The sequence below is a fragment of the Emticicia sp. genome (assembly GCF_043780375.1).
Lineage (GTDB): Bacteria > Bacteroidota > Bacteroidia > Cytophagales > Spirosomataceae > Emticicia.
Map to the genome: position 1 here is coordinate 1 of NZ_JAYWCU010000171.1, position 45354 is coordinate 45354.

The 45354-nt window shown below is 33.4% G+C and carries 33 protein-coding genes; 5 read left to right on the top strand and 28 right to left on the bottom strand.

Features of this window, described 5'->3' with window-relative positions; translation table 11 throughout:
- Positions 1-105: 105 nt before the first annotated feature.
- The 3 genes from ACH2CJ_RS13500 to ACH2CJ_RS13510 form a co-directional block, all read right to left on the bottom strand.
- Positions 106-1659, bottom strand: coding sequence for a group 1 truncated hemoglobin (locus ACH2CJ_RS13500; protein ID WP_394993409.1), 1554 nt, complete (start codon positions 1657-1659; stop codon positions 106-108).
- 174 nt (positions 1660-1833) lie between these two features.
- Positions 1834-2262, bottom strand: coding sequence for a heavy-metal-associated domain-containing protein (locus ACH2CJ_RS13505; protein ID WP_394993411.1), 429 nt, complete (start codon positions 2260-2262; stop codon positions 1834-1836).
- A gap of 149 nt (positions 2263-2411) precedes the next feature.
- Complete coding sequence (locus tag ACH2CJ_RS13510; RefSeq protein WP_394993412.1) at positions 2412-6542, bottom strand: class I tRNA ligase family protein; 4131 nt, start codon at positions 6540-6542, stop codon at positions 2412-2414.
- Positions 6543-6792: 250 nt separating this feature from the next.
- On the opposite strand from ACH2CJ_RS13510, the gene ACH2CJ_RS13515 reads away from it, so the two are divergent.
- From ACH2CJ_RS13515 to ACH2CJ_RS13535, 5 genes are all read left to right on the top strand, one after another.
- Positions 6793-8208: a DUF1800 family protein gene (locus ACH2CJ_RS13515; RefSeq protein ID WP_394993413.1), complete on the top strand. Its 1416-nt coding sequence runs from the start codon at positions 6793-6795 to the stop codon at positions 8206-8208.
- 440 nt (positions 8209-8648) lie between these two features.
- Positions 8649-9899 carry a DUF1501 domain-containing protein gene (locus ACH2CJ_RS13520; protein ID WP_394993414.1) on the top strand — a complete coding sequence of 417 codons (1251 nt, stop codon included), beginning with the start codon at positions 8649-8651 and terminating at the stop codon, positions 9897-9899.
- Positions 9900-10053: 154 nt separating this feature from the next.
- A complete protein-coding gene (locus ACH2CJ_RS13525; RefSeq protein ID WP_394993416.1) occupies positions 10054-12060 on the top strand; it encodes a gliding motility-associated C-terminal domain-containing protein in 2007 nt (668 codons plus the stop codon).
- An 85-nt stretch (positions 12061-12145) separates the two neighbouring features.
- Positions 12146-13570: a hypothetical protein gene (locus tag ACH2CJ_RS13530; protein WP_394993417.1), complete on the top strand. Its 1425-nt coding sequence runs from the start codon at positions 12146-12148 to the stop codon at positions 13568-13570.
- A gap of 95 nt (positions 13571-13665) precedes the next feature.
- Positions 13666-15099 (top strand): capsule assembly Wzi family protein, encoded by a 1434-nt coding sequence (locus ACH2CJ_RS13535; RefSeq protein WP_394993418.1) that lies wholly within the window; start codon positions 13666-13668, stop codon positions 15097-15099.
- On the opposite strand, the gene ACH2CJ_RS13540 is transcribed toward ACH2CJ_RS13535, so the two are convergent.
- The 25 genes from ACH2CJ_RS13540 to ACH2CJ_RS13660 form a co-directional block, all read right to left on the bottom strand.
- Positions 15061-17007, bottom strand: coding sequence for a polysaccharide biosynthesis protein (locus ACH2CJ_RS13540; RefSeq protein WP_394993420.1), 1947 nt, complete (start codon positions 17005-17007; stop codon positions 15061-15063). The two genes, ACH2CJ_RS13535 and ACH2CJ_RS13540, sit on opposite strands and share 39 nt — an antisense overlap.
- A gap of 176 nt (positions 17008-17183) precedes the next feature.
- Entirely contained in the window at positions 17184-18482 is a 1299-nt protein-coding gene (locus tag ACH2CJ_RS13545) for a hypothetical protein (RefSeq protein ID WP_394993422.1), read from the bottom strand.
- Positions 18483-18571: 89 nt separating this feature from the next.
- Positions 18572-19702 carry an aminotransferase class I/II-fold pyridoxal phosphate-dependent enzyme gene (locus tag ACH2CJ_RS13550; protein ID WP_394993424.1) on the bottom strand — a complete coding sequence of 377 codons (1131 nt, stop codon included), beginning with the start codon at positions 19700-19702 and terminating at the stop codon, positions 18572-18574.
- Positions 19702-20301, bottom strand: coding sequence for an acetyltransferase (locus tag ACH2CJ_RS13555; RefSeq protein WP_394993425.1), 600 nt, complete (start codon positions 20299-20301; stop codon positions 19702-19704). Before ACH2CJ_RS13555 ends, ACH2CJ_RS13550 begins: the two co-directional genes overlap by 1 nt.
- 1 nt (position 20302) lies before the next feature.
- The gene (locus ACH2CJ_RS13560) at positions 20303-20914 is read right to left on the bottom strand and encodes a sugar transferase (RefSeq protein WP_394993426.1); all 612 of its coding nucleotides are present in this window, start codon (positions 20912-20914) and stop codon (positions 20303-20305) included.
- A complete protein-coding gene (locus ACH2CJ_RS13565; protein ID WP_394993427.1) occupies positions 20896-22140 on the bottom strand; it encodes a glycosyltransferase family 4 protein in 1245 nt (414 codons plus the stop codon). Before ACH2CJ_RS13565 ends, ACH2CJ_RS13560 begins: the two co-directional genes overlap by 19 nt.
- A 6-nt stretch (positions 22141-22146) precedes the next feature.
- On the bottom strand, positions 22147-23994 hold the full coding sequence (locus tag ACH2CJ_RS13570; RefSeq protein WP_394993429.1) for an alginate lyase family protein: 1848 nt from the start codon (positions 23992-23994) through the stop codon (positions 22147-22149).
- Positions 23995-24029: 35 nt separating this feature from the next.
- On the bottom strand, positions 24030-25124 hold the full coding sequence (gene wecB, locus ACH2CJ_RS13575; protein ID WP_394993430.1) for a non-hydrolyzing UDP-N-acetylglucosamine 2-epimerase: 1095 nt from the start codon (positions 25122-25124) through the stop codon (positions 24030-24032).
- A complete protein-coding gene (locus ACH2CJ_RS13580; protein WP_394993432.1) occupies positions 25121-27229 on the bottom strand; it encodes a bi-domain-containing oxidoreductase in 2109 nt (702 codons plus the stop codon). The genes wecB and ACH2CJ_RS13580 overlap by 4 nt, the downstream gene beginning before the upstream one ends.
- Position 27230: 1 nt before the next feature.
- Positions 27231-28196: a hypothetical protein gene (locus ACH2CJ_RS13585; RefSeq protein WP_394993433.1), complete on the bottom strand. Its 966-nt coding sequence runs from the start codon at positions 28194-28196 to the stop codon at positions 27231-27233.
- The gene (asnB, locus tag ACH2CJ_RS13590; RefSeq protein ID WP_394993434.1) at positions 28183-30111 is read right to left on the bottom strand and encodes an asparagine synthase (glutamine-hydrolyzing); all 1929 of its coding nucleotides are present in this window, start codon (positions 30109-30111) and stop codon (positions 28183-28185) included. The genes ACH2CJ_RS13585 and asnB overlap by 14 nt, the downstream gene beginning before the upstream one ends.
- Before the next feature lie 40 nt (positions 30112-30151).
- Positions 30152-30928, bottom strand: a complete 777-nt coding sequence (locus tag ACH2CJ_RS13595; RefSeq protein ID WP_394993436.1) for an AglZ/HisF2 family acetamidino modification protein — start codon at positions 30926-30928, stop codon at positions 30152-30154.
- Positions 30929-30930: 2 nt separating this feature from the next.
- On the bottom strand, positions 30931-31545 hold the full coding sequence (gene hisH / locus ACH2CJ_RS13600) for an imidazole glycerol phosphate synthase subunit HisH (protein WP_394993437.1): 615 nt from the start codon (positions 31543-31545) through the stop codon (positions 30931-30933).
- Positions 31542-32714, bottom strand: a complete 1173-nt coding sequence (locus ACH2CJ_RS13605) for an N-acetyl sugar amidotransferase (RefSeq protein WP_394993438.1) — start codon at positions 32712-32714, stop codon at positions 31542-31544. The genes hisH and ACH2CJ_RS13605 overlap by 4 nt, the downstream gene beginning before the upstream one ends.
- 11 nt (positions 32715-32725) lie before the next feature.
- On the bottom strand, positions 32726-33571 hold the full coding sequence (locus tag ACH2CJ_RS13610) for a class I SAM-dependent methyltransferase (RefSeq protein WP_394993440.1): 846 nt from the start codon (positions 33569-33571) through the stop codon (positions 32726-32728).
- Positions 33572-33645: 74 nt separating this feature from the next.
- Complete coding sequence (locus ACH2CJ_RS13615; RefSeq protein WP_394993442.1) at positions 33646-34827, bottom strand: glycosyltransferase family 4 protein; 1182 nt, start codon at positions 34825-34827, stop codon at positions 33646-33648.
- A gap of 114 nt (positions 34828-34941) precedes the next feature.
- Entirely contained in the window at positions 34942-36117 is a 1176-nt protein-coding gene (locus ACH2CJ_RS13620; protein WP_394993443.1) for an O-antigen ligase family protein, read from the bottom strand.
- Positions 36118-36122: 5 nt separating this feature from the next.
- Positions 36123-36995 (bottom strand): FkbM family methyltransferase, encoded by an 873-nt coding sequence (locus tag ACH2CJ_RS13625; protein ID WP_394993445.1) that lies wholly within the window; start codon positions 36993-36995, stop codon positions 36123-36125.
- 429 nt (positions 36996-37424) lie between these two features.
- Positions 37425-38618, bottom strand: coding sequence for a glycosyltransferase (locus tag ACH2CJ_RS13630; RefSeq protein ID WP_394993446.1), 1194 nt, complete (start codon positions 38616-38618; stop codon positions 37425-37427).
- 9 nt (positions 38619-38627) lie between these two features.
- Entirely contained in the window at positions 38628-39971 is a 1344-nt protein-coding gene (locus ACH2CJ_RS13635; RefSeq protein WP_394993447.1) for an oligosaccharide flippase family protein, read from the bottom strand.
- 65 nt (positions 39972-40036) lie between these two features.
- Entirely contained in the window at positions 40037-40933 is an 897-nt protein-coding gene (locus tag ACH2CJ_RS13640) for a Gfo/Idh/MocA family protein (RefSeq protein ID WP_394993449.1), read from the bottom strand.
- Entirely contained in the window at positions 40930-41505 is a 576-nt protein-coding gene (locus tag ACH2CJ_RS13645) for an acyltransferase (protein ID WP_394993450.1), read from the bottom strand. The genes ACH2CJ_RS13640 and ACH2CJ_RS13645 overlap by 4 nt, the downstream gene beginning before the upstream one ends.
- Positions 41498-42628, bottom strand: a complete 1131-nt coding sequence (locus tag ACH2CJ_RS13650) for a DegT/DnrJ/EryC1/StrS family aminotransferase (RefSeq protein ID WP_394993452.1) — start codon at positions 42626-42628, stop codon at positions 41498-41500. The genes ACH2CJ_RS13645 and ACH2CJ_RS13650 overlap by 8 nt, the downstream gene beginning before the upstream one ends.
- On the bottom strand, positions 42625-43896 hold the full coding sequence (locus tag ACH2CJ_RS13655) for a nucleotide sugar dehydrogenase (RefSeq protein ID WP_394993454.1): 1272 nt from the start codon (positions 43894-43896) through the stop codon (positions 42625-42627). The genes ACH2CJ_RS13650 and ACH2CJ_RS13655 overlap by 4 nt, the downstream gene beginning before the upstream one ends.
- 207 nt (positions 43897-44103) lie before the next feature.
- On the bottom strand, positions 44104-44412 hold the full coding sequence (locus ACH2CJ_RS13660) for a hypothetical protein (RefSeq protein WP_394993455.1): 309 nt from the start codon (positions 44410-44412) through the stop codon (positions 44104-44106).
- Positions 44413-45354 lie beyond the last annotated feature (942 nt).

Below are 45354 nucleotides of genomic sequence, written 5' to 3' on the forward strand. Positions count from 1 at the left end.
TTTGAAAGCATAGCACCGCTACGGTTGAAAAATTTGCTCAATTTGTAGCCGAAAAGATGGTGTTTTTCGACTTAAAATACTTTCGCAGGAAGTCTAATAGTGTTATTATTGACCAACAATATCAGCTCTCATGCCGCCTAATGCTCCCAATAACTCAATTTTTGCTTTTGACTGAACGTTGAATTTAATCAACGAAGCATTCAAGTCTTCAACTAAAGCATTAAATTCGGCATCTTTGATGTTCATACCTTTGTGAGCAACTTTCATTGATAAACCAGTGTATTTTTCTGCTCCACCCGATGCAGCACCTACTTGATTAACAAGATTCATTTTCAATTTATTCAAACGAACAGGGTCAGCAGCAGCGGCAGCGAAAAACGAATTAATACGCTTATCGGCAGCAACTTTTCCGATAAAATCATCGATAACAGCTGTAATGCCCGCATTCATACCTAAACGTGCGTAAAGTGGTGTATTGCCCTCTACAATATCACCTTTCATAGCTGCTAAAGCACCTAATAGCTGATTTCTTGGCTTAGGAAAAACATTAAATTTAAGCAAAGATTTGTTCAAATCATCTACCAAAGCATTGAAATCGGCTTCGCCAACACCCATACCTTTGTGAGCTGCTTTCATATCTAAGCCAGTATATTTCTCAGTTCCACCTGTTGCAGCACCCACTTGATTGATAAGGTTGTTGCGTAGTTTCATCAAACGAGCTGGGTCGCCAGCGGCATCAGCAAAAAACGCATTGATACGAGCATCACCAGCAACATTTGTAATGAATTGGTCGATTACTGCCGAAATTGCCGCATTTCCACCCAATTGAGCATACAGAGAAGCGTTAGGCTCTACAATGTCAGCTTTCATAGTTGCCAAAGCACCCAACAATTGCATTCTTGGCACTGGAAGGACATTGAATTTTAACAAAGACTTGTTTAAATCATCTACCAATGCATTAAAATCTGCTTCTTGTACATTCATACCTTTGTGGGCAATTTTCATTGTTTGGCCAGTATATTTTTCCATTCCTCCAGTTGCCATACCCACTTGGTTGATAAGGTTGTTACGTAATTTTGTCAAACGAGCTGGGTCGCCAGCGGCATCAGCAAAAAACGCATTGATACGGGTATCTCCAGCCACGTTGGTAATAAATTGGTCAATTACTGCCGAAATTGCCGCATTTCCACCCAATTGAGCATAAAGAGAAGCACCAGGCTCAACAATATCAGCTTTCATGGTTGCCAAAGCACCCAATAACTCTGATTTTTCGGTTGCTGGTACACTAAATTTGTCCAAGGCTTTAGACAAATCATCTACCAAAGCATTGAAGTCGGCTTCTTGCACATTCATTCCTTTGTGGGCAGCTTTCATGCTTAATCCTGAGTAAATTTCTGGTCCGCCAGTAGCCATACCAACTTGATTTATCAAGTTATCACGCAGTTTTTTCAAACGAACAGGATCAGCAGCGGCATCAGCAAAAAATGCGTTGATACGAGTATCACCGGCAACATTTGCGACAAATTGGTCAATTACGCCTTGTATGGCAGCATTTCCCCCCAGACGCACATACAAAGACTTTGGTGCTTCTTCCGTAGTCTTTTTGCAAGCAGTGAAGAACAACGCTCCCGCAAGCAATAAATAGACACTTTTTTTCATAGTGAAAAATTGGTTATTGTTAAAAAAAATTAAAAAATGAACGCATAATGCACTGATAATCAGTGGTCTAAGGTTTTTTTAGGCAAAAAATAACATCTTCGCAAAAAAGAGTTTTTTGCGAATTAGGTTAATGCTACAAATTTCCTAATTTAATATTTTGCTAAAAACAGCAGATTATCGCAAACAAAGCGTTTGCTTCATGTCAGTAAAAAAGTCAATATATTCCATCGGGACAGGACATTTTGGTCCTTCCATTTTGGCAAAATTTACTTTCGATGCAATATAATCTTTTTGTTGAACTACGGCTTTCAAGGCATCTTCCGAAACTTGGTCGTCGTAATAAGTAACGCTTACTGTTTTGAATTCGGGGTTTATAGTACAAGCTGTTACGCCAGTTACAGCACTTAATTTTTGAGAAATTAAGCTACTATCTGCAGCATTAACTTGTTTGTCAAGGTCGAAAACTGCAAGGTGGATTGGTTTAAGGTCAAGTTTTTGAGAGAGAGGTGGCTCTTCCCAGTTCGCCCAAACGAGCATAGAAACAAAGAATGTCAAGGTTAGAAAACCGACAACCTTGGCGGATTTGAGGAGTAAATTTTTCATAGTCGTAAATTTTTGAATTGCTGTCTACCAGCATTTACGAACAAATTGAAAAGTTGGATTTATTTTCTTAGAAAGTTTTTTAAAAAGCAAATAGCAAGTCTAAAAGACTTGCTATTTGCTTGAATATTATTTGGTAATAAATCAAAAAATTATTTCTCAACATCGACACTTAACACGAGCATAAACTCGTCCATTTCGATTTCGACTGCATTTGTTGGCTTTTCCCCTAATGGATATTCCTCGAAAATTTTCAAAGAAAGTGCTTGTACTTCTTGACTGATATATTCACGGTTTGCGTCTATGGCATTGGCTAATGCTTGGTTATTGTTCCAAAGCTGAATGTTGATTTTGTTTGTAACCTCAAAGCCATTATCTTTTCTGTAATTTTGAATACGATTAACAAAATCACGAGCAATGCCCTCTTGGCGAAGTTCGTCAGAAATAGTAATGTCGAGAGCAACAGTTATGCCATTGTCAGAAGCAACTAACCAACCCGGAACATCTTCAGTTTGGATTTCGACGTCTTCTAATTTTAAATGAGTGAAAGAGTGAGGCGGTTCTCCGCCCGTTCCCGAATGAGTGGGTAATTCTCCATTTTTTTCTAATTCTTTCAATTGTTCGGCAGACATTGAGTTGATAAAATTACCAACTTCTTTCATGTCTTTGCCATATTTCGGCCCAAGGGTCTTGAAATTTGGTTTTACTTTTTTCTTCAAAAATCCCCCAACGGACGTTGCTGAATCATCATCAATGTATTCAATTGACTTAATATTTACTTCTGACTTGATGATTTCTTCTACGTGGCGTATTTGTTTACGAGTATTTTCGGACAGCACAGGAATCAAAACTCTTTGCAACGGCTGGCGTACTTTAATCTTGTGTGTTTTACGCAATGAATGAATCAGCGATGAAATGCTTTGAGCTAAATCCATTGAGGCCTCTAAATCTTTATCGACCCAATTTTCTTCATAAATATGCCAATCTGTAAAGTGTACTGACTCGTGTCGAAGTGGTGTATTTTTTTCGATTGCTTCTTCACGAATACAATCTGTCATGCTTTTATAGAGCCAATCGCCATAAAAAGGTGCAATTGGCGACATTAGCTGTGCCACAGTTACCAAACAATGCTGAAGCGTTTCGTAGGCTGCACGCTTGTCTTGGGTCAATTCTCCTTCGTGCGACGAACCGTTCCAAAAACGGCGACGACACAAACGCACATACCAATTTGATAATTGGTCACAAACAAAATCTTGAATCAAACGCCCTGCTTTGGTTGGGTTATAGTCATCGTACTGCTCTCCAACTTCTTTTATCAAAGTATAAAGTTTCGACTGAATCCAACGGTCAAGTTCTGGCAAATGCTCGTATGGAACTCGGTCGAATTCGGTCATTTTATATTTATCCAAATTCGCATAAAGAGCGTAGAAATTATAAGTATTTGAAAGAGTTCCGAAGAATTTTCTTTGTACTTCGCCAATTCCTTCCAAATTAAATTTCAAATTATCCCATGGCTCAGCATTTGTAATCATGTACCAACGAGTTGGGTCAGCACCATATTTGCCTAAAGTTTCAAATGGGTCAACAGCGTTACCGAGACGTTTTGACATTTTATTCCCATTTTTGTCAAGCACTAAACCCGTAGAAACGACATTTTTGAAAGCAACCGAATCATACAACATGCCCGAAATGGCATGAAGCGTAAAGAACCAACCACGAGTTTGGTCGACACCTTCACTTATGAAATCAGCGGGATAATTGGCATCAAAAATCTCTTTATTTTCAAATGGATAATGCCATTGAGCAAAAGGCATAGCTCCCGAATCGAACCAAACGTCAATCAAATCTAACTCACGTTGCATAATTTTTCCGCTTGGAGAAACTAAGTAAACTTCATCTACGAAAGGGCGGTGCAAGTCAAAAACCTCACCCCTGCCCCTCTCCACTGGAGAGGGGTGTAGAACAGTTATTAAATCAAGTCCCTCTTCTGTGGAGAGGGATTTAGGGCGACCGTCGCTACGGCGAGGTTTTAATGCTATATTTATTTCCCCAATAACTCCCCTTATATTTGTTAATACTTCATTATTGCTAAATCTAATAACCTCAAATCCTCTCAGATTCAAGAATTTTGTTCTCATTTCATCATATTCAATAGTTTCATTATGAATATCTCCGTCTATTTCTACAATTAACTTCTTCTCAATACATATAAAATCTACTATAAAGGTATCAATAGAATGTTGCCGTCTAAATTTGAATCCTAACTTAGAGTTTCTGACTTCTTGCCAAATAATATTCTCCGCTTGAGTTTGATTTTTTCGGTTTTCACGTGCAAGATTTTTTAAATTTGACCAATCTTTATAATTAGATTGATAAATAAAATGTTCCCATGTAATATTTTCTTCAACCCCACTTTCTACAACAGAGGGTGACTCTTTGGATTTTTTACTATTATGATAAGCGTTTATAAATTTTTCATTTTTTGCTCGCTGTTCTTCATTTAAAATTTCATCTTTCAAAGCGTGTTTGAGTCCATTTATCAACTCTTCTACCGAACCAATACAAACTTCTTCATTATCTTCCGAACGCCAAATGGGCAATGGCGTTCCCCAATAACGGCTACGGCTCAAGTTCCAATCTACTAAGTTTTCAAGCCAATTGCCAAAACGCCCAGTTCCTGTACTTTCAGGTTTCCAGTTGATGGTTTTGTTTAATTCCACCAATTTATCCTTCATGGCTGTAGTCCGAATAAACCAACTATCCAACGGATAATATAAAATAGGCTTATCAGTTCTCCAACAATGTGGGTAGGTATGCTCATATCGTTGCACATTGAAGGCTTTGTTTTCAGTTTTTAGCTTAATCGCAATGCGTTCGTCCACCGAAAGGTATTTTTCACGATGTGGTCCGCCACCCGCTTGTTTAATGCGTTCAACTTCTTTTTCTTCGTCAGATAAATAAGCCTCTTTTACATATTCTAAAGCAAAATCAGTAATTTCTTTTACAAAACGACCCCTTTTGTCAACAATCGGTACATCTTTTCCAGTTTCATCTTTCACCATGATTGACGGAATACCGTGCTGTTGAGCTACTCTAAAGTCATCTGCACCAAAAGTTGGCGACGTATGCACAACCCCAGTACCATCTTCAGTTGTAACAAAATCACCCATAATTACTCTAAAAGCGGCTGTTTCAGGTTGAACGTAAGGCAGTAATTGCTCATATTCAATTCCGTCTAAATCTGAGCCTTTAAATTCTGATATAATTGTCCAAGGAATGAGTTTTTTGTCGGAAACCTCAAAACCATTAAAATCTCCGTCTTTACCCTTTTCTGTAAAATATTTTCCTACTAACTCTTTCGCCAAAACTACGTTTACAGGCAAAAAAGTATAAGGATTAAAGGTTTTTATTAAAACATAATTAATGTTTTTTCCAACTGTCAAGGCTGAGTTTGCAGGAAGTGTCCACGGCGTAGTTGTCCAAGCTAAGATGAAAACCTCACCCCTGCCCCTCTCCATTGGAGAGGGGTAAGAGTCAAGTCCCTCTCTATTGGAGAGGGATTTAGGGCGACCGTCGCTTCGGTGAGGTAGTAGTTCAAAAAGAAATTCCGACTTATGATTTTCTAAAACCTTAAACTGAGCGGTCAAAGAAGTGTCTTTTATATCTTTATAAGTGCCTGGCATATTTAGTTCGTGCGAACTTAGTCCAGTTCCTGCCGCTGGCGAATATGGCTGAATTGTATAGCCCTTATAAAGCAATCCTTTTTTATAAAATTCTTTTAATAAGTACCAAACGCTCTCAATATACTCGTTTTTGTAGGTAATATAAGGGTTTTCTAAATCAACCCAATAACCCATTTTTTCGGTTAGATTGTCCCATTGGTCAGTAAAACGCATCACCGTTTCACGGCATTTTTGATTATATTCTTCAATGCTAATGTACGATTCGGCGTTCCGATTGCCAATGTCGTCTTTGGTGATGCCCAGCTCTTTTTCGACTTGGAGCTCAACAGGCAATCCATGTGTATCCCAACCACCTTTTCGTTTTACTTGGTAGCCTTTAAGGGTTTTATAACGGCAAAAAATATCCTTAATCGAACGAGCCATCACGTGGTGAATGCCAGGCGTTCCATTTGCTGAAGGCGGTCCCTCAAAAAATGTAAAAGCGGGTTGTCCTTCACGTACTTCTATTGATTTTTCAAAGATTTTTTCTTTCTTCCAAAACTCCAGAATCTCGTCGGCAATAGCGGCGTAGTTGATTGATTTATATTCTTTGTAATACATAATGAATAAAAAATGAGACAGGATTAAGCGATTTTAAGATTAGTAAGATTATAATATTTTCGATTTGTTGATATGTTTAATTGTAAAATATTCAAAACAAATCGTGTCTATCTTATAATCTTTCTAATCCTGTCAAGATTAAGGGTGCAAAGATAAGGATTTTTTGCCCTTCAAAGAACATAATTCCAATACTGATTAAACCTTTAGCTACTTTTTTGTATCAAAAGACCAGTTATTAAAATAAAACATCATGCTACAAAAACACATTCAACATTTATATTGGAGAGCCGGTTTCAGTGAACCACTTTCGGTTGTGCGAGCAGCAGAAAAACATTCAGCCAAACAAATCTTCAAGAAAATGCTCCATGACGCCGAGCAGTATAAGCCTATTGATATTGTAGATTTGAAAGAAATCGCCGCCGAATTGCGACAGTTACGTGAAATGAAAAAAGAGAGTGGGAGCGAAGCTGTGAGAGAGAAGTTTAAAGATTTAAAGAAAGACCGTAAAGAAGAACAAGGTACACTCAACACGACATGGATTGATATTATGTCGACAGAAAAAGGTGTTTTACGAGAAAAAATGGCTTTGTTTTGGCACGGACATTTGGTTTCTCGAAGCCTGAACCCTGCCTTTTCTCAAAGTTATCTTAATACGCTTCGTGAACACGCCCTTGGGAAATTTGGTGATTTATTGATGGCTGTTTCGCAAGAGCCTTCGATGTTGCAATTTTTGAATAATAAACAGAATAAAAAACGTAGTCCAAATGAAAATTTTGCGAGAGAATTAATGGAATTATTCACTCTCGGACGAGGAAATTATACCGAAAAAGATATTAAAGAAGTTGCAAGGGCTTTCACAGGTTGGGATTTTGATATTCAGGGAAGATTCATTTTCAGAGAATTTCAGCACGATGATGGCGAGAAAACGATTTTTGGCAAAACGGGCAACTTCAAAGGTGAAGATGTCATAAATATGATTTTGCAAAAGAAAGAAACGGCTCACTTTATTACGACTAAAATTTACAAATATTTTGTCAATGAAAATGTTGATAATCAAAGAATTACAGAATTATCTAAGCGTTTTTACAAAACTAATTACGACATTGCTGATTTGATAGAAAATATCTTTACAGCTGATTGGTTTTATGATGAAAAAAATATTGGTACGCATATAAAGTCTCCAGTTGAGTTATTGGTTGGACTGAAACGAATGCTGGGAGCCAATTTTGAAGAGCAACAGCCTAATCTCTACATTCAAAAAGTTTTAGGACAAGTTTTACTTTATCCACCAAATGTAGCGGGCTGGGCTGGTGGAAGAAATTGGATTGATAGTTCAAGTTTATTGTTTCGGATGCAATTACCAGCCATGATGTTTTCGGGAAAAGAAAGTAATATCTCAGCCAAAAAAGACGGCGATGTAAATACCGAATATCAAAATAAAAAACGTAGTTTCAAAGCAAATGTTGATTGGGAAGGGTTTTCAAAAGCTATTTTAGTAAAAAACAAAAATATTGTTGAGGAATTAAGTCAATATCTTTTGCAAGTGCCTGTTAATGAGGTATTTAAGCAAGGAATTACAAATAAAATGCAAAATGAGACAGACCCCGAAGCTATTAAAAAAGCAACTTTAGCACTAATGATGTTGCCAGAATATCAGGTTTGCTAAATTTCTGAAATTACCTCACGGCGGCCGACCCCAGCCCTCAGAACTTTAAGTTCTCGAATAAGACCCTTTCCCCTCTTCTTGTGGAGCAGGGCTGTTTGAGTTAATTTCTCCTCCTTTTTTCAAGGAGGAGTACCTTTTAAAAGTATATTTTTCTTGTACTTTTAAAAGGGGAGGTGGTAAATTTCCGTGATTTTACCACCCCGTCCGATTCGTCAAGACACCGAGCGTTGGTCTCACCTCCTTTTTTCAAGGATGGGAAATCATTAGAACTTAACAGCCCTGTTCTTGTGGAGAGGGGGCAGAGGTTAAAAAGACTTATTTTATACTTTTTCACCTCAACCTAAATCCTTCTCCACTGGAGAAGGACTTGAAAAAGGAAAATTTAACAGACTCACCCCCTTACCAATTGGAGAGGGAGCAAAAAACTCAATTGTAAAGCTATGACCTCAAGAAGAAATTTTATAAAAAAGTCAGCATTAGCCACCGTTGGTGGCATGATGATACCCAACTTTCTGAAAGCCTTTGAAATACAAAACTTAGGAGCTATTCAGACGAGTGAAAAAGTTTTAGTAATTATACAACTATCGGGTGGAAATGATGGACTTAATACTGTTGTTCCCTATCGCAACGATATTTATTATAAATCTCGTCCATCAATAGCCATTCCAAGCGAAAAAGTCTTAAAACTCAATGATGATTTGGGCTTAAATCCTGCAATGGAGTCACTCAGAAGTTTGTATGACAATGGTTTGGTGAGTGTCATTAATAATGTTGGATATCCAAATCCAGACCGCTCACATTTTCGTTCGATGGATATTTGGCAGACAGCAAGCGAATCAACCGAATATTTAAACACAGGTTGGATTGGACGTTATTTAGATGCCAATTGTGCAGGAGGAAGCTGCCTACCTTACCGTGCTTTAGAAATTGACGATACCTTGAGTCTATCGATGAAAGGCGAAAAACTAAAAGCATTAGCTGTGCAAGACCCCGAAAAACTTTATAAACAAGTTAGCGGAGATTTTATGAGTAAAATAGCCAAAAACACTTCTGTCAATGAGCATGATAATGTAGCTTATTTGTATAAAACTTTGGCAGAAACAGCCTCTTCAGCGGAGTTTCTGTATACAAAGCGGGTTGCCGCCCAGCGGGTTGCCACCCAACGGGATGCCGTCCAATCGAAGATTTATAAAAGTAATAGTCAATACCCACAAGGAGAGTTGGGACAACGATTGAAAACTATTTCAGAGCTAATAGTTTCGGGAATGCCGACGAGTGTTTATTATGTAAGTATTTCGGGCTTTGACACACATTTTAATCAATTGAACCAACAAGAGCGATTATTGAAAAACTATGCCGATTCGGTCAATGTTTTTGTGAATGATTTGAAGAAAAATAATAGATTGAATGATGTAGCCATCATGACTTTTTCAGAATTTGGCAGACGAGTAAAACAAAATGCCAGCGGTGGCACAGACCACGGTACAGCCAATAATATATTCTTGATTGCCGAAAAGCTAAACCGACCAAAAGTGCTAAATGAAGCACCAAATTTAACAGATTTAGACGAAGGAGATTTGAAGTTTTCAGTTGATTTTCGACAAATATATACTACTCTTCTACAAGATTGGCTTAAAATAAATGATAAAACTATTTTGGGAAAGACATTTCAAAGTTTAAATTTATTATAACAAATTATAAGTAAAATTCTTTTGTCTCTTGTCTCAAATCTTATATCAAAATTTCTGACCATTAAATAAAAAAATAAAGAAAATTCAGAATTAATAAGCAAGAAGTACGTTATTTATATGCAATTTTGTAGTTGAAATTGGCAAATTAACTTCTATGCGAAATCTTTCAAGAATATTTTTTCTGCTTTTATTTTCGACTTCTGTTTACGCACAAGGTTTATGTGATAAAACGGGTGTTGAAAAAGGAGGATTTACTTTTGAAACACCATCAACCATTTGCATAGGGCAAGAAGTAAGAATCAAAGATAATTCGGGTGGAACAGAAGTGAAGTATATCTTTGGTTATCAAGGCGAGGATGCTTCAAAACTCGCGGGTCTTAATCCTACAACTAATACTAAATGGTCATTTCTTGCTGCAGGTCAATACGTAATTTTGCAGTATGGCAAAAAGAACGGCAAGGAGATGTATTTTTGTAATTTGGTTACGGTGAGAGAGAATAATAAGCCAGATATAAGTTATGAAGCCTGTAATAATTCATTAATTATACTAACCATAAGAAATTCTCCAGCTAATAACTTCGATTCCTATAGAATAAAATGGAGTGATGGAAGTATAGATAATATACCTATAGGTACAGTTCTCCCATATTCTGTAAAAAAAACTTTTCCAGTATCTGCAATCCAAAACCTTTTAGTTGAAGGTTTATATACCATACCGAATAATTGCCCAGCGGCACAGCCAATCACTATTAATATGGATAGAGGAGAAATGTTTCCTCGAATCGAAAAAATTGAATTAAGTGAAGATGGAAAAGAAGCAACTATAACTTTGAAAGGAAACCCCGATGCCGATTATTATATTTCAAGCCGTTCGATTGACCAAGCAGGAGCTATTCCAAACAGTTCAATGCCCAAGGTTAAAGCAGGTATTTTTAAGATGACAATCTTAAATCCAGCTAAAAGTCAATGTTTTGCTGTAGGAAGGGTTGGACAAGGAGGTTGTTACGAATATTCTAATGAAGTCTGTTCAATACCATTTACCCTAAAGCCAATTGACGATGATTACCAAATTACTTGGCAACCATCGTCAATTGGGAAAATTCAAAATACTGGCGTTTTTACATATGTTAACCAAGTAGTTACACAAATTATTAGAGAAGAGGGTACAAATAAACTTACTTTTAATGGTGTTACCAGTCCATATTTAGATATTACAGCAGATTGTAGTAAAAAATATTGTTATACCTTGTCTTCAAAAATAATAAGTGCCTATGCGGGATATACAGGTTCTACTTATAATGAAACAGCTACTGTTTCTCAAAAACAATGTGTTGATCGAAAAAGCGTTCACCCTCCAGCTATAACTGATGGATTTGTTTCAGTAAACCCAACTGATGCAATATCGCTTAATTTTAATGATAATAGTACATGGTCATTAATTAGAAAGAAGTATCGCCTTTATCGAGTCGAAGATAATGGACTAAAGCAAATAGATAGTAGTTTGACAGTAAAAACACTTACAGATGCTTCTATTAATGCTTCAGAAAAATCATATTGCTATAAGGTTTCATTTGTTGATAAATGTGATAGTGAATCAGATATTTCACCAGCATTTTGCTCTATATTATTAAATGAAAATGCCATTGGAAATTTACTATGGACAAACCAATCACCTTTTGGAAATACTATAATTAGTAAATTTGAAGTCCAAAGCTACGATGAGAGAACAAATATCGCATCAACTGAAGTAACTAAAAATGCTACTGAAATAACGTATATTCCATTACTTGACAAATTTGACGAAGAAGCTAAATATCAGATAAAAATTATTTCTAACGATGGCAAAGAAAGTTTGTCCAATATTTATATTATTCCAATCTCAGTAAAGCTTTTTTTACCAGATGCTTTCTCGCCAAACGATGATAACATCAATGATAATTTAGAAATAAAAGGCTCTACTAAACGTATTATTGACTTTGAAATGCAAGTGTATAATCGTTGGGGAAATCCAGTTTTTACTTCTAATGACGTGACAACTATTTGGGATGGAAAATTTCAAAATGCTAGTGCCCCAACTGATATTTATACTTATAAAATATACGCCAAACTCAAAAATGGACAGGAATTTAATAAATCTGGAAAATTTTTGCTGTTGAGATAAAGCACCTCTCGACAACGGCAGACCGTCACCAACCCCTCTCCACATGGAGCGGCCGTCGCACGGAGGGGAGTTTCTAAAAAATATTATGAATAGATTTTTCCTTGTAACATTGTGTTTTCTATGCCTTTTTTGTAAAGTTTGCTCTTCACAAACACTTTTTTCTAATATAAAATACCAATTAGAGGCAGGAACTTATCTCTCAACATCGGGCGTAACTCCTTTTTGGCTACGTTCCAATCAATATGGAATTGTACCATTACAAGCCCCAATTCTCACTTTTCGAGGCTCTGCTCACAAAGAATATGATTCCACTACAAATGAAAATCAAAAGCTAAAAAAATTTGGTATTGGCTATGGTTTTTGGGGTGTTGCCAATGTTGGTAAACAAAGTGGACTTTTATTGCCAGAGGCCTACCTAAAAGTTCGTTATAGAGCATTTGAGTTTTATGGTGGTAGAAGACGAGAAATAATGGGCTTGGTTGATACTACACTTACATCTGGTTCCTATATTTGGTCAGGAAATGCTCTGCCGATACCTAAGATTCAGATTTCTGTTCCTAATTATAGACAAATGGGTAAAAGTTCAATTTTTATCAAAGGTGGCATAAGTCATGGGTGGTTTGGAGACCAAGGATACGTAAAAGATTATTATCTACACCAAAAATGGCTTTATGGTAGAATTGGAAAAGAAGATGCTAAATTCAAGTTTTATGCAGGATTTAATCACCAAGTGCAATGGGGAGGTATTACAGAAAATAAAGACCCTTTTTACTCCAAAGATGGAAAATTAACGCCTTATCCTTTATATAGTTATCAGTTTGTACTAATTCCCTTTTTGCAAAAACTTGTTAAACTAAATACTGATAAACTAACCTCTTATGATAGTGGCTTGGCAATAGGGAATCATTTGGGTTCGGCTGATATTGGCTTTGAATTTGAAAACAATAAAATGAAGTTATTATTCTATAAGCAACAACCGTATGATTTTGCACGTTCCCTCTATACATTGAATAATATTGAAGATGGACTCTATGGTTTGAGTATAAATCTTAAAAAACACTATATAGTAAAAAAAGTATTAATAGAGTACCTTCATACAGTTAGCCAAGGTTTATACCGTTTCGGAAAATATAAGACCTCTAATTACGTTGAATATGATGATTATTTTTCTCACGGACAATATATTTCGTATGATTATAATAATTTGATTATAGGTACTCCTTTTATCTTGGAGAATGATAGAGTAATTTACAATAATAGAATAAAAGCCTTTTCAGCTTATCTAAATGGCACACTCATAAAAAAAGTTTCCTATCTTTTTGGGGGTACTTTTAGCTCTAATCTTGGTATTTATCGCGTTAATTTATCAAAAAACCAGTTTTCAGGAAAGATAAATACTAACTACTCTTTAAATAACAATGCCTCTCTATCAAGCCAAGTTACATTCGATATTGGTACTTTGTATTCAAAAAATATTGGATTATCAGTAATTTACAGAAAAACTTTGTAAGTTCGCATACAGAATATAACACTCAATAAAACTTACCTTCCGTGAATTTCTATATATTTCGCTTCTCTATACTTTTTATTTGTTTTTGTGGTAGTATGTGTTTTTCACAAACCATATTTTCTAAAGTCCAATACCAATTAGAATCAGGTGTATATATCTCTACCTCAAATCAAACTCCCTTTTGGTTACGCTCCAATCAATATGGCATAGTACCTTTAGAATCTCAGTTTTTAACAGTAAGAGGAGCAGTTCACAAAGAATATGATTCTACAAAAAATGAGCAGAACAAGCTAAAGAAGTTTGATTATGGCTACGGTGTCAGTTCTGCGGTAAATGTTGGCAAAAAAAGTAATCTTTTTATACCAGAAGTTTATCTTAAAGTTCGCTATGGGGCATTTGAAATTTACGGTGGACGAAGGAAAGAGGTTGTTGGTTTGGTTGATACTACGCTTACATCAGGTTCATATATTTGGTCTGGAAATGCCTTACCCATGCCAAAATTTCAAATTTCTATTCCTAATTATACTTCAATTATTGGTCATGGTTTGATTTCAATTAAGGGTGCTTTTGCTCATGGGTGGTTTGATAATGGTTACGTTAAAAATTATTATTTGCACCAAAAATGGATATATGGCCGAATAGGCAAACCTAACTGGAGAGTGAAGTTTTATGCAGGATTCAATCATCAAGTCCAATGGGGGGGGGAACCTGCAAAATCTTATGTGGAGGCTGGAACAGGTGCATTAATTTCAAAGTTTCCATCAGATTTTGCGACTTACCTAAAAGTAGTGTCTGGTGTTAGCCTTAATAAAAATGATAGTGGTACTGATACAGGAATACCGCTAAATGAAGCCTGGAATCGTGCAGGAAATCATTTAGGAACATTGGATATTGCAACGGAAGTTACCTTGAAAAATATTGATTTGTTTCTGTACCGTCAAAGTATTTATGAAGATGGCTCTTTGTTCTATTTGAATAATATTGCAGATGGTTTATTTGGTTTTTCCATTAAAAGAAAAAATATTCAAAAAGGATTAACTAAAGTTTGTTTTGAATATCTTAATACCACAAGTCAGGGTGGGAGTACGGGAAGTGAAAATACCATTCCGCAATTAAGAGGGCAGGATAGTTATTTCAACAATTCTTTATATCTTGATGCGTGGGCATATAATCAAAATATTATAGGAACTCCATTGATGACGCCATTAAGCCAAATAGATAAAGTATTAATTAGCAAATATAGTTACGGAGACGTACCGCAAACATATATTGTTAACAATAGAGTCAATGGGTTTAATATTTCTTTACATGGAAAAGCCCCGAAAATGAATTTCACCACAAAGTTAATGTGGACTAATAATTTGGGGCTCTATAGCCTAAGATTTGCGGCCAAACAATTTTCTTTTTTGCAACAAATCAATTATCAACTACCTCAATATACATTAGTAGCAAAACTTTCAATTGATAGAGGACAACTCTTTACTAATAATTTAGGGTGTTATTTTGGTGTGCGACGTATCTTCTTGTAATTCGTCTAATTGCTCATAAATTGAATTTTTACTAATATATTCAGGTACTATTCTTTTCAATTCCGTTACAATTTCAAAATTATCCATCTTAGTTAAAATGTTCTCTAATTGCCTTAGTGAACTTGCTATTATATCAAAATCTTCTGCCACAATCTTTGCTATCATAATTTTATTATGATAGGTCGGTATAGTGTTTTCGTTGCTGTTAAGCAATTCTTCAAACAATTTTTCTCCAGGTCTTAAACCAGAGAATTTAATCTCAATATCTCTGCCTAAAATTAAACCAGATAATTGAACCATTTTTTTTGCTAAATCTACAATTTTAACTGGTTCGCCCATGTCAAATACATAAACCTCTCCGCCTTTACCCATCGTACCCGCTTCCAATACTAATTGACAGGCTTCTGGAATTGTCATGAAATAACGAATAATATCGGGATGGGTAACAGTGATTGGTCCACCACTTTCAATTTGTTTTTTAAACAATGGAATAACAGAGCCATTTGAACCCAAGACATTGCCAAATCGGGTGATAATGAAGCGAGTATTGTTACTATGATGTCTATTTAAACCCTGTACATACATTTCTGCCAAACGCTTGGTAGCACCCATGACATTGGTTGGATTAACCGCCTTATCGGTTGAAACCATGACAAATTTTTCAACATTATATTTAGATGAAAGATTCGCTATAACTTTTGTACCAAAAACATTTACTTTTACTGCATTATAAGGGTTTTTTTCCATTAAAGGAACATGTTTGTATGCGGCAGCGTGAAAAACTACCTCTGGTAGCTCTTCCTTAAACAGTTTTTCAATTATCTTTTCATTGGCTACATTGAGAACCTCTACCCTTATATTGGGTAATATAGACTCAGTATCCATTCGTATTAATTCGGTTTCTAAATCGTAGAGAGCTGATTCTGCTTGGTCGATTAGAATTAATTTATTAGGAGAAAATTTAATCAATTGCCTTACCAACTCACTTCCAATCGAACCAGCTGCACCAGTTACCAATACCTTTTTATCGGTAATAAACTGTTTAACTAACTTATTATTGATTGAAATAGAATCTCGCTCTAATAAATCTTCGATTTTAATATGTTGAATCTGATTAATATTTAGCTCTCCATCCATCCATTGACTAATGGGTGGAATTGTTTTTATGGTAACATCATTAGATAGAAACTCTTCAACAATTTTAGCCTTTCTAACGGGTGATATTGATTGAATCGCAAAAATAACTTCAACCGCAGAGCCTACACTTGATTGAATATAAGTGGCCAATGCTTCTTTTTTAGAAATAACTTTTACACCCTCTATCGTCTTATTTATTTTCTGAGGGTTATCATCTACAAAGCAAAGGATTTCATACTTCTTTTTTTTATCCTTCAGTAAAGTGTTTTTCACCATTAAGCCAAGATACCCAGCCCCATAAATAATGACATTTACATTCGTTTTGAATGAGCCTAAGATATTTTCATAAATACTCTTTACTAATAGGCGACTAAAAATTAATGTAAACGAAGAAATAAAATAGTCAATTACTAAAATAGAAATTGGGATATGCAATAGGTTATTTGCTTCATTACCCCAAGAAATGGCATAGCATAAAAGCAGCACACCTAATGCTAATGTATTTACCTTAAATAGCATTTTAGCATCTTCAATACTTGTGTGGCGAATGATACCAGTATATGATTTGAAATATACAAATACAGAAAACTTAACAAATAAAACAATAAGCAAGTGATACTTAAAAAGATATGGATTAATATATACAAGGTCAAAGTTGAAACGTAATACTGAGGCAAAGGAGAATGTTACAGCAGAAATGAATATATCTAATACCAAAATGAGCCACTTTGACACAAACCTATCTGCATATTTTTGTAAAAATTTGGACATAGTTTATCTTTTTTTGAATTTTGGCTAAAAACCATCAGCAAATTTAGCAAGAGATACACATACAGCAAGTTTCTAACTGTTTATATGTATATAATTTTATTATTCGGTAAAAATGAAAAACCTCTGTCTAAACGACAGAGGTTTTCTTGATGTGTGCCTTAATAGGCAAACATCACTTATTTTTTCAACTTTGCATTTTCTGCTTTCAAAGCCTTGATTTCTTTATTCATTTCAATCATATAAAGTGTCAATTCTTCGATTTTCTCTAATAATTTTGAATCACTTGTTACCACATCTAAGCCATTTTTAGACATTTCTTCAGCTGATGGTACATTTGGCAAGTGCTTGTTTGCTATAACAAATTTCTCCACCTCTTCTAATGGTAACATTTTGTATTTCTCATCAAAAACATAGTCAGCCCAATCGGCAGATGCGATAGTGGCTACCTTTAACTTTTCGGTTAAAATGCCTTTTTCAACCAAAAGTCCATAAGAACCAGCAGTTGCAATTGCATCACGTTTTGCTAATGTTATATTATTTCCAATGCTTACAAAGTTAGCTGAAAAATCACCATATACCGTTGGTTGTGTCGTATTTGAATTTGCTATGTACAACTTATCACTTCCTAATTCGCTAAAACCAGCATTAGAGCCGATAAATACATTTCTTATACCAGAAACATTAGAATAGCCAGCTTGATTACCTATTGCAGTATTTGATGTTCCTGTTGTATTTCTAAGCAAAGCAAAGGCTCCAATACCTACATTAGCAGAACCATTTGTATTAGCTCTTAATGCACCATTGCCAAGTGCTAAATTAGCGTCACCTGTAGTATTGGCAGACAACGCAGTAGAACCGATTGCTATATTGGAAGATCCAGTAGTGTTAACGGCTAAAGTAGAAACTCCAACCCCGACGTTTGCACTACCCGTAGTATTTACATTAAGAGAAGCAGTCCCTATTCCAACATTATCAATACCTGTAAAGGCTGGTCTAAAAGAAGCAGTTGAGCCACCCGCTACATAACCAAAAAGTAGATTATTACTACCAGTAGGATCTATGTAACCGGCCATTAAATTATTAACTCTGAAAACAAGTTTTTGTGCATCAGTCGTACCAATAAAGTTAGTTGTAGCATTTGTTCCACTATTTCCAGTAGTAGTCCAGTCTCCATCAACACCTGCGACAGAATTTTGAGATGTCATAGTTTTCCACTCTGCCCCGTCATAAAAATAGAAACCAGAAAGAAAATCGGTTTGATAAACCACCAGACCCTGAGCTGGATTTTGAATTGCACCACGTTGTTGTAAACTCATACGTGGCATCAATAAACCTTTTGTAGATGAACTCAAATCCAAAACCGCTGATTGGTCTGGTTTGGTTGTTCCAATACCAACATTATCTTTTTGAGCAAAAGCAGATGTAGCAATACCAATCCCTAAGGCAATTGCTAATAGACGTAGATTATTCTTCATTTTTATCTTATGATTTTAAATTTTATTGTTTTACATTATAAATGTATAACATGTATTTCGCAATTTCAAATGAAAATTGCAAATTTTATTTAATGGTTTAGCTTCTTTATAAAATTAGATACAACGCTTTCGAGTTCAAGTTCAGTCAAACTTGAACTCGATGGTAAGCATAGTCCAGAATTAAAATATTGCTCGGATAATCCACTACCATAAAAAGGGGCATCTTTAAATATGGGTTGTAGGTGCATTGGTTTCCATAGAGGGCGTGTTTCTATATTCTTTTGCTCTAAAGATACTCTAATTTCATCATAACTCTGTTTAATTTTTTTGGAATTAAGTAAAATAGCAGTTAGCCATCGATTAGAAAAATTTCCTATAGCTTGTGGTTGAAATGAAATACCTTCAACATTACCCAAATTTTTTACGTAATAATCATAAACTTTTCGTCGTTGCTCAACTCTACTATTAATGACTTCCATTTGTCCACGACCAATACCAGCACAAATATTACTCATTCGATAATTATAGCCTATCTGCGAATGTTGATAATGAGGTGCGGGGTCACGGGCTTGGGTAGAGAGGTTACGGGCTTTCTGAATCATTGCTTCATCATCTGAAATTAATGCCCCACCACCAGAAGTTGTAATAATTTTATTTCCATTAAAAGATAATACTCCAAATTTGCCAAATGTACCGAGTGCTTTTCCATTATAGGTTGAGCCTAAAGCTTCTGCGGCATCTTCGATAAGTGAGATATTATATTTTGAACAAATTTCAATTATTTCATTTATTATGGCAGGCATTCCATATAAATATACAAGAATCACTGCTTTTACTTTTTTTCCTTTTGCTAATCTGTCTTTAATTGCTGTTTCAAGAGCATCGGGGCAAATATTCCATGTATCTGCTTCACTATCAACAAATATCGGCGTTGCTCCTTGATAAACAATTGGATTGGCACTTGCCGAAAAGGTAAAAGATTGACAAATGACCTCATCTCCTCTTTCTACACCTGCTAATATTAATGCCAAATGAAGTGCCGCAGTGCCAGATGATAAGGCGGCAGCATATTTAGATCCCGTGAATTGACATAAATCTTGCTCAAACCCATCTACGTTTGGGCCCAATGGTGCTACATAGTTATCATCGAAGGCTTTATCAATGTATTTTTTTTCTCCACCACCCATTTGTGGCAATGATAACCAAATTCTTTCTGACATTATTTATTGTATTTTTTTATTATAGCTGGATTTCCTAAAACAACTGCATAGGCAGGGATATCATTAATAACAACTGAACCTGCTCCTATAGTAACCCATTTTCCTATCTTAAGATTAGGTATAATTACTGCTCCTGCCCCAATTAATGTCCCCTCACCAACGGTTATGCCTCCACACAGCGTAGCATTGGGGGCAATATGAACAAAATCCTCAATGATGCAATCATGGTCAATGCTTGCTTTTGTATTAACAATGACATGACTTCCAATTTTTGTAGAAGATTGTAAAATAGCATGATGAAAAATAACGCTTCCCTCACCTATCATGACATTTCGTTGAATCGTTGCAGATGGATGTATTACTTTTGCAAACTTATGTTTTATTTCTTCAGATAAATTTCTCCTGATATGATTATTACCGATAGCTATAATGATTTCATTATCATTTAATAAATTAGCATTATAGCTTCCCAATACATTATATTCTAATAAATATTTTTTGCTTATATCATCATCAAAAATTCCATCAACAGAGACTTTTGATGCTTCCAAGCAATCAATTATTACTTTGGCGTGTCCACTTGCACCATATAAAAGCATACTATTTTTCTTGATTTCCTGTAAATTTTTCCATTGTAGCAGCAGTTGCCGAACTAATACCTTCCGAACGAAATACCTTTTTTATAGTCAAAAAAGCTATTTTAATATCCAATATTAAAGATATATTATTAATATACCAAACATCATACTCAAATTTTTGTTGCCAACTGATAGTATTTCTGCCATTTACTTGTGCATAGCCTGTAATTCCAGGTTTTACTTTATGTCGCTGTTTTTGTACATTATCATAAAGTGGCAAGTATTCAACCAAAAGCGGTCTTGGCCCTATGAGGCTCATATCACCTTTCAATACATTAATAAGTTGAGGTAGTTCATCTAATGATGTTTTTCTTACAAATCTACCTATTTTTGTCAAACGTTTAGCATCTGATAATAGATCCCCATTAGCATCTCGCTTGTCATTCATGGTTTTGAACTTTAGGAGTTTAAATATTTTTTCATCTTTACCCGGTCTTAGCTGAAAAAAAAGGTGATTACCATTGTTTGCTACACTAAGTAGCAATATTAAAAGTAATAGAATTGGCAAGGCTAATATAAGCATGAAACCTGCTACCAAAAAATCAACTGTTGGCTTTATGAATTTCTGATACATTTTTCAATAATATTAATATATTTTTTTGCTAAGACATCTCTATCAAAATGTTCTTTTGCATATTTATAACCACTTTCACCTTGCTTTTCTATCAATTCCTTATTATTAAGATAGTGGTGTATTTTTTCAGCAAAGTCATCTGCGTTTTCTGGTTTAACAAATATTCCTGCTTCTGCTTCTTCTACCAATGTCCTCGAAACGCCATCTATTGCCATCAAAATTGGTTTCCTACATGACATATAATCAAAGGTTTTATTAGAGTAAACAGTTTTGAAAGTGTCATTCTTTTTCAAAACCGATGTTCCTAAATCAGATGCTAAAATATATTTAAAAACTTCTTTCTTAGGTACAGAATCTATGAACCGTATATTTTGTACCCCCCTTTTTTTAGCATCTTCTATTAAATCTTTCTTTAACATTCCGTCACCTATAAGCAAAAAAAGAACATTTGTATCTCGTAGTTTTTCAGCCGTATCAAGTATTTGCACTAAATGATTCGCTATGCCATGAGCTCCAACGTAGGTTATTACAAAGTTTTTATCAATATCAAGTTGTTTTCGGTAGGCTTTTGCATCAAAATTTTGTAGAAGTTCTTCTGAGATCGAAAAATCTGCGGCATTCGGGATAAAACAAATTTTTGATTCGGATATATTTTTTTTATGAATCAATGTATCTCTAAAAGCGGGGGTTAATACATTTATTAGTTTTGCTTTTTTATAGATAAAAGATTCAAACCAATAGGCAAAACGAATTATCATTCTATTTGTTAAAACTCCAGTATCAATTGCAGATTCGGGCCATAAATCCCTGATTTCAAATAAAAAGGGAATTCTTTTGAAAATCGAAAGTACATAAGCCGTAATGCCTACAAATAGAGGCGGCGAAGTTACGACTATAATATCAAACTTTCCTTTTGTTTTAAATAATCCACCTAAAATACTTGAAAATACAAAAGAAAAGTAAGCCCACAAACGCCCCAGAAAATTGACATTGTAAGCATCGGAAACATGGCAACGAATTACCTCAATATTATCAGCATAATTTTCTACAAAAAAATACTTTCCTTTATATTCAGCAGATTTTGTACCTTTTGCATAATGAACCATGCCTGCCAAAACGACTACTTCATGCCCAAGTGCAGCCCAAACTCTCGTCATTTCGTTCCACCTCGAGCCGCCCGCTTCATTTTTCCCAAGATAATATTGATGAATTAGTAATATTCTCACTTTTAATTATTTCGCTTTAATTATAGTTTTAATTATTTGTTGATTTGTTGAAAAAATGATTTGTTCAGTAGGTTCTTTTGTACCGTACAAACCCGAAAACCACCCATTTTTAAATATCGGTTTTATTTCTTCGTTATTTTCATTGGTTGCTTCAATGACGAAGTTAGTAAAAAAATCGTCAGATGGATTCCAAATTTGATTTATTGGAAATTTCGTTTTGTTTGCAACCTCATCTATTATTTCCCAATAAAGTAAATTTTTGTGTTTTTTGATAATTCTTTTATGTCTTATTTCATTTGAAATAAAGCCAAAGGCTTTTATTGAGCCTTCAAATATATAAAAATCTTCATTTTCAGAGAGAGAGTTATTTTCTGCTTGTGTCCAGTTATACCAAATAAATCTTGGACCTTTTTTCATTTGGTCAAAATCGCCAAGCATAACAGTATTATGCGAAGCTGTTCCATAAAAAAACTTTTTGAGGTATTCGTCTGTATTATACTTGTAGCTTCCTGAATCTCGCATAATATTTTTATCATTTACCCAAATATCTATATGAAGATTATCAGCTTGCGAAGGTCGGTCTTTGTGATTTCCACATCTCACAAAGGTTAGTGTAGAATTATCTTTTATAATATAATATCCTCCTTTTTTAAAACTTTGGAGTACTGTATCTTTTATTTTTTCATTTTCTACGCTATCATTTGCCCCATACCACAGTGCATCTTCTTGTATATTTTTGCTTGAGTCTAAATGTCTTTGATTAAAATAGTAAAAAAGGGCATTGAGTTGAGGGCGATAATCTCTGTAGTTTTGGTTATTAAGCGGAAAAAACAAAGCCCCATCATTAGCTCCATAATTAGGCAAGTATCCAGAAGTTTTTTCTTGGCAAGTCAATAGAAAAGTCAATGATTTTTTTGCTCGTTCTTCTACAATATTATCAAATTGTTCACCATTAGTTTTTGAAAGATTCAATGCCCATGTCAATAATTGAACAACGACACGATGATAATTCATAGAAAATTGCAAAAAAGTACCATCTTCATAAATCTGATAGGCGATTTCTTCTTCAAACCATTTTTTCCCTTTGGCTTTCCATTTTTTAGCATTTGGGAAAAACGGCATTAATGTACCGACTAAATACAGAGCAAGGGTTTCTGTAATGGCATGATTGTTTCGAACAGCTACTCTCGAAAAATCAATGTTATGATAATCGTGTTCGACTTGCCAATAAATAACATTTGTAATTTTTTGGAAAATATCTTCTGTAAGATTTTCAGAATTACGATAATAATAAAGGGCAAAAATCCAGTTTAATACTCGAAGCGATATTTCTTGACTACAACGATAGTTTGGACCTTGATTTAAAGGATTTGCATTTATCCATGAAAGAATTTCTCGAAAAACGAAATCAGAACAATCTTTAGAAAAATGATAATCATATCTAATAATAGTATGGAGGTATGAAAATCGAGATTTCTCCCAAACAAATTTTATATCGCCTGTATCTGGAGAAAAATCAGGAATTTCTGTCCAATGTTTGAGAGGATAAGTATAATTATTTTCTGGATTTTTAATCCAGTTATAATCATTGTCCAAATTGAAATATTGGGCATTAAAAAATAAAAAACGTCCCTTAAATATATTTTCAGCTTGTTGTTCTAATTGTTCTGATGGATCTTTCTTGAATGAAATTTTTTCTTTTGATTCAAAAAAAAATGGCTGTGCTGTTCTACGCCATTTTTCTAAGGATATATAATTTTTCTCCTTGAATGAAGTTGGAAACCATACCTTTAGTAACCCCGTTCTCCTTAATAACTCATGTTTTACTCTAAACAAAATATACGGCCATCCCATATTTTTTATGAATTGCAACAAAAATTTCAACTTATTCATTTCTGTTCAACCGTCAATAAATGTTCAATAATTCTCTCAGACGTTTTGCCGTCCCAGAATGGTGGAATTCCTCCTTTTTTCCAATTTCCTGAAAAAAGTTTTTCAAAAGCGGGCAAAACATTATCAGGATTTGTACCTATTAATTCGTTTGTACCAATTTCTATTGTTTCTGGGCGTTCGGTATTATTCCTTAGCGTAATACACGGAATGCCCATTTGAGTTGTTTCTTCTGTAATGCCTCCAGAATCTGTTATTACAGCTTTACTATTTTTAACAACAAAATTAAATTCTAAATAGCTCATTGGCTCAACCATAAACAAGTTTGGAGCCTTTATCCCTAAGTTTTGTAGATTTTTTGCAGTTCGAGGGTGCACGGGAAATAGAATCGGTAAGCTTTTTGACCCTTCAATAATTCTATCTAAAAGTGTTTTTAGCTTTTGTTCGCCATCTACATTGGCAGGGCGGTGTAAAGTAAGAACAAAATAATTGTCTTCTTTTAGTTCAAACTCTTCAAAAATAGCAGGTTTTTTTAACCTTGAAATATTTTTCAAAAGTGTGTCAATCATCGTATTTCCCACAAAAATAATTCTATTATCTTCAATACCTACTTTTCTTAGGTTTTGATTGGCAGTTTCGCTTGTGGTATAAAAATAATCAGTGATGGAATCTGTAACCATTCTATTGATTTCTTCGGGCATTGTTAAATCTCTTGAACGAATACCTGCCTCTACATGAACGACCAAAAGATGTTGTTTTTTTGCCACAATCGCACACGCCATCGAAGAAGTAACGTCACCTACTACCAGACAAATATTTGCCGCTTTGGTCATCAATAGCTTTTCATAACCGACCATAATTGCCGCAGTTTGCTCGGCTTGTGTGCCACCACCTGCTCCTAAGTTTTCGTCAGGCTCTGGAATACCTAATTCCTCAAAAAAATCACCACTCATTTTTTTGTCGTAATGCTGACCTGTATGAATGAGGCGATAATTGATATTTTCACCTAATTGTTTTACTCTTTTTATTTCTGCAATGATGGGAGCAATTTTCATAAAATTGGGTCTTGCTCCTACGATAATATCTATATTCATTTTATTTCTATCCAAGATTGTTTTTTTAGGCTTTCGATGGCAGCAAAAGATGCTTTAGTTGTATTAATGATTTCATCAAATGGTATAAGTGCTTCACCCCCATTTTTAATTCTATCTATTAATAATTCAAATTGTTTTTTATGTCCTTTATCTAAGGATGTTTTTAAATTTGAGAAGTTTTTAAAACCATAACCTTTTAATGTTTGAAAATTATCTAAAATCAATGTTCTTTCTTGAGAATAAAGCTCTATTCGCTCTTTTGAGTACGCTTTACTACCATTAGCAAAATAATTGATTACACCCGTTGAACCATTTTCGTATTTTAATAAAATAGAGGCATTATCTGTATTTTCATTTGTTCCAAGAGAATTCATACAAACATTTTTTACCCTACTCCCAGTTAAAAAAGTTATTAAATCTATAAAATGACAGGCTTCCCCTACGATACGTCCACCACCAACATTAAGGTCATGTACCCACGAATTAGTAGGAATAAAGCCTGCATTCATAGTAGCGATAATATTCATAGGGGAATTACCTACCAAGGATTTCATTTTCTGAATATGAGGAGAGAATCTACGATTGAAACCAACAATTAGTGTTTTGTTTGCTTTTTGATAGGCGGTAACAATTCCTTCTACATCTTCTTCGTTGATGGTGAGTGGTTTTTCAACAAAAACATTTTTTCCAGCATTAAGAGCTTCGATTGTTAATTTTGCATGTTGATTATGACGTGTGGTTATCAAGACCAAGTCAACCTCATTATCATTGATGATTTCTTTATAATCAGTGGTGCTGTACTCAATATTATATTTTTTTGCTAAAGCAGTTCCCGAAACCCCACTTGCACTCGCGATAAATTTAATATCAGCATTCGCAGATTTCATGGCAGGAAGCATGGTCATTTTAGTAAAATTTCCAGCACCGATGATTCCGATAATACCTTTTGTTTGGGTAAAACTTCTATTACTAACTCTTAAAGAAGTAGAATATTTTGATTCAATTGGATATTTCAGAATTGAGGCAATGGTTTGTTTATTGCCTAAATCGTTATAGATTTTTCCATAGTCTTCTAAATCAACAATTTTAGAAATATAAGGTTTTACATCTATCTGTTCGGAAGACATAGCTTGCAAAATAGCCTGAAAATTTCGCTTTTCAGTCCATCTCACAAAAGGTAAAGGATAATCATTGCCCACCTGTTCGTAGTTTTCATCATACCGTCCTGGTCCATAAGAGCAAGAAACTTGAAAAGACAACTCCTTTTCGTAAAAATCAGAACGATTAATATGCAAACCAATAACACCAACTAAAACGATTCTTCCTCTTTTTCGGCTCATTTTTGCAGCCTGTGATATTATTTCATCACTTTTATTTGAAGCTGTAATAATAACGCCATCTGCACCTATACCTTGCGTGGTTTCTTCAACAAATTTTACAGTATCAATTCCGCTTGCGGGATTGATAGCAATGATACCCTTAGATTTAGCAATTTGAACTTTTTGTTCATCATAATCGAACCCAATCACTCTGCAACCATTGCTTTTCAGAATTTCTGCTGTAATTAGACCAATAAGACCAAGCCCTATGACTACAATTGTTTCACCAAAAGTAGGGTTTAATAATCGAATTCCTTGTAACCCAATTGATCCAATGACAGTAAAAGCAGCTTCTTGGTCAGTTACATTTTCAGGGATATGAGCTACAAGATTTTGCGGAACACAAACAAATTCGGCATGGTTTCCATTAGAAGCAACCCTATCACCTACTTTGAAGTCAGTTACGCCTTTACCAATTGCAATTACCTCTCCTACATTACAATAACCTAAAGGTATTGGTTGTTCTAATTTATTGAAAACAGCCTCCAAAGTAGGTATCAATCCTTCAGTTCTGACTTTATCAAGTACTTGTTTCACTTTTTCTGGTTGCTGTCGAGCTTTCTGAATGAGGTTTGCTTTGCCAAATTCAACTAACATTCTTTCTGTGCCGAGTGAAACCAAGCTATGACTTGTTCGAATCAATAGACTACCAGAACGTACTTCGGGAGCAGGAACTTCCTCTAATATTGTTTGACCGTTTTTAAGATTTTGTATAAGTTGTTTCATATTAAACTCTTTTCTTTATGTTAATCATGCGATACAAAACAATATTTAGCACAATTATAAACAAACAAAATGCGATTATTTGATTTTGACTTTGATTAATTGATTTATAAAAATTATTATGGGGATCATAAATTAGATATTTAGGTTGCTTTTTTAATATTATTAGGATAATTTGCCTAACTTCCTTTGACAACCATGATAATTTTTGATTATAATAATCGACCTCAAATACATTATTTCCTAAAGTCATTATCATAGTTTGAAAATTTGAAACTTGAAAATTAATATCCGTAGAAGGTAATATTGAATAAAATTTATGTTTAGATGTCCCAAAAAAGACCCATCTAAACTTTTCTTTTTTTTCAATAATATTATTTAATTCATAAAGGCTCAAATATTCTCCTTTATTATTTTGAGCCATTAGACAAAATTGACTATCAATCCATATCCATTTTTTCCAATAAGGGTCATAGAATTCATTAAAAGTGTGACCAATATGGTGTACTTCTCTTGAAAACACCCCATTTATAATTGATATAGCTAAAAATGTCTGAGCATGGTCAGAACAACAACCATGTCCATTTTCTTGACTTAACCATTTTATGTTTTCTATCAAATTATCACTTTTTTCTCCACAACCAGAACCTCCATTTTTAGAGTATAAAAGACCTATCGCTTGTGCTTTTTTAATAGTACTGATGGAGTCATCCATTTTTTTCGATACCAATAGACTAATTTTATAGTTATCTATAATATCTTTTAAATATTTTTTTTTGTAAATCAAAAAATCTGGTAGTGAATCTAAAAGTTTTTTTGGGGGATATAAAAATGGTGTTTTACTTTCTATCCTTTTTGCAAATAATATCCATCGTAAATCTATCTTTGTTTGTGGGGGTAGTATAAATAATATTATTAAAGAAATGATTATATTTATACTTACTAATTTATATACCTTACTTTGAAACATCTTTGAATTGTTTTATCCATGAAACGATTGATAGTAAACACAAAACGCTATAAGAGGCATCTATATTCCCTTTTTGATTTTCGTTTATCAATAATTGTACTTCTTTTTCTGAAAACACATTCATTTCTTTTAATGATTCAAGATTAAGACGTTCATTTATTAATGGTCTTAAATCATTTAAAATCCAATCTCTAATTGGAGCACCAAAGCCCGATTTTGGTCTATATATTATATCTTTAGGTAAATAACGCTCCATTACCTTTTTAAGAAGATATTTGGTCGTCTTACCCTTTAGTTTTAAGTCTGGAGGAATTTTAACACTAAATTCCACTAATTCTTTGTCTAAAAAAGGGACACGAACTTCCACGCCAACAGCCATACTCAACTTATCTGTATAATTAAGATTGTGGTCAGTTAGAAAATATTTCATTTCCCAATAAAGCATTTGATTTAATTCAGATGTTTCGGAAGGAATGTTTTTCAAGGAATTGATAAGAATATCTGATGGATAATAATTTTCAATTTCTTTTTTTATGTTTGGATTAAAAAGGTTTTTATTTTTATCTATATTTAGCCAAGCATAATATCCCGCCATACGTTCTAATTTAGTTTTGTCTATATCATTAAGTATTTTTTTGATACGCCTTAAAGTGTTATTATTGCTACTTAGTATAGCATTTGAGGCTATTTTCTTTAAAAATTTACGTCCTATCAATGGTATTTTCTCAAAGAATTTCTCATACCCCAATGCTTGATGTCTTCTATACCCTGAAAATAGATCATCTCCAGCAGTACCACCCAATAATACAATGTATCCTTGTTGGCGTGCTTTTTTACAGATATTTAATACATGGAGTGGTGCTGCGTCGGCTTGGGGTTCGTCTAAATGATAAATCATTTTATCGAAATCTTGAATTATATCCACCTTTCCCTCAACGATTTCTAAATCTACGTCTAAATGTTTAGCTACTAATTTAGCATAATGGAGGTCATTGGCAAAACCTTCTGCCTCAATTTCACCAGCATCAATTGTGTAGCATTTTAATCTTTTATTGGGCATAGCTTTTTTTGCCATTGCCACTACGGCACTCGAATCTAAACCACCCGATAGAAAAAATCCTACTGGAACATCAGAAAGCAATTGTCGTTTAACTGCATTGAATAGTTTTTCATCTAATTCATCAATTAATTCTGCTTCAGTCTTAGTCGAATATTGCCCATTGAAAGGAATATCATAGTATTTTTTTGCTTGTATTGGAGCTGCTTCATTTGGCGTGGTATTTAAAAACTCCTTTGCATTAAATTTAATATAATGCCCTCCAAGTAGTTTTTTCACATTCAAAAATGGTGTTTTTTCGGCTGGGCTATACAAAAAATGAAGGTAATTAATTAAGGCTTCATGGTTGAGTGTTGTATCAAAATTTGGAAGAACTGAAAGTGCTTTTATTTCGGAAGCAAAACCAAAAACATTGTCTTTTTGGTAATAATAGAGTGGTTTTATACCAAATTGGTCTCGTACTATAATACAATCTTGTGTTTGAGTATCATAAATGGCGAGGGCAAAAATCCCATTGAGTTGATTAAATATATTTTCACCATATTCAATATAACCATATAAAATGGTTTCGGTATCGCTTGAAGATTTGAAAGGATATTTACTTTCAATTTGGGCTCTTATTTCCCAGTGGTTATAAATTTCGCCATTGAAAATTATACAATAACGCCCATCTTGGGTAAACATTGGTTGATGCCCATTTGACGAAAGATCTTGTATTGATAAGCGACGTTGCCCAAGAGCTATAAAATCATCGCTAAATAAACCACTATCGTCTGGACCTCGATGAGCAATTCTTTCAATACCTTCTTGAATAAAGCCTTGATTTTCTTTGGCAATTACACCGATTATTCCACACATTTTCTAACTTAATTTTGAAAGCAATAAATAATTTCTAACCTTAATTTTTAAAATTCTCTCCAATGATTTTATCTTTGTCTTCTTTATTAGGATAGTTGATTAAAACTGCTTTGTAAACACCTTTAAAAACAAATAAACTGCCAGCCGCAACGCCAATAATACCGTATCGGCTAATAGCCTTTTCTATGTCTTGAAGGCTACCAACACCACCAAGAATAGTTATGGGTAAACTTGTAGCCTCTCTAATTTTATCAATTATTGTAATATCATAGCCTTTCATTACGCCATCATTGTCTATTGAATTGAGTACGATTTCGCCAGCACCAAGTGCTTCAAATTGCTTTGCTAATTCAATAGGAGATTTACCTGTCCCTTTTTTAGCATTATGAGTATAAACCTCATAACCTCCTAATATTTTTTTCTTGACATCTAATATTACAACTACACTTTGACTACCTACTGCTTGTGCAATATCAGAAACAAGATTTGAATTTTCTATGGCACTCGCACTAATCGCTACTTTTTCTGCTCCCAAATTAATGATTTTTCTTGCATGTTCAACAGTTTTCACACCACCTCCATAGCAAAATGGCATTCTGCATTCAACAGCTAAGTTTTTTATCATCTCAAAATTGGGTTCTTTATTCTGAACGGTAGCATCAATATCTATCACTATCAACTCGTCAACTTCTTTTTCATTAAAAATTTTCACGGCATTGATTGGATCACCTACATATTTGGGGTCTTTAAATTTTACTGTTTTTACAAGACCTTTGTTATGTACGAGTAGACAAGGAATAATTCTGGGTCTAAGCATATTTATAGATTAGCGAAGTTTTTAAATATATTTATACCGTTACTATGACTTTTTTCAGGATGAAACTGTACCCCATACACATTTTCAAGATTTACCACACTTGAAAATTGTTTGCCATAATTAGTATAAGCCAAGGTATCTGATTCATTTTCGCATGAAAAATAATAACTATGCAAAAAATAGAACCCCTTTTGTGTATCAATATTTTTAAATAAGTCAGACTGCCTTGTAGGGTTAATTTCATTCCAACCCATGTGTGGTATATAGGGTTTATGTAAAAGTAGTTTTTCATCAATCTTCTTAACTTTTCCCTTTATCCAACCAAAACCATCCAGTTTACCTTCTTCACTACCATTTGCCATAATTTGCATACCTACACAAACGCCCATAATTGGAACCTTATTTACTAAGACTAATTCATCTAATAAGCTTTTCAAACCAGAATTATGTAACATTCGCATAGTTTCGTCAAATGCTCCTACACCAGGAAGAATAAGTTTATCAGCTTTTTGAAGTTCCTCATGATTTTCACTAAGAAAATATGGAATATTTAATCGCTTATGTAAATTTGCGATAGCATAGATGTTTCCAGAACCATAATTAATTATTCCTATCATCTTTTAGGCGAGTTTTCTAAACCTAACCAAGACATTACTTTTGTCCCCACCTTAAACATTTTTTCTTGGTTTTTATAATCTTTATATGTTTTATTAGGTGCATCCATATAACTTTGCAAGTCTGCAACCGATATACCAAGTTTCGTCGCAATATACTCAAAGTCTTGAGCGGCTATTTCTTCATCAATTGCGGGGTATTTTAATTTTTCTAAAGCTTCCTCACGAGTCATTTGTTTGGTCAAAATCAAACTTGAATATTGTACTTTCCTTGTATCATATCCAAACTTCTTAGGTAGCCAATATCCTTCATAAAAGCGAGTAAATCGAGATTCGAAATGTTTCTGAGGATATGGCTGCCAGCCGTAAGTTTCCTTCAAAAAATTCATGGCATCATCCTTAATATATGGCATAAAATTAAGGGGTTTTACGACCTGAATACCTTTGACATAACGAAGGTAAAATTTATGCCTGAGTACGCTACTGAATGGATAATCTTTTAGTGGAATACTACCAAATTGCTTATGAATATCTCTGATTTGAGCCATATCTGTTCCAAAATATAGCCATTCTTTGGGGTTATTGATACATTCCGTTGAGTAATTACCACCGTTAAGTATATATTTTATTTTATATTTATCTGCAAAATTATATAGCGTAGCTATAAAAGCGTGGTCCTGAGGTATGTCGATATGTGGAACACTTGCTTTGAAAAATGCCAATTGAAAATCTTTCATTTCTTCCCAATTGATTACTTCGGTATAAAGATCAAGACCCAATTTATCAATCATAACCTCAATATTACTAACAGCAAGTTCTGAATTCCAACCACCATCAACATGAAAAACTAAAGGGCGAAGCCCGAATTCTTTAACAACCAAATGTAACATATAAGAGCTGTCAGCTCCGCCACTCATGCCCAAAATACAGTCAAAATCTCGCCCTTTGCCATCTTCCTTTATTTTCTGAATAATTGCTTCGAGCTTTTTTGTTCCTTCTTTACCAGTATTCCAATTTGGCAGAATATTTTTATAATAATTTTGACAATGGTCACAAACTCCCTGTTCGTCAAAAGTTATGACAGAATCAGTCGTATCCATGACACATTTTGTACAAATTTGGTATGTTGATTTTTTCATTTTCTGATAAGTATTTATTTTGAGCGAATTCATGCTTTAAGGGTTTATTTTGAACTTAATCTCGCTCGAATACGCAAACTCCGATAAGGTGATGTATAGGGTAATGATAAGACAATCGGTCTTCTAATGATGAATTTCACAATATCTTTAACAAATTCAAACCAAGTATCAATTCTTGCTTTCTTGATACTAATTACCTCAAATCCCGCTTCTTCTAAAAAGCCTCTCATGTGAGATTCGCCTGCAAAAACAAGGTGATCAGGTAGTGATATTTCGCCCGGAACTTTGTTTCGACTAAATTCTGCTGCATTTCCTGTTTCTATAAAAATTTCTCCATTTTTATTTAAAACACCTTTTGCATCCTTCAGAAAACCTCTAAAATCAGGTATGTGAGAAAAAACATTTACTAAAGATATAACATCAAATTTTTCTGTTACACTTTCAATATAGCCATCATGTATCACTAAACCTCTTGATCTTGCGTGTTCAGCTTTCGGTTTCATTGGCTCTAAGCCTTGTATGTTGCTTCCTTTTGGGGCTACAAAGCTTATTGCTTCTACGATTTCACCAAATCCTGCACCTACATCTAACCACGATATGGTTTTTTGTTTTTGCCAAACATCACTAAATATGTCATTAAATATTTTTCTATATATTTGTACTTTACTATCAATTCGACGAGTTATAACATTTTTAGAATTGGCTTCTTGACTATGAGTGCCCGTTCTAACAGCCTCGTCTATCATTGAGGACAGAGGGCGGGGATTAACATAAACTAAATTACAGTTGTTGCATTGTACAGCTGTGAATCCATTGTCAATCGCCCATGTCTTATATTCGAGGCTGCTGCAATATGGACAAGGAATAATCTCGGTATTTGGTTTATTCATATTCAATAATTGTTGAAAATATTCTTTAAAATTAGTGTTAAAATTTTGAATATCAATCCTTTTGGGCAGTTATGCTAATTATATTGTAAGGTTTTTAGAATGAGCGTATCCCAATTGAGCAATTTATTTGTTATTTTTTCTGCACCTATTTTCATCTCATTTCGTAGTTGAGTATTAGTTATAAGTTTTTGAATGTTATCTGAAATTACCTCAATATTAATTTCATCTTTATTGAGAATGATAATATTGCCAAATTCATTCAGGTAAGCAATAGATTGGCTACCTGTATCGCCAGCAATCAATGGTAGCCTCATGCTGATGGCTTGTTGCCATAAAATTGACTGACTTGCTGGAAAAACAGCGATATCGGCGGCATCAAGGTGTTTATAGACTTCTAAATTATTGAGCCATCCTACAAAGTGAATGTTGGGGTGCTTATTGGCGAGTTTCAATAGTTGTTCTTTATAAGATTTGTCTGCTGCACTTGAATCGCCTACAATAATGAGATGTAATTGAGGTGTTTGTACCTTTAAAAAAGCCTCTATCAATAACTCTGTTTTCTTATTGGAGTGAAGTTTACCCCCAGAAAATACCACAAAGGCATCTTTCGGAATATTTAATTTTTCTCTAATAACCAATCCTTCTTTTTTTGCTCTTATTTCATTGCCTAAGTCTGTATCTGCCCCCAAAGGCAATAATTCCATTTCGGAGTATGGCACAGCATAAACTTCATTTAGGAAAACAAAACTTGCGGGTACAATCGGAAAAAACTTACTAATGTGTTTTCTGGCTTTATCTAAATAAAATCTACGCCTTATAATTTTATGCAAAATGTTAAGAGAAAGCCAACCAGAAGCAGAATTGCTATAATCGGCATGGTAATCCATAATCATTTTACATTTTGGATTTTTCTTTTTGTACCTAACAGCCTCATTTATATTTAACATGATATCATGTACGTATATCAAATCAGGTTTTTCTTTTTCAAGAATAGGTGTTATATCTTTATATTTTCTAAGCCTATTTTTAAGGTAAATCCATTTATATTGAAGTTTAATTATTTTTACACCTTGATAAAAATATTCTCTCGTGGGAGCATTGATGTCATGTTTATCAGCATAATAATCAAAAACAGAATCAACAGTAGAAGCAATAACTACTACTTCGTGCTTGTGTTTGGTATAATATTTGGCTAATAAATTCTCTTGATACTCTAAATCTTTATTAAAAAACTCGCATAGCATTACTATTTTCATATCAATTTGTAAATTGGATTAATGCTTAACAAATACGTATCCGTTCCCAAAATATCTTCAATAAAGAGTCAATATTTAGGCAAAGAAATTGAACTCCAATGAAAATGTTAAATATTATGTTTCTTGAATTTGACGACTATCAACAATTACTGCCAAGGAGGAAAAGCAAACCCACCAACAAGTAGTTCCAAGTGCAATACTATTTATAGCTCCAATTAAGGGAATTGTTAATATTAAGATTTGAACAGTTACTTTCGCACCTTTACTTATAGTAGTATTTTTTATTGATTTTATAAAAATGTGAAATAACCAAAAGTTAAATAAAGTAAAAATTATCCAACCATATTGTGAAACTATTTCCAAAAACAAGTTATGAGGATTACTTATATGATCAAAATTATTCATGTTTATTGCATAATCTTCAAAACTGCCAGCACCAACACCAAAGCCATAGGACATTACCAACATTTTTAAGCCGGCTAAAACCATAACAGATCTTGAATCTTCTTCAAAATTTGCACCTCTATAATTCAAAACTAAAAATAAGGCATCCCATGGCACATAAATAAAAAGAGCTACTGCAATTATTAAAACTATGATTATATTCTTAAAAATATTTTTAGCAAACGAAATTAAAAAGTATATTGATTGAAATAATAAAACGATTGTTGCCATTCGGCTTCCATCAATAAAAATTAAAAATGTACATGTTAAAATAAGGGCTAATAAAATTAGTTTGAAAACGATTTTGTGTGTTTCAAAAAACAACCACAATGCATATGGAAAACAAAGGATTATAAAAGTACAATAATTATTACTGTTCCCAAAGAATCCAGTTGCATATGGAACTTCAATACCTATACCTCCAAGTATCCTATCATCCTCTGCATACCAAAAGTGATTACCAGTATAAACTTCATAAACACCCATTAAGATTGTAATTCCTAATCCACATATCCAACCGTTTCGAATTGTAGAAATAAGATATTTTTCATTAGGAAAATTACTAAAAACTAATAATGATAACATTCCAATTGAATTTGCTATTATTTCAGAATTCAACCCAATTAACGGTGAGGTACTCCAAATTAAAGTTATTAAACTATAAATAAACCAAATGGCACAAACAATTAAGCCAATAGTCGAAGATAATCTAACATTATTCCTAATTTTTATTCTCAAAAATACAATTGATATTATTAACAACAACCTACTCGGCTGAAAAGACCCCCCCAAATTACCAAATCCAAGTGTAATTATTATCAGAAATATCCAATATTTTTTATCCATTTTGATTATAGAAAAGGTAATTCAAACGGCGACAAAATATAATTATTATATTCCCTGTGTTTTAAATTATTAACAGTAGACGACATACCTTTAATATCATCAATATAATAGAATTTATAGCTAAGTTTTGAAAATTTTTCGAATACGTAATCACCTATTTTATCATCAATTATTTCAATCAGAATAATAGGCTTAAATTGTTCTAAGTATTTCCCCATTCCATTTATCACTTCGATTTCATGTGTTTCAACATCAATCTTCATCAATTCTATCTTACTTAGGTTGTTCTTTTCAATATAAGTAGCCAAAGTTTGGCACTCAACATCAATCGAATGTTGATCTTCAGGTCGGTGCAGTTTATTTAGGCTTCCAGCAGTTGTATTTCCTGTAAAAGCGGCATCACCATAATTGAAGAAACTTGCAGTTCCGTTGGTATCTGATAGAGCAACCTTCTCACAAGTAATATTTAATTTGTTTAATTGATTATTCTCATTTAGTGAACGATTGATATTGGGCTGAGGTTCAAAAGCAAATACTTGACAATTTGGATTGACGGTTTTAGCAATTAGAGAGTATATACCTGTGTTTGCCCCTATATCGAATATTATTGACTTTCCTTTGCATAATGTTTCCCATATACGCAAAGATTGTTTTTCCCAATCATTAGATTTTCCAAGCCAAAAAAATTCATTTTCAATGGCGTACATTTTATTTGACATTTTAAAAAACTTTCCATTATCTATTTCTATTTTTATGATACCATTAAATCGAAGCCCATTTCTTAAATATTGGGGTGGAGTCCAAAATGTTTTAATAAATTTTAATAATGCATGTTTAAAAGGAATTATTTTGTAAATTGATTTAACTATTCTTTTCATTATTATTGTTTTTAAATTATTGAGTTTATATCATTTATTATTTTAGGTCTTCCTTGAAAACTCATAAATTGCTTATAATGAGCAAATTTTAAGGCTTTTTTACCTCGTTTTTGGGCCATTTTGTGCGGAAAACAGGCTTCTACCCATTTTCCTTTTGTATTTTTAAAAGAAACCAATGATTGGACTTGTAAGAAACAAAATATAAGCAGCAGAATGTGCGGTAATATAACTTTTTAAAGAAAAGTAATTTCCAAGGGAAGCCATTTTAACCATGATTGACAAATATTGTCACTTTGCTCAATACTAATTAAAGAGTTAGACTGTTTGGCTATCAGCTTGAACAATGAGTAGGTTCATAAAAGGTTGTTTTACTTTAAGTTAAATTTGTCTAAAAATATTTACTTTTATTCTACCCAAAAAGTTGGGTATTTACTCCTCTAAAAATCCTTCATTTAAGTTTCTTTTAATAAAAAAGGAATCGTATTTTTTTAAAATTTGCTGAGCAATTACTTCCCAACCAAATCTTTCTTTCATGTTATTGTGCATTTCTAACGTATTATAATCATAATTTGCACGAACATTTTCTATTGCTTGTGCTAACGCAGTTACATCGCCAATCGGGATTATTTTTCCGAGCGACGGATCGTTAATGATAAATTCTGGACCCCCACATGCAGTAGCTATTGCAGGAGTACCACATGAAACAGCCTCAATAACTACTACCCCAAAGCCCTCACTATAACTTGGAAGTAATAATAAATGGTTTTGGTTAATAATTTGAGGCAACTCTTGATTGGGTATCGCTCCAAATATCTTCACATATTCTTGTAAATTATTTTTCAAAATAAAGTTGTTGCAATATTCAAGTAAATCACCATCACCTATGATACTCAGATGAAAAGTTTTTTCCTTAGAAATCAATAAATAGGCATCTAACAATACCTTCACCCCTTTTGTTTCTAACAAATTGCCGATATACAATAATTTGAATGGGGCTGTCTGATTATTTCTATTTAGTGGAAAAAATTTTGCTAAATCTATTCCATTCGGAATAACAGAAATATTTTCACCAATTTTTTGATTTGTTAGTTTTGTAATCGTATTTTTTAATGATGGGCTTACAACTATAGTTTGATTTGAAGATTTTAATATATTTTTAACCTCATCCCAACTAAATTGATAAAGCTCTTTATACATACTAAATTTTCCTGTATGCTCTGTTAAAAAAAACTGAGCTTTAAAGTCCTTTGCTAATTTCAGAGCAAAATCAGCTATATTTAAAAAATGAGCATGAATTAAATAGTTTGCTGAGTTTTTAATAGAAATTTTAAAATATTTTTTTATAATAAAATAAGCAATTTTGTTAAAAAATCTATTAAATCTAAAAATATTTGGATAAAAAAAATAATGTATTTTCACATTTGGCAGGTCAATCAATAGTGGTTTATCTAAAAACCAAATTATTTTATTTTTTATGTACCATCCTATCGGATAACCCACAATAACTACGTATTGATATTCTGAACGAAGAGCCAAATTTTTTACCTGTTCATATAAAAAAACACAATCGTATCGTCTGTATTTTGATGGCCAACTTGGTACTATATGGATAATTTTTTTCAAGTTTATGAGCTATATTTTTATAAGTTTTTGATAATATTTAAAATAAATAAATAGCAAGCCAGTTTGTACACAATATGCAATTAAATATGAAAAGGCCATATTTAAAGCGTTTAAAACTAAATATTTACTAAATAGATATGCACTTACTATTAGAACACTACCCCAAAATACATTAATAATAAAATTCAGCCACATATCCCCATTACTGACCGTTATCTGCCAAATTAATGAATTTATGGATGTCAAAACAGTTGATACTACCAATAGAATCAAGACAAATTTAGTTGAAACGTAAGATTCACCATATAATTTAAGAATAAGTGGGGAAAATGCAGCAAATACTATGCCTATAGTGATAGAAATAATTGTGTTTATTTTTAAATTTTTAAAAAAGATTGAAGAATAGGTTTTTTCATCATCAACATTAGATGACAATAAAGGCAAAGTAAGCTGGGAAAGAATTGATGGAATAAATACAATAGCAATTCTCCATTGGTTTGAAATATCGAAAATTGCCATTTCATTAAACCCATTTGGTTGACTAACAAGTATAGCATTACCAGCCCAAATTGTTGATTCAACGACAATTGCTGTCAAAAAAGTTGGCATACTAAATTGCCAAAGTATAGGTAATTCTTTAAAAATTGATTTAGAAAAAAATGAAATATAATATTGATTACGAGTGATTTTTCTTATTGAAAAAAAGTTAAAAAGCCATAAAATTAAAAAACCTGTTCCTAACCCAACAATTGAACCATCTAAACCCCAAAAATAGCAACCATAAATCTGAGCGAAAAAAGCAAAAAAACCCGCCCATAAGCTATTTTTTGCTATTATTTTGAAGCATTGAAAACCAGACAAAATACCTAATTGTAAAGCGTTTAACCCTGTAAAAAACATAATAAATGAGCCTAATCTAATTTCTTCAATTAGGCTTGGAGCCTTTAACATTTTTTGACAAATAATCGGTGCAAAAACAATAATAACACAAACAAAAAATAAACCAGAAAAAAAAACTATTACGTTTGATAAAGCTATGATTCGGGCTGTTTTTTCTTTGTTTTTTTTTCTATATTCTGAAATATATTTAGTTGAGGTTAAAGCAATACCTAAACCTGTATAAGCTGTAAACATATTTATTGTAGACCGAATTATTGCAAACTCTCCATAAATAGTTTGTCCAAGCAATCTGGAATTAACCAAAGAGGCTAAAATAACCAATAGTTTAGAAATAATAGTGCTTGAAATTACCCAAAAAGCTCCTTTTATTAAATAGCTATTTATTTCCGAACTCATTAGTTTTTTTAGATAAATTTCAAACTTGTGAGGCAGAATATTATATAGGGTTTGCATAATTACTGGTAGGCTAAATGATTGTTTTATATAGGTAAATACATTCATTCTAATAGCCCCTTATTTTATAAATATTTCCTAATATTACTTACAATTTCAATTGCTTTTATACAATCTGACAACCCAAATCCATTTCCTTTCAATATCTCGTGATAACTATGTGTATGCAATTCAGTAAAACCATCAGAAAACTCTATTTCTTTACCTTCCATTTGCAAGGTTCTAAAAGTTCTTTTGCCTTTTAATCTTACTTCTTCTGGTATTTGGTCATAATCTATGCTCAAAAACCAATTCACTCTTGCTCTTTCTAATTTCAAAAATCCTGAGGCTGTATCTTCTTTATGTTGATGAACAATATTTTCTTCAACATTACCAAAAACCCATGTAAGCATATCAAAAAAATGTACTCCTATGTTAGTTGCGATTCCACCGGACTTTGCCATATCCCCTTTCCAGCTATGATGATACCATTTACCTCGAGAGGTCATATATTTTAAATCAACATCATAGATTTTATCTTTCGGTCCATTTAATACTTTATCACGCAAAGCAATAATGCTATCATGAAGCCTTAACTGCAATATTGTATTAACTTTTTTGCCTGTTTCTGCCTCAATTTCTTGCAATGCATCTACATTCCAAGGATTCAATACTAATGGTTTTTCACATATTACATCACAACCAGAGCGAAGTCCAAAACGAATATGGGCATCATGCAAATAATTCGGCGAACAAATACTAATAAAATCTATAGGGTTTCCTTGTCTGCGAAGTTTATCAATATGCCTATCAAATCTTTCAAATTCGGTAAAAAAATCAGCATTCGGAAAATGACTATCCATAATACCAACGCCATCATAAGGGTCAAAAGCAGCAACTAAATCATTGCCATTATCTTTTATGGCTTTCATGTGGCGTGGGGCAATGTATCCTGCCGCTCCAATCAATGCAAAACGCTTCATTTCTTATTTACTTTTCCGTTTTCTAATATATATATATCTTTAATTTCTGGGCAAATTCCTTCTCCGTTTTTATCAAATATCAGTCGATGTCCAAATTCGCTAATCCAGCCTATTTGTTTGGAAGGATTACCTACTACTAAAGCATAATCTGCTATATTTTTTGTAACAACAGCACCAGCACCTACGAAAGCATATTTGCCAATGTCATGCCCACAAACGATGGTCGCATTTGCACCTATACTTGCTCCTTTACCTACATGGGTTTTAGTATATTGCCCTCTTCTATTTACAGCACTTCTTGGATTTGTTACATTTGTAAAAACACACGAAGGTCCTAAAAATACATCATCGTCACAGGTTACGCCTGTATAAATCGAAACGTTGTTCTGTATTTTTACATTATTCCCCAAAATAACTTCTGGTGAAATTACGACATTTTGACCAATATTGCAACTTTTCCCAATAGTGCAGTTAGACATAATATGAGAAAAATGCCAAATTTTTGTACCTTCACCAATCAAGCAACCTTCATCAACATAAGCTGACTCATGAGCAAAATATTGTTTATCCATGAAAAAATTCCAAAACTACGTTTGTAATATAATTTAATTGTTCTTCGTCCATTTCAGTATGAATCGGCAAGGATAATACTTCTTGGCAAAGTTGCTCCGAAATACTTAAATCGCCTACTCGTCTTCCTAAATTTTGATAGGCTTTTTGGTGATGCAATGGTTTTGGATAATAAATCATGGCAGGAACACTTTTTTCTGCCAAAAACGCTTTCAGAGCATCACGTTTACCATTTTTTACTTTCAAGGTATATTGATGAAATACGTGCGTGGAATTTGGATTTCTAAATGGAATTTCTAAGGCATTTAAATCCTTAAATATATCATCATAAAAATCAGCAACTTGCAATCTTTGTTGATTGTATTCCTCTAAATGCTTCAATTTTTCTAACAAAACCGCTGCTTGAATAGCATCTAAGCGAGAATTTATACCTATAATATCATGTGTATATTGCTTAGGTTGCCCGTGATTGGCAATCATCTGTAATTTTTGCCCTAATGCTTTATCATTAGTATAAACCGCTCCACCATCGCCATAACATCCTAAATTTTTTGACGGAAAAAACGAAGTGCTGCCAATCGTTCCCATCGTTCCTGCTTTACGAGAAATGCCATTTTTATCAGTATAAATAGCACCTATTGCTTGTGCTGTATCCTCAATGACAAATAAATTATTTTCTTTGGTAATTTCCAAAATGTCGTCCATGTCAGTACATTGCCCAAATAAGTGCACTGGAACAATTAACTTTGTCTTATTTGAAAGGGCTTGTTTTACTAATTCGCCAGTAATATTAAATGTTTTTGGGTCAACATCAATCATTACAGGCGTAAGTCCCAATAAACCAATTACTTCGGCAGTGGCAACATAAGTAAAGGCTGGAACAATGACTTCATCACCTGCTTTGAGGTCTAATGCCATCATTGCTATTTGTAAGGCATCAGTGCCATTTCCACAAGTAATAACATTTTGAACGCCTAAAAACTCTTCCAATTTTTGCTGAAAAGCAGCTACCTTTGGGCCTTTTATAAAAACAGCATCATTGATTATTTCCTGAATAGCAAAATCAATATCAGTTTTTATTTTTTGATACTGGCTTTGCAAGTCCACCATTTGTATTTTTCTCATAGCCTTGCATCTACTTCTAATTTATTATAAAAACCTTTGATGTCATAAAGCACATAAATAGATTTTTTTAGAAGTTTATTTATTTCTAAATCATTAAACAAATCATGTGAAACTGCTAAAACTGCAGCATCATAAACATAGTCTAAATTTTCGGTCAAACTTACGCCATATTCGTGTTTTACTTCATTTTTATCGGCCCAAGGGTCATATACATCTACCTCTAAACCATAATCCTTTAGTTCGGCATAAATATCAACGACTCGGGTATTTCTAATATCAGGGCAATTTTCTTTAAAGGTTATTCCCAAAATCAAAACTTTTGCTCCCTTAATCTGAATACCTTTTTGAATCATCAATTTGATGACTTTATTCGCAACAAAAATTCCCATATTGTCATTAATTCTTCTACCAGCACCAATTACTGCTGGAAAATACCCCAAACTCTCTGCCTTATGAATCATGTAATAAGGGTCAACGCCTATACAATGCCCTCCAACTAAGCCGGGTTTAAATTTCAAGAAATTCCATTTACTTCCTGCTGCATCAAGGACTTCGGTTGTGTCAATTCCTATTCTATCAAATATCAAAGCCAATTCGTTTACAAAAGAAATATTGACATCTCTTTGGCAGTTTTCTATCAACTTTGCCGCTTCGGCAACTTTGATGGATGGAGCTTTGTGTGTACCCGCTTCCAGAATAGAATTATATAAATTATCTACAAAATCGGCAGTTTCAGAGGTAGAACCTGATGTTATTTTCAAGATTTTAGTCAAAGTGCGTTCTTTATCTCCTGGGTTTATTCTTTCAGGGGAATAACCACAATAAAATCCCTCATTAAACGTTAATCCACTGTATTTCTCTAAAACAGGTACACAGTCTTCTTCTGTACAACCTGGGTAAACTGTAGATTCATAAATTACAATATCTCCTTGTTTCAATACTTTACCAACAGTTTCGGAAGCTTTAATGAGGGGTGTTAAATCTGGTTTTTTATAGGCATCTATTGGTGTAGGAACAGTAACAATATAAACATTAGCCATTAAAGCTTGCGAATTTGATTCATATTGTAAATATACCGATGAAGCAAGGTCTTCTCCGCTGGTTTCCCTTGTTCGGTCATACCCATTTTTTAACTCGTCGATTCGAGCTTGATTTATATCAAATCCTGTGGTTTTATATTTTTTTCCAAACTCCACAGCTAAAGGTAAACCAACATACCCTAAACCAATCACAGCAATTTCAACATTTTTTAGGTCAGGTTCAAGCATAATTTAAAAACAAAATTTGTGTTAATTAGAAATAACAACTTTGGACGTTTGAGTACAAAAAGATACCATGTCCAAGAAAATTTAATGTATAAATATTTTCCAAAATTAAGGCTTTATTTTTACTCAATAACCATGGTTATTGAAAAATTTATTATTCGGCAAAAATGGCATAAAAAAACTCCCCAAAATTGAGGAGTTTTTTGTTAATCAGGCAGCTACTTTAGCTATTTTTCGCTTAGGTTTTTTGCGTTCTGATTTTTTAGTACCACCTGCTTTTTGGTACTGCTCAGAGTCTTTACCAAATTTGGCAGCTACCCCAGTCAACATCCGTTCGGTGAACGAACGTAGCAATTTTTCTTTTTCTTTGAGACTACTATTGAGCGAGTCTGCCAAAGATAATTGTGTGTTGTAGGCTTCCATTACATTGGCAACTTGGTCAATGCTCTGTTGGTAAGTTTCAACACTCAACCCATTTCCGAGATCCAATGCAGGATCAATCGATTTTAAACTTGCCATCCTTTTGATAGCATTTTCGAAGTCCTTCGAGGACTTTTTTAAATAAGCCATGATACTGTTTTTTAGGCTTTTAAAAAAATATCCTTTTTATAAGTTTTATTTCTCAATGCAAGCAACTATTTTTGAATCGAAATTGATAAAAACAGTTCTTAAAAGTCCTTTTCCCTGCCAGGAGAAGGGCTTTTTGCATATAAGCCATCTAAACTTCTAAAATAATGTATAGGAAAAGAGCTAAGTTAAAAAGAAAGATATAAACGTTTAACAACACTGGCAGCGTTTGTAAATTTTGATTGGTAAATTAGGAAAACCTCACTTATTCCCAGCAAAATAAATAATAGCTTTTATTGTAAAAAAAAACATTGACAACAAAGCTCTCATGACTGTTTTATTACACGTTATTTTAATCCTTTTTGTAAGTCTCTCTCTTGATATACAATGTATTAGGATAATCTCCACATTGGAGATACGGCAAAGATAGAATTTTTTATTATTATCTAAAATAAAAGTGCGTAAATTTTCATTTTATTTCTTATGTATTGGGGGAGTATTAAAATATATGGTAAATTCAATAGAGGTAACTTTACGACGTAAATTTACGCTACCACTTGGTTATCAAGACTTTTCCAAATGAAAAATACGTAAATAATCTTTTGAAAGAGGAAATTTATTTTTATTTAAAAAAATGATTTTACCCTAATTTTTGTCACAAAAAACACAAATTTTATGTCGTAGTAATCTTATGCAACTGTAAAAAACGTCAAACACATTCAAATCCGAGTAGCTTCGTAGAGCCAAAATATTGGTAGAAACCCATAAGCTATGACCCAATTTAAGCCCTGAAGGGTAGGTTGTCCAAAGAGCATAAAAAAATTCTTTCATATTTTTGTAGTGCGAAAACAAAAATAAAGAAAGAATTAGATGTCCAAAGAACACCTTGATATA

Coding starts and splice junctions, on each gene's coding strand:
- ACH2CJ_RS13520 (WP_394993414.1), top strand. CDS start 8,649: ATGACCTCAAGAAGAAATTTTATAAAAAAGTCAGCATTAGCCACCGTT.
- ACH2CJ_RS13655 (WP_394993454.1), bottom strand. CDS start 43,896: ATGCTTGAACCTGACCTAAAAAATGTTGAAATTGCTGTGATTGGTTTA.
- ACH2CJ_RS13515 (WP_394993413.1), top strand. CDS start 6,793: ATGCTACAAAAACACATTCAACATTTATATTGGAGAGCCGGTTTCAGT.
- ACH2CJ_RS13530 (WP_394993417.1), top strand. CDS start 12,146: ATGAATAGATTTTTCCTTGTAACATTGTGTTTTCTATGCCTTTTTTGT.
- ACH2CJ_RS13535 (WP_394993418.1), top strand. CDS start 13,666: ATGTGTTTTTCACAAACCATATTTTCTAAAGTCCAATACCAATTAGAA.
- ACH2CJ_RS13615 (WP_394993442.1), bottom strand. CDS start 34,827: ATGAAAATAGTAATGCTATGCGAGTTTTTTAATAAAGATTTAGAGTAT.
- ACH2CJ_RS13625 (WP_394993445.1), bottom strand. CDS start 36,995: ATGAAAAGAATAGTTAAATCAATTTACAAAATAATTCCTTTTAAACAT.
- ACH2CJ_RS13550 (WP_394993424.1), bottom strand. CDS start 19,702: ATGTCAGAAAGAATTTGGTTATCATTGCCACAAATGGGTGGTGGAGAA.
- ACH2CJ_RS13555 (WP_394993425.1), bottom strand. CDS start 20,301: ATGCTTTTATATGGTGCAAGTGGACACGCCAAAGTAATAATTGATTGC.
- ACH2CJ_RS13650 (WP_394993452.1), bottom strand. CDS start 42,628: ATGAGAAAAATACAAATGGTGGACTTGCAAAGCCAGTATCAAAAAATA.
- ACH2CJ_RS13580 (WP_394993432.1), bottom strand. CDS start 27,229: ATGAAACAACTTATACAAAATCTTAAAAACGGTCAAACAATATTAGAG.
- ACH2CJ_RS13545 (WP_394993422.1), bottom strand. CDS start 18,482: ATGAAGAATAATCTACGTCTATTAGCAATTGCCTTAGGGATTGGTATT.
- ACH2CJ_RS13635 (WP_394993447.1), bottom strand. CDS start 39,971: ATGCAAACCCTATATAATATTCTGCCTCACAAGTTTGAAATTTATCTA.
- ACH2CJ_RS13505 (WP_394993411.1), bottom strand. CDS start 2,262: ATGAAAAATTTACTCCTCAAATCCGCCAAGGTTGTCGGTTTTCTAACC.
- ACH2CJ_RS13585 (WP_394993433.1), bottom strand. CDS start 28,196: ATGTTTCAAAGTAAGGTATATAAATTAGTAAGTATAAATATAATCATT.
- ACH2CJ_RS13605 (WP_394993438.1), bottom strand. CDS start 32,714: ATGAATTCGCTCAAAATAAATACTTATCAGAAAATGAAAAAATCAACA.
- ACH2CJ_RS13610 (WP_394993440.1), bottom strand. CDS start 33,571: ATGAATAAACCAAATACCGAGATTATTCCTTGTCCATATTGCAGCAGC.
- ACH2CJ_RS13525 (WP_394993416.1), top strand. CDS start 10,054: ATGCGAAATCTTTCAAGAATATTTTTTCTGCTTTTATTTTCGACTTCT.
- ACH2CJ_RS13510 (WP_394993412.1), bottom strand. CDS start 6,542: ATGTATTACAAAGAATATAAATCAATCAACTACGCCGCTATTGCCGAC.
- ACH2CJ_RS13560 (WP_394993426.1), bottom strand. CDS start 20,914: ATGTATCAGAAATTCATAAAGCCAACAGTTGATTTTTTGGTAGCAGGT.
- ACH2CJ_RS13620 (WP_394993443.1), bottom strand. CDS start 36,117: ATGGATAAAAAATATTGGATATTTCTGATAATAATTACACTTGGATTT.
- asnB (WP_394993434.1), bottom strand. CDS start 30,111: ATGTGTGGAATAATCGGTGTAATTGCCAAAGAAAATCAAGGCTTTATT.
- wecB (WP_394993430.1), bottom strand. CDS start 25,124: ATGAATATAGATATTATCGTAGGAGCAAGACCCAATTTTATGAAAATT.
- hisH (WP_394993437.1), bottom strand. CDS start 31,545: ATGATAGGAATAATTAATTATGGTTCTGGAAACATCTATGCTATCGCA.
- ACH2CJ_RS13660 (WP_394993455.1), bottom strand. CDS start 44,412: ATGGCAAGTTTAAAATCGATTGATCCTGCATTGGATCTCGGAAATGGG.
- ACH2CJ_RS13595 (WP_394993436.1), bottom strand. CDS start 30,928: ATGCTTAGACCCAGAATTATTCCTTGTCTACTCGTACATAACAAAGGT.
- ACH2CJ_RS13500 (WP_394993409.1), bottom strand. CDS start 1,659: ATGAAAAAAAGTGTCTATTTATTGCTTGCGGGAGCGTTGTTCTTCACT.
- ACH2CJ_RS13570 (WP_394993429.1), bottom strand. CDS start 23,994: ATGGGATGGCCGTATATTTTGTTTAGAGTAAAACATGAGTTATTAAGG.
- ACH2CJ_RS13640 (WP_394993449.1), bottom strand. CDS start 40,933: ATGAAGCGTTTTGCATTGATTGGAGCGGCAGGATACATTGCCCCACGC.
- ACH2CJ_RS13540 (WP_394993420.1), bottom strand. CDS start 17,007: ATGTCCAAATTTTTACAAAAATATGCAGATAGGTTTGTGTCAAAGTGG.
- ACH2CJ_RS13645 (WP_394993450.1), bottom strand. CDS start 41,505: ATGGATAAACAATATTTTGCTCATGAGTCAGCTTATGTTGATGAAGGT.